The organism is Maribacter polysaccharolyticus (assembly GCF_028882255.1).
Lineage (GTDB): Bacteria > Bacteroidota > Bacteroidia > Flavobacteriales > Flavobacteriaceae > Maribacter_A > Maribacter_A polysaccharolyticus.
The window spans coordinates 1-57,671 of the sequence record NZ_JARBUY010000001.1; the positions used below are offsets into that span (position 1 = coordinate 1).

The 57,671-nt window shown below is 39.4% G+C and carries 54 protein-coding genes and 1 tRNA gene (1 of these 55 running past the window's edge); 20 read left to right on the top strand and 35 right to left on the bottom strand.

Features of this window, described 5'->3' with window-relative positions:
- Window positions 1-444 precede the first annotated feature (444 nt).
- From PHU20_RS00005 to PHU20_RS00015, 3 genes are all read left to right on the top strand, one after another.
- Complete coding sequence (locus tag PHU20_RS00005) at window positions 445-1,731, top strand: alkaline phosphatase family protein (RefSeq protein ID WP_274823275.1); 1,287 nt, start codon at window positions 445-447, stop codon at window positions 1,729-1,731.
- Window positions 1,732-2,354: 623 nt separating this feature from the next.
- Window positions 2,355-3,104 (top strand): glutamine amidotransferase, encoded by a 750-nt coding sequence (locus PHU20_RS00010; RefSeq protein WP_274823276.1) that lies wholly within the window; start codon window positions 2,355-2,357, stop codon window positions 3,102-3,104.
- 153 nt (window positions 3,105-3,257) lie between these two features.
- Window positions 3,258-4,043, top strand: coding sequence for a HalD/BesD family halogenase (locus PHU20_RS00015; protein ID WP_274823277.1), 786 nt, complete (start codon window positions 3,258-3,260; stop codon window positions 4,041-4,043).
- A 279-nt stretch (window positions 4,044-4,322) separates the two neighbouring features.
- On the opposite strand, the gene PHU20_RS00020 is transcribed toward PHU20_RS00015, so the two are convergent.
- On the bottom strand, window positions 4,323-4,910 hold the full coding sequence (locus tag PHU20_RS00020) for a hypothetical protein (protein ID WP_274823278.1): 588 nt from the start codon (window positions 4,908-4,910) through the stop codon (window positions 4,323-4,325).
- A 203-nt stretch (window positions 4,911-5,113) separates the two neighbouring features.
- Here PHU20_RS00020 and PHU20_RS00025 point away from each other — a divergent pair, with 203 nt between their 5' ends.
- On the top strand, window positions 5,114-5,986 hold the full coding sequence (locus PHU20_RS00025; protein ID WP_274823279.1) for an AraC family transcriptional regulator: 873 nt from the start codon (window positions 5,114-5,116) through the stop codon (window positions 5,984-5,986).
- 32 nt (window positions 5,987-6,018) lie between these two features.
- Here the strand turns inward: PHU20_RS00025 and PHU20_RS00030 are convergent, their stop codons facing one another.
- The 7 genes from PHU20_RS00030 to PHU20_RS00060 all read right to left on the bottom strand — a co-directional run bounded on the left by PHU20_RS00030 (window position 6,019) and on the right by PHU20_RS00060 (window position 15,918).
- Window positions 6,019-6,294: a hypothetical protein gene (locus PHU20_RS00030; protein ID WP_274823280.1), complete on the bottom strand. Its 276-nt coding sequence runs from the start codon at window positions 6,292-6,294 to the stop codon at window positions 6,019-6,021.
- A gap of 344 nt (window positions 6,295-6,638) precedes the next feature.
- Window positions 6,639-7,985 carry a Fic family protein gene (locus PHU20_RS00035; protein WP_274823281.1) on the bottom strand — a complete coding sequence of 449 codons (1,347 nt, stop codon included), beginning with the start codon at window positions 7,983-7,985 and terminating at the stop codon, window positions 6,639-6,641.
- A 204-nt stretch (window positions 7,986-8,189) separates the two neighbouring features.
- On the bottom strand, window positions 8,190-8,903 hold the full coding sequence (locus tag PHU20_RS00040; protein ID WP_274823282.1) for a M48 family metallopeptidase: 714 nt from the start codon (window positions 8,901-8,903) through the stop codon (window positions 8,190-8,192).
- Window positions 8,893-11,919 (bottom strand): type I restriction endonuclease subunit R, encoded by a 3,027-nt coding sequence (locus PHU20_RS00045; protein WP_274823283.1) that lies wholly within the window; start codon window positions 11,917-11,919, stop codon window positions 8,893-8,895. Before PHU20_RS00045 ends, PHU20_RS00040 begins: the two co-directional genes overlap by 11 nt.
- A 3-nt stretch (window positions 11,920-11,922) precedes the next feature.
- The gene (locus tag PHU20_RS00050) at window positions 11,923-13,170 is read right to left on the bottom strand and encodes a restriction endonuclease subunit S (RefSeq protein WP_274823284.1); all 1,248 of its coding nucleotides are present in this window, start codon (window positions 13,168-13,170) and stop codon (window positions 11,923-11,925) included.
- Window positions 13,161-15,602 carry a type I restriction-modification system subunit M gene (locus PHU20_RS00055; RefSeq protein ID WP_274823285.1) on the bottom strand — a complete coding sequence of 814 codons (2,442 nt, stop codon included), beginning with the start codon at window positions 15,600-15,602 and terminating at the stop codon, window positions 13,161-13,163. The genes PHU20_RS00050 and PHU20_RS00055 overlap by 10 nt, the downstream gene beginning before the upstream one ends.
- Window positions 15,603-15,702: 100 nt before the next feature.
- A complete protein-coding gene (locus PHU20_RS00060) occupies window positions 15,703-15,918 on the bottom strand; it encodes a helix-turn-helix domain-containing protein (RefSeq protein WP_274823286.1) in 216 nt (71 codons plus the stop codon).
- A gap of 189 nt (window positions 15,919-16,107) precedes the next feature.
- Here PHU20_RS00060 and PHU20_RS00065 point away from each other — a divergent pair, with 189 nt between their 5' ends.
- From PHU20_RS00065 to PHU20_RS00075, 3 genes are all read left to right on the top strand, one after another.
- The gene (locus PHU20_RS00065) at window positions 16,108-17,271 is read left to right on the top strand and encodes a HEPN domain-containing protein (protein WP_274823287.1); all 1,164 of its coding nucleotides are present in this window, start codon (window positions 16,108-16,110) and stop codon (window positions 17,269-17,271) included.
- Between the two features lie 107 nt (window positions 17,272-17,378).
- The gene (locus PHU20_RS00070; RefSeq protein ID WP_274823288.1) at window positions 17,379-17,612 is read left to right on the top strand and encodes a hypothetical protein; all 234 of its coding nucleotides are present in this window, start codon (window positions 17,379-17,381) and stop codon (window positions 17,610-17,612) included.
- Between the two features lie 21 nt (window positions 17,613-17,633).
- Window positions 17,634-17,957, top strand: coding sequence for a hypothetical protein (locus PHU20_RS00075; protein WP_274823289.1), 324 nt, complete (start codon window positions 17,634-17,636; stop codon window positions 17,955-17,957).
- 18 nt (window positions 17,958-17,975) lie between these two features.
- Here PHU20_RS00075 and PHU20_RS00080 read toward each other — a convergent pair whose 3' ends face one another.
- From PHU20_RS00080 to PHU20_RS00115, 8 genes are all read right to left on the bottom strand, one after another.
- Window positions 17,976-18,290 carry a DUF6730 family protein gene (locus PHU20_RS00080; RefSeq protein WP_274823290.1) on the bottom strand — a complete coding sequence of 105 codons (315 nt, stop codon included), beginning with the start codon at window positions 18,288-18,290 and terminating at the stop codon, window positions 17,976-17,978.
- A 15-nt stretch (window positions 18,291-18,305) separates the two neighbouring features.
- On the bottom strand, window positions 18,306-19,163 hold the full coding sequence (locus tag PHU20_RS00085) for a relaxase/mobilization nuclease domain-containing protein (protein WP_274823291.1): 858 nt from the start codon (window positions 19,161-19,163) through the stop codon (window positions 18,306-18,308).
- Window positions 19,163-19,675, bottom strand: coding sequence for a mobilization protein MbpA (mbpA, locus tag PHU20_RS00090; protein ID WP_274823292.1), 513 nt, complete (start codon window positions 19,673-19,675; stop codon window positions 19,163-19,165). Before mbpA ends, PHU20_RS00085 begins: the two co-directional genes overlap by 1 nt.
- Window positions 19,662-20,513, bottom strand: a complete 852-nt coding sequence (locus tag PHU20_RS00095) for a toprim domain-containing protein (protein ID WP_274823293.1) — start codon at window positions 20,511-20,513, stop codon at window positions 19,662-19,664. The genes mbpA and PHU20_RS00095 overlap by 14 nt, the downstream gene beginning before the upstream one ends.
- A gap of 207 nt (window positions 20,514-20,720) precedes the next feature.
- Complete coding sequence (locus PHU20_RS00100) at window positions 20,721-21,926, bottom strand: primase-helicase family protein (RefSeq protein WP_274823294.1); 1,206 nt, start codon at window positions 21,924-21,926, stop codon at window positions 20,721-20,723.
- 67 nt (window positions 21,927-21,993) lie between these two features.
- The gene (locus PHU20_RS00105; RefSeq protein WP_274823295.1) at window positions 21,994-22,281 is read right to left on the bottom strand and encodes a helix-turn-helix domain-containing protein; all 288 of its coding nucleotides are present in this window, start codon (window positions 22,279-22,281) and stop codon (window positions 21,994-21,996) included.
- 347 nt (window positions 22,282-22,628) lie between these two features.
- A complete protein-coding gene (locus PHU20_RS00110; RefSeq protein ID WP_274823296.1) occupies window positions 22,629-23,879 on the bottom strand; it encodes a site-specific integrase in 1,251 nt (416 codons plus the stop codon).
- A gap of 249 nt (window positions 23,880-24,128) precedes the next feature.
- Window positions 24,129-24,213 (bottom strand) — tRNA-Ser (locus PHU20_RS00115).
- Window positions 24,214-24,344: 131 nt separating this feature from the next.
- On the opposite strand from PHU20_RS00115, the gene PHU20_RS00120 reads away from it, so the two are divergent.
- The 3 genes from PHU20_RS00120 to PHU20_RS00130 are packed head-to-tail and all read left to right on the top strand — an operon-like array spanning window position 24,345 to window position 26,976.
- Window positions 24,345-25,103: a sulfite exporter TauE/SafE family protein gene (locus PHU20_RS00120; protein WP_274823297.1), complete on the top strand. Its 759-nt coding sequence runs from the start codon at window positions 24,345-24,347 to the stop codon at window positions 25,101-25,103.
- A 24-nt stretch (window positions 25,104-25,127) separates the two neighbouring features.
- Window positions 25,128-25,766, top strand: coding sequence for an NAD(P)H-dependent oxidoreductase (locus PHU20_RS00125; RefSeq protein WP_274823298.1), 639 nt, complete (start codon window positions 25,128-25,130; stop codon window positions 25,764-25,766).
- A 19-nt stretch (window positions 25,767-25,785) separates the two neighbouring features.
- Window positions 25,786-26,976, top strand: coding sequence for a DegT/DnrJ/EryC1/StrS family aminotransferase (locus PHU20_RS00130; protein ID WP_274823299.1), 1,191 nt, complete (start codon window positions 25,786-25,788; stop codon window positions 26,974-26,976).
- A 6-nt stretch (window positions 26,977-26,982) separates the two neighbouring features.
- Here PHU20_RS00130 and ribB read toward each other — a convergent pair whose 3' ends face one another.
- The 11 genes from ribB to PHU20_RS00185 all read right to left on the bottom strand — a co-directional run bounded on the left by ribB (window position 26,983) and on the right by PHU20_RS00185 (window position 38,133).
- Window positions 26,983-28,122, bottom strand: coding sequence for a 3,4-dihydroxy-2-butanone-4-phosphate synthase (ribB, locus tag PHU20_RS00135; protein ID WP_274823300.1), 1,140 nt, complete (start codon window positions 28,120-28,122; stop codon window positions 26,983-26,985).
- The gene (locus PHU20_RS00140) at window positions 28,122-29,615 is read right to left on the bottom strand and encodes an LptF/LptG family permease (RefSeq protein ID WP_274823301.1); all 1,494 of its coding nucleotides are present in this window, start codon (window positions 29,613-29,615) and stop codon (window positions 28,122-28,124) included. Before PHU20_RS00140 ends, ribB begins: the two co-directional genes overlap by 1 nt.
- 156 nt (window positions 29,616-29,771) lie before the next feature.
- Entirely contained in the window at window positions 29,772-30,416 is a 645-nt protein-coding gene (gene lolA1 / locus PHU20_RS00145; protein WP_274823302.1) for an outer membrane lipoprotein periplasmic chaperone LolA1, read from the bottom strand.
- 5 nt (window positions 30,417-30,421) lie between these two features.
- Window positions 30,422-32,791: an FtsK/SpoIIIE family DNA translocase gene (locus PHU20_RS00150; RefSeq protein ID WP_274823303.1), complete on the bottom strand. Its 2,370-nt coding sequence runs from the start codon at window positions 32,789-32,791 to the stop codon at window positions 30,422-30,424.
- 63 nt (window positions 32,792-32,854) lie between these two features.
- Window positions 32,855-33,220 (bottom strand): diacylglycerol kinase family protein, encoded by a 366-nt coding sequence (locus PHU20_RS00155; RefSeq protein WP_274823304.1) that lies wholly within the window; start codon window positions 33,218-33,220, stop codon window positions 32,855-32,857.
- Window positions 33,213-33,719, bottom strand: a complete 507-nt coding sequence (gene tpx, locus PHU20_RS00160; protein WP_274823305.1) for a thiol peroxidase — start codon at window positions 33,717-33,719, stop codon at window positions 33,213-33,215. Before tpx ends, PHU20_RS00155 begins: the two co-directional genes overlap by 8 nt.
- Before the next feature lie 129 nt (window positions 33,720-33,848).
- Entirely contained in the window at window positions 33,849-34,106 is a 258-nt protein-coding gene (locus tag PHU20_RS00165; RefSeq protein ID WP_274823306.1) for a DUF6952 family protein, read from the bottom strand.
- The gene (locus PHU20_RS00170; protein ID WP_274823307.1) at window positions 34,087-34,401 is read right to left on the bottom strand and encodes a thioredoxin family protein; all 315 of its coding nucleotides are present in this window, start codon (window positions 34,399-34,401) and stop codon (window positions 34,087-34,089) included. The genes PHU20_RS00165 and PHU20_RS00170 overlap by 20 nt, the downstream gene beginning before the upstream one ends.
- Window positions 34,402-34,476: 75 nt before the next feature.
- Complete coding sequence (locus tag PHU20_RS00175; protein WP_274823308.1) at window positions 34,477-35,121, bottom strand: peroxiredoxin; 645 nt, start codon at window positions 35,119-35,121, stop codon at window positions 34,477-34,479.
- A gap of 239 nt (window positions 35,122-35,360) precedes the next feature.
- Window positions 35,361-36,842, bottom strand: a complete 1,482-nt coding sequence (gene nhaC / locus PHU20_RS00180; protein ID WP_274823309.1) for a Na+/H+ antiporter NhaC — start codon at window positions 36,840-36,842, stop codon at window positions 35,361-35,363.
- A gap of 70 nt (window positions 36,843-36,912) precedes the next feature.
- Window positions 36,913-38,133 (bottom strand): aminotransferase class I/II-fold pyridoxal phosphate-dependent enzyme, encoded by a 1,221-nt coding sequence (locus PHU20_RS00185; RefSeq protein WP_274823310.1) that lies wholly within the window; start codon window positions 38,131-38,133, stop codon window positions 36,913-36,915.
- A 154-nt stretch (window positions 38,134-38,287) separates the two neighbouring features.
- Between PHU20_RS00185 and PHU20_RS00190 the strand changes: the two genes are divergently transcribed.
- The 3 genes from PHU20_RS00190 (at window position 38,288) to mgrA (ending at window position 41,297) form a co-directional block, all read left to right on the top strand.
- Window positions 38,288-38,746 (top strand): Lrp/AsnC family transcriptional regulator, encoded by a 459-nt coding sequence (locus tag PHU20_RS00190; protein ID WP_274823311.1) that lies wholly within the window; start codon window positions 38,288-38,290, stop codon window positions 38,744-38,746.
- A gap of 47 nt (window positions 38,747-38,793) precedes the next feature.
- Window positions 38,794-40,200 carry a dihydrolipoyl dehydrogenase gene (gene lpdA / locus PHU20_RS00195; RefSeq protein ID WP_274823312.1) on the top strand — a complete coding sequence of 469 codons (1,407 nt, stop codon included), beginning with the start codon at window positions 38,794-38,796 and terminating at the stop codon, window positions 40,198-40,200.
- Between the two features lie 86 nt (window positions 40,201-40,286).
- A complete protein-coding gene (gene mgrA, locus PHU20_RS00200; protein WP_274823313.1) occupies window positions 40,287-41,297 on the top strand; it encodes an L-glyceraldehyde 3-phosphate reductase in 1,011 nt (336 codons plus the stop codon).
- A gap of 23 nt (window positions 41,298-41,320) precedes the next feature.
- Here mgrA and PHU20_RS00205 read toward each other — a convergent pair whose 3' ends face one another.
- Entirely contained in the window at window positions 41,321-42,505 is a 1,185-nt protein-coding gene (locus PHU20_RS00205) for a heparan-alpha-glucosaminide N-acetyltransferase domain-containing protein (protein ID WP_274823314.1), read from the bottom strand.
- A 156-nt stretch (window positions 42,506-42,661) separates the two neighbouring features.
- Here PHU20_RS00205 and PHU20_RS00210 point away from each other — a divergent pair, with 156 nt between their 5' ends.
- From PHU20_RS00210 to PHU20_RS00240, 7 genes are all read left to right on the top strand, one after another.
- Window positions 42,662-43,195 (top strand): NADPH-dependent FMN reductase, encoded by a 534-nt coding sequence (locus PHU20_RS00210; protein ID WP_274823315.1) that lies wholly within the window; start codon window positions 42,662-42,664, stop codon window positions 43,193-43,195.
- 4 nt (window positions 43,196-43,199) lie between these two features.
- Entirely contained in the window at window positions 43,200-44,510 is a 1,311-nt protein-coding gene (locus tag PHU20_RS00215) for an anthranilate synthase component I family protein (protein ID WP_274823316.1), read from the top strand.
- Window positions 44,511-44,534: 24 nt separating this feature from the next.
- Entirely contained in the window at window positions 44,535-45,362 is an 828-nt protein-coding gene (locus PHU20_RS00220; RefSeq protein ID WP_274823317.1) for an alpha/beta hydrolase, read from the top strand.
- Window positions 45,363-45,375: 13 nt separating this feature from the next.
- The gene (gene tilS / locus PHU20_RS00225) at window positions 45,376-46,680 is read left to right on the top strand and encodes a tRNA lysidine(34) synthetase TilS (RefSeq protein ID WP_274823318.1); all 1,305 of its coding nucleotides are present in this window, start codon (window positions 45,376-45,378) and stop codon (window positions 46,678-46,680) included.
- Window positions 46,680-48,656, top strand: a complete 1,977-nt coding sequence (locus tag PHU20_RS00230) for a protein-disulfide reductase DsbD family protein (protein ID WP_274823319.1) — start codon at window positions 46,680-46,682, stop codon at window positions 48,654-48,656. Before tilS ends, PHU20_RS00230 begins: the two co-directional genes overlap by 1 nt.
- Window positions 48,657-48,755: 99 nt before the next feature.
- Window positions 48,756-51,152 carry a penicillin acylase family protein gene (locus tag PHU20_RS00235; RefSeq protein ID WP_274823320.1) on the top strand — a complete coding sequence of 799 codons (2,397 nt, stop codon included), beginning with the start codon at window positions 48,756-48,758 and terminating at the stop codon, window positions 51,150-51,152.
- Between the two features lie 8 nt (window positions 51,153-51,160).
- Window positions 51,161-52,696, top strand: a complete 1,536-nt coding sequence (locus PHU20_RS00240) for a YifB family Mg chelatase-like AAA ATPase (protein ID WP_274823321.1) — start codon at window positions 51,161-51,163, stop codon at window positions 52,694-52,696.
- Between the two features lie 120 nt (window positions 52,697-52,816).
- On the opposite strand, the gene PHU20_RS00245 is transcribed toward PHU20_RS00240, so the two are convergent.
- From PHU20_RS00245 to PHU20_RS00275, 7 genes are all read right to left on the bottom strand, one after another.
- Entirely contained in the window at window positions 52,817-53,461 is a 645-nt protein-coding gene (locus PHU20_RS00245) for a hypothetical protein (protein ID WP_274823322.1), read from the bottom strand.
- Window positions 53,462-53,476: 15 nt separating this feature from the next.
- Entirely contained in the window at window positions 53,477-54,340 is an 864-nt protein-coding gene (locus PHU20_RS00250) for a beta-keto acid cleavage family enzyme (protein ID WP_274823323.1), read from the bottom strand.
- Window positions 54,341-54,765: 425 nt separating this feature from the next.
- Window positions 54,766-55,473 carry an aromatic aminobenezylarsenical efflux permease ArsG family transporter gene (locus tag PHU20_RS00255; RefSeq protein ID WP_274823324.1) on the bottom strand — a complete coding sequence of 236 codons (708 nt, stop codon included), beginning with the start codon at window positions 55,471-55,473 and terminating at the stop codon, window positions 54,766-54,768.
- Window positions 55,474-55,911: a nitrophenyl compound nitroreductase subunit ArsF family protein gene (locus PHU20_RS00260; protein WP_274823325.1), complete on the bottom strand. Its 438-nt coding sequence runs from the start codon at window positions 55,909-55,911 to the stop codon at window positions 55,474-55,476. It lies immediately after the preceding gene.
- 17 nt (window positions 55,912-55,928) lie between these two features.
- Window positions 55,929-56,609: a formylmethanofuran dehydrogenase subunit E family protein gene (locus tag PHU20_RS00265; RefSeq protein ID WP_274823326.1), complete on the bottom strand. Its 681-nt coding sequence runs from the start codon at window positions 56,607-56,609 to the stop codon at window positions 55,929-55,931.
- Window positions 56,606-57,580, bottom strand: coding sequence for a permease (locus PHU20_RS00270; protein WP_274823327.1), 975 nt, complete (start codon window positions 57,578-57,580; stop codon window positions 56,606-56,608). The genes PHU20_RS00265 and PHU20_RS00270 overlap by 4 nt, the downstream gene beginning before the upstream one ends.
- Window positions 57,573-57,671, bottom strand: partial view of an OsmC family protein gene (locus PHU20_RS00275; protein WP_274823328.1) — the final stretch only. Its footprint extends 309 nt past the window's final position; 99 of the gene's 408 nt are visible here — the last part of the coding sequence; its start codon lies beyond the right edge, outside the window — the gene reads right to left on this strand; it ends in the stop codon at window positions 57,573-57,575. Before PHU20_RS00275 ends, PHU20_RS00270 begins: the two co-directional genes overlap by 8 nt.

Genomic DNA, 57,671 nt, shown 5'->3' on the forward strand with positions numbered 1-57,671 from the left:
ATTTTGGTTTCAAATGCAACTTAAAAAGTGTAAACGATGTTTCTATAACTCTGTAAAGGATGTTTGTATATCGTACCGTATTACAATTAAAATGCGTAGTCAATGCAATTATAATTTAGGTATTTAATTAACCGTTGTTTTGTAAGTTGAAAAGCCGATTGAAGGGTTTCAGACCTATTTTCAGTATCCGTGGGACCAAGGGGATTACATAACACACTTCCCGAAGTTGGTGACCGACCCTCAAGGAATATGGGTCAATACGAAACATATGGGATAAGACTCGTGGCCGATGGGTGACCAGAAAAATAACTTGAATCTAACAAGGTATCGTTAGGTGCCTTTTTATAAAATCGATTACATTAGGGGTGTTCAAAATGTGGGGCATCACTAAAATTCCATAGGATGGGACCCCTGTAAAAAGAAACCAAAAAAAGACAATTTTTCATGGGAAAAAGAAATTTTATTTATGCCTTTATCGTCCTGTTGGTCACGTTGAATTTTTCAGCCTGTAAATCAGGATATAAGGTGACCGAACCTACAGTAACCCAAAATTCGGAAATCTCCCTTCAAAAACCCTATGTCATTTTAGTTTCCCTCGATGGCTTTCGATGGGATTATGTAGACAAATATAAGCCTCCGTACCTTACGGAATTCATACGGAACGGGGTACAGGCCGAGTCCTTGATTCCTTCCTTCCCGTCCAAGACCTTTCCGAACCATTACACCATCGCCACAGGCATTTACCCAGACAAGCATGGTATTATAGCAAATACGTTTTACAGCTACAAGAAGGGGGTAACCTATAAAACCGGCAACAGGGAAATGGTCGAAGACGGCACTTTTTATGGTGGGACCCCGCTTTGGGTCCTGGCCGAAAAATCGGATATGGTTTCTGCCAGTTACTTTTTCGTAGGATCAGAAGCCGATGTCAAAGGGGTGCACCCGACGTATTATCACAAATACGATGGCAAGATCGAAAATGAAGTTCGCGTTTCCGAAACCTTGAAGTGGTTGCAGTTGCCTGAAAACGAACGTCCCCATATGATTACTTTGTATTTTTCCGATATGGATGATACCGGACATAAGTTCAGTCCCGATAATGAAGAACGGATCAAAAAAGCCCTCTTTGCTTTGGATGAAAATCTGGGAACCCTGTTCAAAGGAGTGGCGGCAACCGGATTACCCGCAAATATCATCGTAGTCTCCGACCACGGTATGGCCACCTTGCCTACCACCCATATGATCCCTGTAGAGGAGATTAAGAACGACGGACTGTTCACGGTCATCAATAGTGGGGCGATCCTGAACATCCATCCCAAGGAAACTACCACTACGGAAGCCGTGCTAGATTACTTAAAACAAAAGGAAGACCACTTTAAGGTCTATAGGACGGCAGATACCCCCGGTTTTGAATACCAACCTAAAAACAAGGATTGGGGAAGCATTCAAATAATACCCGATTTTGGCTATTATTTTTCATCGAAAAAAGGTATCGAGAGTTTGGAAAAAAGGTCGGTCAGTAGGGTAGGTGTACATGGTTATGATCCCATATATAAGGATATGCATGGGATCTTCTATGCCAATGGTCCTTCATTTAAAAAAGGGTATGTGGCCCCAGCGGTAAAGAATATCCATATTTACCCTTTGATATGTGAAATACTGGGACTGGATATCCCAACGGATATTGATGGGGATCTGAATGTCCTAAAAAGTGTTTTAAAAAGCGAGTGAAGGTGGTATTCGGGAATCGCGGTGTCTGTGAAATTGTTGGTTAGGAGCCCAAGTTGTTTGGTAACTCGTTGATTATAAGGTTTGAATTTTGTTTTTAAGAAGTTTTTTTTAGTTTTATAGGACTCCAACCCAAAGGGTATTGGTGCTTTAGGGGTTATGGCGGTTGATGGTGTTTACGGGCGCTTAATAAGCTAGTGGTTGGGGCTTGGCAATGGGTACCGATAACGACCATGATTTCAAAGGTTTCGAAGCCTTTGAAATCATCAAAATAACCAAACAACATTCAATAACCAGAAAAACCAACCAACCTATGAAACCAATGTATTGGGCCTTAACGACAGCCTGCCTGTGACAGTTGGCGTAACTCCTTGTTGAATCCCCATATCATGGTGTTGTCCTACAAAGCCACATTGAACCCAAGCGGTTTTTAAACGGAACTTATGTCGTACCGGTCTACGGAAATGTGTAAAAAACCCAATAAACCCAATTCTTGGTCTTACCGCTAAAAATACCTGTGTTTATTGATCAAAGTTCAATGATAGGATCATTAACTTAGCCCTATAAGGGAGGTATCATCATTGATGCCATCCGATTATGGGGTACTATTGAATAAACCGATTAAAATGATTCTGATATTAAAAACAGGAACCACCTTTACCTCCATCAAATCCCGCTATGGGGATTTTGAGGATTGGATCATAGGAAAAATGAATTTGAAAGCTGGTGAATATATAATCCATCCAACGGAAGACTATCAAAATATACCCCCTAATTATAGCTATAAGGGAATCGTCATTACAGGTTCACATGCCATGGTAACCGATATTGAGCCCCATGAAAGTAAAATGTGCAAATGGTTGCTAAATGCCCACAAAAAAGAAGTGCCCATTTTAGGCATTTGTTACGGACATCAGTTACTAAGTGCCCTGATGGGGGGTATGGTAACCTACAATGCTAGGGGAACGGTAATAGGTTCGGAAAACACCTGTTTAACACAAGCAGGTCTGGAAGATAAACTACTCGGCGGGTTTTCACCCATCTTTAAAGTCTATAAGGCCCATAAGCAGAGTGCATCTAAATTGCCCAAGTCCGCTGAGATTCTTGCGAAAAACGAATCAGGAATGATCGATGCATTTAGATGGAACAAAAATACATGGGGCATTCAATTCCACCCCGAATTTGATCAAAATATCACCAAAGCATACATCAATGAACTATCCTTGGAACTTGTGAATGAAGGGCAAGATGCCTTAAAGTTGGCCAATGCGGTCGTTGAAATGGATTATGGTACGCGAATATTACAATGTTTTAAACGGATTGCGGACAATACTTCACGAATAATAGAGCGCAACCAAAGTTCAAATAATGGATAAAACCCAATGGCCAAAGCGATAACAGGAAGTTTTATACAACCATAGTTCGCATCTATAATAGTTCGTAAAAAAAATATTATTTTAGGCAATGAAGTGGGGTATTGCCACTGATACTAACCAAACCGTTGTGGTTTATTTTTTAAATAGTAGTGTATGAAAGACATTTCCGATATCATTAACTTACAACGGTATCCAATTAACGACTTGGAAGGGTTTGCCACCGAATGCCATGAAAAATTAAAAGAGCATGGATCTGTGGTCCTGCCCGATTTTATTGGTCCGCATGCATTGAAAGGGATAAAGGAAGAAGCCGAAGAAAAGAAACATCTTGCATTTTTTTCCGATAAGACCCATACGCCTTATTTATCTCCATCAGATCCCGATTATCCAATCGATCACCCGAGAAATAGACAGGTCGTCAGTACCAAAGGATGTATTACAGACGATCAGGTAGGTGAAAATTCAGCCTTAAGAATTTTGTATGATTCCAAGAAATTCAGGCAGTTCCTATGCACTGTTTTGGGAGAGTCAGCGCTTTTCCCATACGAGGACCCACTTTCTTCGATCAATGTCCATTATCATAAAACCGGACAAGAATTGGGATGGCACTTTGACAATTCATCATTTGCCATAACCTTAATGATCCAATCGGCCGAATCCGGTGGGCAAGTAGAGTACGTAAAGCAACTCCGAAACTCGGAAATAGGGGACATGAATTTTGATGGTGTAGGGAAGGTTTTGGACGGAATCACGAAACCTGTTCAATTGGCCCAGACGGAAGGCGCCCTTGTTTTGTTCAGAGGGCGTGATACCATCCATCGTGTTACCCCCAATACAGGTAACCGCGATCGGATTTTGGTCGTTCTGGCGTACAATACCGAACCTGGTATTTCTTTATCTGAGGAAGCCAGACTCACTTTTTATGGTAGGGAGATGTAATACATTATTATTTCACTGCCTGAGAGACCTTTGGCGAAATTACTACAGAACATAGCTAAAAGTATGGTATCGTAAAAAGTCCTCCCGATTAGGGCTGCAACACGATAGAAGGAATCGTCGGACTTCGAAAATAGGATTGAAAGGCTTACCTAGGGAAAAAAATTGCAAACTATCCTTAAATAGGATTGCCAGTCATGATCGCAGGCGGTATTCCTATCGATCGGGACTGGCAATCCATTCCATTTTTTAGTACTAAAATAAGTAGCCTACTTTTTCGAATTATAATTCTATATAATCGGTAAAAGTCCTTCCCTCCATTTCAGTTACTACTTTGTAATTTCCTTTTTCAATTTTATTCAATTCATAAATCCTACAAATATCCTTGGTATTTTCCAGGGTTTCGGAGTTTATGAGTTTATAGCCGTTATCATCATAATAGATGTTGATTTTCAAAGAACGTGCCACTGTGGAAGGGCTTGAGACATAAACGAGATTTTCCTTCGACTTAACAAATGGCCGGAGTACGATCGTTTCATGATCCTTTTTTAGACTCACTGCGGTGGCTTGTACCGTAAAAGGTATGGTTTTGATTTTTAGGTCGTCGACCAATTCAAAAAAGTAATCTCCATCAGGAAGTGACGTTAAATCAAATGTTTTGATGTAGTTTCCGGAATTCCGGATCGTTTCACGATAAAGGACAGCTCCATAGACATCCTTAACAGAGAGTTTATTTCCTTGTTTGACATTGCTCAATGTCAATCTTGTTTTTGGGTTATCATCCAAAACTTCTTTAGTTGGATTTGCGTTTACAAATAAGGTAGTAAACAACACTATAACTACCAGACCGGTCTTAATTAAATTTTTCATAGTATAAATATTTAATTTATTTACAGGACAAATGTAGGGGCGATTAGAATGTTTAAAAACATCAAGTTTGACCAGTTTATACACAATATTAACCCTTAAATACTGTCAAGTTTACAAAAAGGGCAATATAAGCTAGAATAAAGTTAATTTTGTGTAATTCTTTCCTAGGAAGACATTATCTTTGACAAATAAATTAGGATATAATGATTTTAAATAAACCGGTATATAAAAAATTAAATTCTGAATTCGGAAATTCGATTCTTATGGTACAACGTACCGAACGGTTGGATAGTAAAACTGCCTTTTGGCACTTTCATCCCGAATTGGAGTTACACTATGTGAATAAAGGACATGGCAAGCGACATGTAGGAAACCATATCTCTTATTTCAATAATAGCCAATTACTTTTATTAGGGGAGAATCTTCCCCATAAGGGCTTTACCGATGGTATAACGAACAACGGGATGGAAACCATCATTCAATTTAAAAAGGACTTTTTGGGGGATGCTTTTTTTGAAGTCCCTGAAATGAAGAACATCAAAACCCTTTTTGAGAAGGCCAATAAAGGATTGTTGTTCAATCCGATTGTCAAAAAGGAAATCGGGCCAAAAATCGAGGAATTGGTAAATTATCAAGGATATGAAAAAATCATAAAGTTTTTGGATGTACTCCACGATTTGTCCCTGACCGATGATTATAGGATCCTCAATCCGGAAGGATTCAATTTTGAGGTGGAACCACAGAACACTTTAAAAATCGATATTATCTATAAATATGTAAACAACAACTTTAAAAGTCAGATCGCTTTAGAAGAAGTTGCGGACGCCGTTAGTATGACCGTTCCTTCATTTTGTAGATATTTCAAAAGGGTAACAGGAAAGACGTTTACGAAATTGGTGAATGAATATCGGGTAGTACATGCTACCAAATTATTACAGGAAAGCCAACTCGGTATTACCGATATATGTTATGAATGTGGATTCAACAGTTTTTCCCATTTTAATAAAATGTTCAAAGAAATTACCGGGGAAAGTGCTTCAAAGTATAGGAGTAATTTAAAGACTCTTGTACAATAGTCCAAACCGTACGATAGCATCCGTTTTGTTGTTTATGGGAGCGTGAAAGAATTTGCAATTGAGGTGATTTCGTCCCCATAGGCCGCAAAGTACACGGATTGGGTGTATTGTATTTCCTTGTAGGGTGGCACTGGATTTACGATAGGTTTGGACTTTGTCCAAAAGCGTTTACAGCACATTGATCGTGCATCCCCAAAGGAAATCCCGGGCAAGCATGTAAACCATAATCTGCCCAGCGTGTTACGTTTATTGTTTCCTTCCGCCTCCTTGAAGGGAGCTTCGGAGTCTGCGGAAAACAAAAAACCCATAACTTTCGTTATGGGTTTCCTTTTGCGGAGAAAGAGGAACTATCCATAAACTTAAACACACCTATTTCATTGGGTTTTTGAGAGGTTTATATTTATTATACGCACCGAAATACGCACCTCATATTATTTGTTCATCTAATTGAATTCAAAACATACTAAATTATCTCAAAAATTATAAAGTATTTTTCTCTAAAACAATCTCATTAGTTTGTTTTTAATAAAATAAATCAACTTTCAGTTTAGTTTTTAGTGTTTTTTTAAACACATTATTGCAGGGGATTTTTTTGATATTTTACAATAGATAGAGGAGCAAAGGGGAGAGAAATAATTGTTTTCCTACACTTTTAATTTGTAGTTTGAAATTGCTTTCCCTTTACAGTTAATTTATACCGTTGTTTACTGCTTTTAGGTTTGTCCGGTATAGTCATTTCAATTAATTCTGCATCAAGGGCAGGCTGTAAATAATTATATAGAAATGTCGGACGGTGTTTTATATCTGCCAAATTCATTAACTCTGTCGTTGTATATTCATTCTGATCTACTTTTGAGAGTAATTTTAGAACTTGTTCGGTAACTTGTTCGGTAACTTGTTCGGTAACTTGTTCGGTAACCTTTTCAGAAGCAGGAAACGTCATTCTGGTAAAGTTATCCATAAATTTAAAACATTCTTTTCCGTAACTTTCCAAAATTCTTGGAACACCAGACCCCAATTGCTCTACCAATTCCAAATCCCTATAAACACGCATTAGTTCTTTATTTCTTGGGATGGAAACGCCTTCAAAAAAATCCATTTCACTTAATCCTTCCGGTAATGAACCAGCTGAAGTTATTTCAATTCTATCGTCAAATATTTCAAACTTTGGTGGGACTTCACGGGTATAGTCGTTATGGACTATCGCATTGTATATGGCTTCCCTTAAGGCAATAGGGTTCCATAACTTCCGTTCAATCCGTTGCTTTGATGTGATGGTTGCAAAAGTTGTATTTTCTACTGCAATTTTATCCAATACACTTTTTGTTGCCTTAATAAGGGAACAATATCCATATTCGTTGTTTTCTATTAACTCTACTCTGTTTAGACCTTTATATTTTGCTACTTTAATGGATACATTATTAACATCTGCTAAAAGGTATGCCGCATAATTTAAAAAACCATCTTCGGTAAGAAGTTCTAAGTTCTTTTTAAACTGTTTGTTAAGAGGTTTACCATTTTCCTGGTAATAGATATGAAGCTGTTCAAAATTCAAGTCTTGACGATGCGATTTTATCTTTCCTATGGAGTTACGGGTACGGCTAGCAAAAAGTTTATCAATCATAGCTTGTGGCATGGGTTCGGCTGCCGTACCAACACGAATAAAACTGCCTTTTTCGGTCATGCCGTATTTCTTTTTGAAATAGGGTTTCTCACTACCACCGGCGACGATAATTTTAATAATGTTTTTGCCAATACGCTCTTCAACTACAACATCGAATAACCCCATAGCAGAAGGAGCGATGTTGTTTTTGATGCGATCTTTAATTTTAAGCATGTCACCGTCAATATCACCCACACCAAGTGTTTCCCCTTTCTTATCAATACCAATATAGATTAGCCCACCTTCCAAATAATTAAGGAAAGCAATTACTTCTTTTTCCAAATCCAGATCTTTGGTTAATTTTTCTTTGTATTCTATACGGTTTGTTTCAGACATTGATAATGATTCTTAAAGACTGTAAAAATAACTACTTATATAAAAAGAAGAAATAAGATCTTCAATTATGTTTCTATCTTTATCATTACAGGCATCGGAAAATCTACTCCAATTAATATTATTTCATACAATCCAAGGATGTAAGTGTAAATTCTAGATGTTATAATTATAGAATAAATAACTTGTTCTATTATTTGCAATTTCTTAATAAGCCACAGGCAAATTATCCAATTCTCTTTTATATGTTTTCCAATTTGGCATAAACTTGTCTAAAAGCCCTTTAAAATGGTCGTTGTGATTACGTTCAAAAAAATGCATTAACTCGTGAACTATAACATACTCCAAGCAATGCCTTGGTTTTTTTGCTAGCTCAAGATTCAATAATATTTTTCGTTTTTCGATATTACAAGAACCCCATCTAGTTCGCATTTTTTTAATATCCCAATTTTCGCAGTTTAAACCAGTTTTCTCTTCCCAGATTTTAATAATGTCTGGCACAATTTCTTTTAAATGGTTTCTATACCATTCATTGAAAACTTTTTCTTTGGCTTCAATGGTCGCTTTTGGACTAATATATAATTCCAAATAGCTTTTGTTTTTAATTTTTAATTCGTGCTTACCATACCGTTCTATAACTTTCAATAAATAACGCTTACCATCGAAGTAATGACTTTCGCCTGTAATATATTCTCTTGAAGTTTCACGTAATTGCTGATAAAAGTTTTTTTGATGCTTTTTTATCCATCTAATCTTACTAATAGCAAAAAGCCTAATGGCTTCGTCATTAACCTCTTTCGGCGATGCTATACGGATTCTTCCAGTTGGTGGATAAACAGCCAAGTGCATATTCTTGATGTCCTTTTTCACGACGTCAATAGTTAAGTCCAAAACTTGTATTTGCGCTTCTTTAATACTCATTTTGATTTTTTATAATTTCAAAAATCTCATCGACACAGTAACCGTCAGGAAGTATATGTTTTATTGCAATTTTAATCTTCCTTTCTTTAAGTTTATTACCTCTAAAATCTGCTTGTTTATTATACTTAACAGTTTCATCCATTAATATTGCCAAAGTTTCATCTTTTCCTAAATTGTCATACAACGCTCTTTTGGCATTAGTATCTAAAACATTTGGATATTCTGAAGTTTTATTTGGACGAGTGACCCTTTTTGTAAGTTCAATTATTTTTTGAAGATATTTTTTATAATCAAAAGCTTCTCGCTTACGCTCTAAAATCAATTCATCTAAAATCACAGACATATTTTCAAAATAGCGCGGATTGGTTGGCGCTTCTTCAATTATAACTTTACGCAAATTATTTTCTATGGTTTCTGCAACCGCTTCTTTGTCTTTTCTAATACCTTCTGGAAGCTCATCAATTGCTTCTTCACCACGCTCAACAATCAATTGAATTAAGGATAAATCATCAAACGCAGAAACCTTTTCACTTTCATCTGCTCGAATATAGCTATCAATCAAATGTCGCATTGCAGGCTCAAATCGTTTTAGGTCGATATAATCACCACTTGCTTTTTCAATTTCGTCTCTTAAATTCGTGTAGAATTTAACCTCCTGTTTTATTGTTTCAATTTCACTTGTTGAATATCCAGCTTCTTCCATTTCGTTAGCAATGTTTGCATAGGAACGAATTAAGCTTACTGTATATTTATAGAGATGTACTCTCAAAGTTTCGGTGTCCTTTAAATCTTCTTTGTTTTCAGATTTTCCACAAAAAAAACGTTGAAAATTAATTGTTGTCTGCGGAAACACTGGTTCACATAGAGCCTTGATTGTTTCCCTCGCTTCTTCCAATCGTTCTTTTGCTTTATCCAGCCTATTATCTAATAGCCCTTGCACATCATCATTTTCAAATTCACCAAAAGCTTCTTTAGTGTAATCATTGATTGAATTTTCTAAACTTTTGAACAAATCCTTATAATCAATGATATAGCCATATTCCTTGCTTTCTCCATCTAATCGGTTAACGCGACAAATTGCTTGAAACAGACCATGGTCACGCATTTGTTTATCAATGTATAGATATGTCGCAGATGGTGCATCAAAACCAGTCAATAATTTATCAACCACAATTAGCAGTTTCATTTGCGCAGGCTCATCTATAAATTTCGCTTTTGCCTCAAGTTCAAAATCTTCAATGCTTTTTCCATCAAGCATTTTTTTATAGGTTTCATACTGCATTAGTTTCTCAGTATAACCTTCTTCTCCAGTTGTTTCGTCTTTAATGCTTTGAAGTGTTGGATTGTAAGATGTTATTATTGCACATCGCTTAAATCCTTTTTGTTGAAAGATTTCATAATAACGGCACGCCTGATATATACTACCCGATACTAACATCGCATTACCTGTTCCGTTCTGCAATCTATCCTTAATTTCAAAATCCATTAAAACATCATCGACTATTCTATTCAATCTGTCTTGGGAACTCAATACCTTTTGCATTGTTCCCCAACGTTGTTTTAATTTTCGCTTTGCGATATCTGTTAATCCTCTTGTTTTGGCATCAAACCATTGATCTATTTTGATTTGAGATGTGATGTTTTGTTCCACATCCCGAGCTTCGTACCTTAAATCTAAAACCACTTCATCTCTAACGGCTTCGTCAAATTTGTAAGTATGAATATATGAACCAAAAATCTCTATACTTTTTTGTTTGTCTTTCTTTAATAATGGCGTTCCTGTAAATCCAACAAATATGGCATTAGGAAGTATTTGTCTCATTGCCTTATTTAAACTGCCTGATTGGGTTCTGTGACATTCATCTACAAATACGAAAAGATTTCCTTTTGCTTTAAAATCTTTAGGCAAGCTATGTGTTAATTCATCTGCAAATGCATCAAAATTGGCTTCATCCTTACCTCCAAATTTGTGTACTAATGAGCAAATTAGCCATTCATTCTTTTGATTGAGTTTATCAATTAAATCCCTACCGCTTGTTGTTCTATAAATATCCTCTTGAACACCTTTAAAAACTTTTTCAATCTGACTGTCTAATTCCTCTCTATCTGTAATTATCAATACTCTGGCATCGTCAACATTTTCCCTTAACCATTTGGTCAGCCAGACCATCGTTAAACTTTTACCACTTCCTTGTGTATGCCAAATAATACCACCTTCTCTTTTCTGTAATTTTTCCTGCGCTGCTTTTACTCCAAAATATTGATTGTGCCTGCACAATTTTTTTACACCTTTATCAAAAACAACATAATCGTGAATTATCTCCAAGAAACGTGATTTATTACATAATTGCGAAATGTGTTTTAAAAGCTTATTTTCTTCGTTGCTATTCTCTTTCCATTGCAAATAATATTTCTCTGAAGTTTCAATCGTTCCGTAACGCAAACCCTCTGTGTCATTTCCTGCCATTACCAACTGCAACGTGGTGTAAAATGAACCAATCACATCTTTCTCTTGGTTTAATAAATTTTGTCTGATACCTTCTGTTACGCCTACGGTACTTCTTTTTAATTCTATGACACCAAGGGCAACACCATTCACATAAATTACAATATCTGGTCTTTTGGTGTGCTTTCCAGAGATGGTTACTTCTTCAGCTATTGCAAAATGATTATTATTCGGGTTTTTCCAATCTATTAGCCAAACGGTTTCCTTATTTTCCCCAACGTCTGGTCTTACTTTGACACCATAACGAAGCAAGCTGTAGGTGTCTTTATTGGCATCATATAAACTTTTACCCAAATCACTCGTATCTTTGGATAACTTATCGATGGCTTTGGTAATAAGCGTATCTGAATAGCCTTGCTTTTGTAAAAAAGCAATCAAATACTGTGGTTCAATATTACTGTTATCTGCTCGGTCTTTCCAGTCGCCTAAATAGTCGTACTTTAAACCCAATTCAAAAAACTGAACTACTTTTTTTTGTGTGATGCGCTCTATTTGACCTATATTGCTCATATTTTACCTCAATTTTATTTTATATTCCGCTTTTGGTTCGGCAGCCTTTAATACATTTTTATCTATATTATTATTAGATGATTGACTAACTGGCTTAACCAACCTATTCTTACCAGTCAACAATTCCTGCATCATCCCTTGTTTTATGTTTTGCGCTTTTTGTAACTGGATTTCCAGCACTTCAATCTCTGCATCCATATCGCTTAATATTTGGGCGATAGCTTTTTGTTCTTCAATCTTTGGTGTTTTTATAGTTAAATGTTGAAATTCTCCTATCCAATGCCTTTTGTGGTCTCCCAGAGGATATTCAATTAATTGAATTACTTCATAAATGAAGCGTAAGCTGATATCTTCATTCTTCTTTTTTAAAATCTTCATTGCAGAAGATTTTACTTTAAATGGAAATCTAACAAACTTTGTTGCTGTTGTAAAGTCATCAAATATTATAACTGGTAAATCTTTGAAAATCCCCGTTTTTTCATTAGTTCTCCCTAAAATAAATGATTTTCCTGCTGTTAATACTGGTGTTTCGTAGTTATCGTTATATTCTGTACTTGAAACTATATAATTTGTAGGTTGTTCGTAAATTAAAAAATCTCCTAGTCTTCTTTCTACCCATTTATCATCAAATCCTTTCAAACGCTTTTTACCAGTCAACAATTCTTGCATTGCACCTTGCTTAATAGCTTTCTTTTTTGAAATGAGGTTTTTTAGATTTTGGATTAAAATATCTGAATCAGTTAAAATGTCAGCAATTAATTTCTGTTCCTTTAAAGTTGGTGGCGCAGGAAATGTGTAGTGTATAAAATCTTTTTGATATAAGTGGTTGATAGTAGAGCCTGCTGTAAGTTTTGAAAGGAAATCTGCAAAATGTCCTGACCTCAAAATATAGAAAAGATATTTTGAGTAAAAACTCTTTCCGAAAGGCCTAACAACAAAAACGCCACTATTTAAAGTAGTTGGTTTCACAATCTTGTCCACAATGGCAACCTTCCCTATCGTTCCGTCTTTGGTAACAAGAATATCATCTACTTGTAATTGAATGTATTTGTCTTGATCGTAACGTTCTTTTTCAACGTGAACACAATTATTCCAATCGATAAATCCATTTAAAAAGTCTGTACCAGTAACCAAAAAATAATCTCCTGAACTTAAATATTCAGCAGTCGTTAAACCTTGCCAGCCTATCCTCGCTTTTAGTGTTGCAGATTTGCCGAGATTTATTTCTTTCCAAGAACCCTTTAATTCCATACCATTCCCATTTTTTGTAAATGTTCCGCAACTTTAGTTTGCAATTCTTGTACTTGTTGCTCTATTCGTGGCAATGGATATTCATAACGGTTTGCCAACTCGGTAATTCGGTTGGTTAAACATTGGCTTATACGGTCTATCTCACTATCGATACTATTTTTTAAAACAGATAACCACTTATCTTCCACAATTAGGGTTTTTATTTCATGTTCGGTTAATTTTGGGTATTTGGCATAAACTTGTAGTTTCAATTTTGCCTCTGCTTCTTTTAAAGTCTTTTTATTGGCCGCTTCTAAAGTCATCAGCTTTTCGTAGCTATGGATGACATCATATTCCTCTACATATTCTTCATCTCCTTTGATTTCCTTTAGTCGTTTGGCGATGTCGCCTTTGGTAATATTGCCTTTATCATTGATGACTTCATTCAGCAAACCATCATCGCCAGAATGTTCTTCAATGAGCTCGGTCATTTCAGCAGACAAGGTATCCAAATACACTTCAATGGTTTTAGTTTCAATTTGCTCTTTTGCAAAAAAGCGATTGATAACCAATTCAAAAGGGATTAATTCGCTTTCAAATTCGCCTTTTTTAATTTTGCCATTCTTGTCTTTTAGGGGTGTTAAGGTGGCAATCCAACCATCTTCTTTGATTAAAAAGCTGTCGTCTTTTAGAATGTCATTCCAGTAATCCATCAAATGTTGGTAGATATCATAAGGATTGATTAAAGCTTTGTTTTTATAATGTTTTAAAAGACTTTCAGAAATTTCAAAAATGAGTTCCTTTGGTTTCGTGGTTTCATTAATGTTCCAAAGTTTTGGTTTGGTTTCACTTTCCCAAGCGCAATACACTTTATCCAATGTTTCTCGGTATTCTATAAATTCAGCGTGGTTAAAAATGGTTTCTTTAATGTTTGCTTTGGGAACGACCAAACTGTAATACGATTCACGTTTTGCAGGATGAAACAAATGCTCTTGTAAGTTTGGGTAAACTTCCCAATAGTTTTGCAAGGCTTCCACATCTCTGTTAGGAATATCTCCTAATAAATGAGCTTGGATATCCTGTATATCTTCCTCATCTTGACTATCAATATATCTTGGGATATTTAGATTGTATTCGTTAGTTTCGATTTCTTCATACGATACCATTCTTGAAAACTTGGTAACCTCCATTTGGTTATTGAAGACATCTACGATTTTATGTAAATCTTGTTCTCTCAAACGGTTTTTGTTTCCATCTTTAATATAGCCTTTACTGGCATCAATCATAAACAAGCCTTTACGAGTTCCTGCATTTTCTTTATCGATAACTATAATACAAGCAGGAATACCAGTACCAAAAAACAAGTTGGCAGGCAAACCGATAATGCCTTTTATCAATCCACGCTTTACAATATTGGTTCTAATTGTTGCTTCTGCATTTCCACGGAACAAAACACCGTGAGGTAAGATGACAGCGCCTTTTCCTTTGGTTTTTAATGAGCGAATGATATGCAATAAAAAAGCATAATCGCCATTTTTGTTTGGTGGAATACCAAAACCATCAAAGCGTTTGTAAATATCATTCTCTGGATGAAAGCCATTGCTCCAAGATTTAACCGAAAATGGTGGATTTGCTACACAGAAATCGAAGCGTTTTAACTGGTCTCCATCTTTATGTATTGGGTCTGCTAACGTGTTTCCCTGCACAATATCTTGTACGGCTTCTGGATTGTTATGCAGCACCATATTCATTTTTGCCAAAGCTACCGTAGCATTGTCTTTTTCTTGGCCGTAAATTGTTAGTCCATGTGGTGCTTCATCGTTGACTTTAAGAAGCAAAGAAGCCGAGCCACATGCGGGGTCATATACTGTTTGAGACTGTGAAGTGGCACTATTTACCCCTATAATTTTAGCCATAATTCGAGACACTTCCGACGGCGTATAGAATTGCCCTTTACTTTTTCCAGCTTCTTTTGCGAAATGCTGCATCAAATATTCATAGGCATCACCCAAAAGGTCATCATCTTCAGCACGGTTATTACTAAAATTAAGAGCAGGATTTTCAAAAATGGCAATAAGCTTACTTAACTTTTCAATCAGTTCTTTGCCTTTCCCTAATTTATCTTCATCATTGAAATCTGCCATTTTAGTTAGCATATCAAATCCGTTTTCTTTATCAATCGGGGCTAAGACTTTTTTATTGATATAATCGCCAATTCCATCTTTACCTTTCATCAGAACCAAGTCGTTAAAACTTGCGCCTTCTGGAATGGTAATTAGAGCATCTTCATCATCAGCATATTTGTCTGAAACATATTTTATAAATAATAAAGGAAGGATATAATCTTTATATTGAGAGGCATCCATACCTCCTCTTAATTCATCACAGCTTTTCCAAAGTGAGCTGTATAATTCTGATTTTTTTATTGCCATATTTTTTATTTTCAATGACACTTATTATTATTTTAAATAAGTGCATTTCAACTCATTTTGTCACCAACCATATTAAAATTGATGTGACATTATTCATTTACAATCTTTTTAATATAATTATTTAGTGCGGTAATTTTAAGCTTTTGAATACTTCCTTAAATAATTCTCCAGGATCAACATCAATTGCCAAAGCAATTAGATAAAGTTCATCGGCACGGAGTTTGGTTGAATCATTTCCACTCAATTGGCTTAAGCGAGATTTACTAATTCCAGTTCTTCTAGCAACCTCTGCTTTATTTATCGATTTTTTTGCTAAATACAATCCTAAATCAGTCATTTAAATATCATTTTTTAATACATAAATATAGAAAGTATATACCCTTGTGTGAAATATTTACACTTTTGTTTTGAAATTGGATTTATTTCAAATACATTAGTATCGATTTTTGATACACTTGTGTAAATAATAGATACATAATTAATATTCAAGTGACGGGAATCAATTTAGATAATTATAATAATCACTATGAAAGATAAAATTGATGCTCAACAAAACCAGATTATAAACAGACTAAACTCGCTTTTGGAAATTAAGTATGTTTATGAATCAATAGTTGAAACAGCGGGCATATTCAAGCCTTTGCTAATTGTAATACTTCAAGAAAACTGTTCTTCTTTGACAAAAGAATTATCATCCATGATAGCCAAAATATTTCAGGAAGAAACGGATTTTCTATACCGCATATTTTCATTAGACTTTGCCCAACAACAACTAAAAGAAGAAAACCTGTTTTTTGTACATGGGTGCACTTGGGATAAAATGGTCTTTTATAATCCAGATGCAGAATTTGATAGCTTACATGAATACCATATACCCGAAAAAACACTGAACAACATACAAGCAACCTTCGAAAAAGAACGCCATAAAATGGCTGCCTTTTTCGAGGGTGCAAACTTTTTTATCGAAAACAATAATCTATCTCATGCCGCTTATATGCTGCACCAATATATAGAACTGTGGTTTCGGTATGCAGCTCTTTTTATAATGGGTAAGGAACGTAAAAGCCACAGTATTAAAGAGCTTCAAACTTATATAAAGGCATTTGCATCAGAACTAGACAATCTTTTCAATACCGAAATAGAAGCAGAGTTAAACCTTTTAAAGTTATTGGATGATGCTTATATAACAACACGCTATGAAAACAATTACTATATCAACCTAGAACAAATCAATAGAATATTGGAGAAAGCCAAAAAATTAGAATCATTGGCTACATCATTATTTAAAAACAGGTTAAATGCCTGCTCAAAACTCGTTGCAAATCCAAAAGAAATCAATATTCCTAAAGAGCAATGCTTTCCACCAAATGGCACAGAATTGTCCAATTTCATTAAATCCCTATCCGAAAAGGATTTTTCCACTTTAAAACCCTATCCCTTTAAAAAAGGACTATACACTACTGGAATTGTTACTGAAGGCTATTTAGGTAACTCATTTATGATATCAAATCTGCTAAAGGTATGTATCATCGCCATGGAAGCGGAGTACACTTCAACACATTCTATTCCTGAGCCAGAACATAACATTAGAGAAGTATTAGGGTATGTCTTGGACATGATACCCCATAACGAAATGGAACTATTGGACACACTTAGGTATTTGGCTTTCGAAACAGAAACAAACAGCTGATGAAAGAAAAAAAGAAACATAAAAAAACATTGAAAAGAATTCATGGGGCATTATCACATAGAGATGGACTATTGAAGCCTACTGGATATTCATGCAACCATAAAGCTATGATGAAAGGAGAATTTCCAATAGGTGACAATGACGAACTTCTATTCAATATATCCTGTTTACTGAAAACCTGTGTATTGGCACTGGAGGGAGAAGCCACATTTTCATTATCAGCACTTTCCAATGCGAATCCTAAGTCGAATGTTATTGTAGCATTGGAATTCATCATCAATCTATTGCCTAGGGAACAAATGGTTGCCTTAGATGAAATCACTAAAATCCTTAGAAAGTAGAACTCTAATACTTCAATAGCTATGAAAAAAGAAAAGAAAAAGCTTAAGAAATTAATAAAATCAGCAAAGTATAAATTAGACACATTACAACCTTCCGATATTCAAAAGGATAAATTTAAAGCTAAGTATTTGCAGTTTGAAGGGTATCTTGATTTGTTTACTACTATTGAAGCCTTAATCAATGTGAGTATATTGGCGACTCAAGGTGATTCCTATTGTCCACCTCATATCAAGGATCATGGTATGGATATTCGCAAAACGTTGGAGTTGGCCAATAAATTATTGCCGTTTGATGAAGGTGAGTTTTTGGATGACGTTAATACTATGTTGAAACAGCTAAAATAAAATGGTATTATCAATCTATCATTTTAGAAATATGTAAGAAACTAAAGCTAAGGTAACTACAATACAAACTATAAAAACCACCACCGCCCAATTGGGATATATCTTAGCCTGCTCAATCTTATCATTAAACCGCTTTTCAAAACTTGCAATGCTATTTAATTGAGATGCCATTTCTTTTTGATGCTCTTCAGTAATGGCTTTATATTCCGTTACATCCATCTTAATTTTGGTGTCTTTTAATTGTTCACTGATTTTTTCCAGTCTTTCAATGCCCTTGTTAAAGTCATTGAGCTCGTTGACCAATAAGGCGGTGAGTTCTTCAAGTTTCGTCATGTTTGCTGTTTTTGATTAGTATGAGATTCCTTTATCTATGGCCTTTTTAATAATAAACTTTGTAATCTTCAAGGCTAAATTGGGAGTCAAGTCAACGAGTTTATCAGCTATTTTAATGGTGACATTATTGTTCTTTAAAACCTTTGCCCCTTCAATACCTGCCATTTGTTTTCCGATATTACCAATGGACATGTTACGGTGTACTTCACTACCTTTCAGGTTATGACCATCAAACTCAAACCGAAAGCCCTGCAATTTCTTTTGGTTGTTTATGGTTGGGATGACTTTTACACCATTAACTTGCATATCTTTTATATAAGCATCAAAGGATTTGGGCTTAAACTGTTTCATAGTCAGGTCATGCCGGCGCTTGATTTCCGTGCGTATTTCATTAAGGTTGAATTCCTTTTCAAACTGGATTTGCTTCACCGTGGTCAATCCCAAATGCTCTGCTGTTTTTTCAGCAGCCAACTGGCTACGCTTGCCAATAAAACTGTCATTATAGGCTATCCCTTTAAAATCAATACGGTTGACATATAAATGGATGTGCTTGTGGTCTTTGTCCTGATGAACAAAGGCAATGGCCTGTCGTTCTCCCAGTTTCATTTCATGCATAAAACGTTTTGTAATAGCTTGCAGTTCATTTTTATCCAATCGCTTGCCGTCTTCAATCGTTGGACTAATCACAAAGGACAAGGTATTCTTGGTGCAGTGGTAATTCTGATCCTGGAGCATTTTGAACTCTTTGGTAATCTCTGCAGGAGAATCGCCGTGCAGAAATTCCTTGAGTACGATCTCAGCATCCTTTTCCTGGTTCCATCCGTAGGACATGGAAGCCCTGGTATGTGATATGCTTTTGCCTTTTCCTATCATTATTGAAATTTTTTAAGATGTGTTTTGATTTCATTCGCCAAGGCATAAACTTCTTGGGTTAGTTTGGGATTTCGTTTTTTGTACATGTTCCCAATGGACTTAAAATTGTTATGGTACTTGATCAGCATTTTATAAATCTGTATATGTTCATCGGAAAAACGTTCCGTGATTTCCTGTTCAAATAAGCTTCTCCTGATATATTCACTCAAACTTAATCCGCTCTGTTTGGCTTTGATGTTCAAAAGCTTCTTTTCATAGATAGTACACCGAAACTTAACGAGGTCACTTTTCCCCTTAAATTCTCTTTTTTTTTCTTTGCGACCTTCGGGAGCAAACGAGAATGTGTCCACAGACACACATCTCGAATTCCTCCCCACGATGATTTCGTTTTCCGTTCCATTCCGTTCCATATCCAATTCTATACTATCAGATTGGCTCAGTACTTTGGTAGGAATCTTTACAGTCCGTTCCCTATCATCATTTGATTTGAAATTAAAATCATCCGCTTTCATGGCACAACAAATCGTTTAAATCATTTTGGTTTTTATAGATATGGCTTTGATCCATGATATGCTTATGATGATCCATTAGATACTTGGCAGACTGTCTTCCAGCATTATCATTGTCCAGATAAATAAGGACAGATTCATAGGTCTTTAAATATGGTTCAATGGCTTTTATAAAGGCTATAGAATTCAAAACAATGATATCTGAAGCTTTTATTTGGATTTCATCTAAAGTGGCCAGTGATAACAAATCAAACATCCCCTCCAGAATGATGAGTTGTTTGTTATTGTTTTGGAGGTAGGTATAGGATTTTGGGCTGCTACTGTTCTTAAATAGTTTGTTCCTCAGTTCCCAACCACCTTGATAGTTCTGTAAGCCAATGGCAAAAAATCGGTTTTCCTTATGCTGGTACCAAACCTCTTTGCAGAAGGTCTTGGCAGTGTTTATCGGAATACCCCTTGAACCCAGATATTGAATGAGGGCAGGGTGCGTGATGTCCTGAACCTTAACAATGCCAAGTCCTGTGTCGTTGTCTTTAAAAATCCGTTGCTCTCTAAATGTATTTTTTGCGCCCCCATCGTTTAAAAATGCCAAGGCTTCACCTATAGAACATTTTAGAATCCGACATACAAGGTCTATCACATTACCGCCCACACCTTCACCATGGTCGTACCATCGGTTCTTGGTTTTAGAGACTTTAAAAGAGGCTTGGGTTTCTGACCTGAAAGGACTCAGAAACCAAGCTTCTTTTTCCGCTGTCTTTTTGGGGAAGTGCCCTAATTTTTCCAGTGTTTTTTCCACTGAAAAATTACGGGCTGTTTCACAATTTATTTTTTCTTTCATAAGCCAATGTGTTTTTAGGTGTATTTTTGTTTTTTTGATGATTTCCTCTGTTAAGCCTTATAAACATTACGTTTGTTCAGTCATCAATGTGTCATCATTTCATCATTCTCGGTTTTTTATGGCATTATCCTGTCATCATTATATTTTTTGATGACAAAATGATGAATACATGATGACGGCTTAAGCCCAACAAATACTGCGATTTCGTCATCCTGTCATCAAATCATCAAAATTTTGGGTCAAAAACGATTTGTCAACCGTAAAGTAGCGTCCTTTGGCATCGATTAGGTTGATATCGCCATCTGTCCAAATCACAAATTTCTGGTAGCTATTGGAGTTGTCCTTGTTGCTTAACCTCCAATCATTTTTGAGCAACCTTCGTAGTTGGGTCAGATCCGTTTTTACCCGAGTCCTGTTCAGTGCCAATAATGCATCCATGGGACAAAGGTCAACAGCTTCCAAATCAAATTTCTCAATGACCCCCATCAGGATACTGGCCAGTTCTTTCTCTACCCGGTTGCGATTGTTTTGCACCAACTTTACCAGGGCATTTGTTTTGATCTGGTGTGCGGTGAACCACATACGGGTCAAATGCTTTGAATGTAATTTTCGGTTTGCTAAGTAGTATAGGAAAGCTGGAATCTCTTCAACTAATTTCTCTAAATAATTTGTTTGTTCTACCTCTAAGGTTGGCACTTTAATCACCCAAAACCGTGTTTCATTGGCATCAATTTTTATAAAGCTTTCCTCATTATTGCTGCACAGGATAAACTTGCCAAAAAACTCAACCTCGCGCTTGTCCTTGCCCTTGGCTTCCAGTTTATTGATATTGGTGGTGCTCAGGTATTTGATGCGTTCGGTCAGCTCTTCCTTATTGAAAAGGACTTCATCGATACATATCAGGAGTTTGTTTGCCCAATCGGCATTGAACTGGCTGCTGAAACTATCATTGGTCAGGTAGGTCAGGTTGTTCTCAAAGATTTCCTTGAGCCATTTTAAAAAGGTACTTTTCCCTGTGGAGCGTTCCTTGGACACCAAACATAATATTGGTAGCACTTGGATGGGTTTTAGATACAATAATTGCAGATAATCCAATCCAAGTTCGTAGTGTTTACCAAAGATGTGCTTTACAAATTTTAGGGATAAGGTAACGTCTCCCTCTTTGGGCACTTTGCCCAAAGGGGAGTAGATATTGTAAAAACCCAAATATTCCTTTTTAAAATTCAAATGGCTTGGAATACAGGTAAAGCCATCATATTTTGGGATTTTACTCAAATGGTCTTTGCCATGATCTTGTTTGATGGTTTCCATATTCCAGTGTACCAGGATCTCGTTGAAGTGACCAGCTATGGTTGGGGCTTTGACAAGTTTGTAATAGGAGGTTCCTACACGTATATAAGGTATCTGTTTCATAAGAATTGTTTTTATGCCATAAGATGTCATGGCAAATTGCTAACTGTTTGATTTTCCTTAAAAAAGTTTAGGCATTCTTATTCGCCAGATTACCTGCTTGGGTGTTGTCCTTTATTTTTAGTTGGGGTTCTCGCTTATGTTGTAGTAGCCAATCCACAAGTTTCTTTTTATCGAAAAAGACCATTTTTCCGTTGGGTTTGGAGTGGGGAATTTTTCCGGAAGCTGTTAGCTTGTAAAGATAACTTCTGGATATACCCGTGTAATCACTGGCTTCATCAAAGGTCAATACTTCTTTGCTTCCTATAAGTAGTTTCTCTAAACGATCCAATCGTTCCAGTATTAAAATAGTGTCCATTTTTATTGTTTTTAGGTTAATAAAATGAACAAAAGCGCTTTTGTTATCCCTTATGGGAGTGTGGTAATAAAGGTATAAAACAGGGCTGTTGAAAGAAGAAAAAAAATTAATTAGTTATTCACAAATAACTGATATACAATATATTAAATTAAAATAAATCAATTTTTATGACCATAAAATAAAAACATTTTAATTGATAAAGCTTGGCATCATTTAGCATGAAACTAAATGACCAAAAAAACGCAGTTTCTGGGAAGATTATGGGTTATTAACAATAGAAAACAAAGGTTTTGATCGATTCGGGATTTAAAAGGGCTGAATATTATATCGATGCGACTTTAATTAACTTATTGATTTATGGATTTTTTTGCACTGTTTTGTTCAATAGCATCCATTTTCAATCTCAGAGCATTCATATCTTCACTTACTTTTTTATCAATGATTTTAGCATAGTGTTGTGTTGTCCTCAAAGATTTATGCCCAAGCATTTTGCTAACTGATTCAATAGGAACTCCATTGGTAAGAGTTACAGTAGTAGCAAAGGTGTGACGTGCTAAATGAAATGTTAGATTTTTATTTATTTCACATAAATCTGCAATTTCTTTGAGATAAGCATTCATTTTTTGGTTGCTTAAAACAGGAAGCAAAAGTTCAGTGTCCAAAGATTCCTGATGTGCTTTGTATTTATCAATAATTGCCTGGGGAATTGAAAGAATAGGAATATTGCTTCTCGTATCTGTTTTTGTTCTTTTGGTTTTAATCCAATTTTGGCCATCAATACCAATAACAATATCATTTTTGATAAGTTTTTTTACATCAGCATAGGCCAATCCAGTAAAGCAACTAAATATAAAGATGTCCTTAACTTGGTTCAATCGGTCAGTTGAAAAATCTTTTTCAACTATCTTTTGAATTTCGTCACTTGTTAGAAATTCCCTGTCCACAATTTTAAGTTTGGCTTTCCAATGGATAAAAGGGTCTTTGCTAATCCAGTCATTGGCATAGGCAATGCGAATGATTTTTTTAAAATTAGTGATGTATTTAATTGCTGAATTGTGAGCACAGCTTCTTGTTGTTTTTAGATAATATTCAAATCCAGTAATAAACTTAAGATCTACTTCTCTAACAGGAATATCTTTGACCTGATACTCTTTTAGAATATAATCAGTAACATGCTTCATTGCCGTTTTATAGCGTTCCGCTGTTCCAGCTGAAAAATCTTTGCCCACTAATTCATTAACTTTATCATTGTGTTCTTGAAAAATAGCCAAAAGCATCTTTTGATTACTATTTTTTCCTAAATAGACGTTTTTGATTTTTTCTGCAGTAATCAAAATGTTATTTTCAGATAGCTGTTCTTGAATTTTATTAATCTTGAGTTCTATTGAGAGAAGATATTTATTCAATTCACGAACATCGGGAGTGGTGCCTCGTATTTTGCCTGCATCAGAATTCCATCGCGTTAGTTGCACTTTACGCCTTATGCTAAACTCACTTCGCTTACCATTTACAGTAATACGTGCATATATGGGCGCATAACCGTTTTTGTCAATATCGTTTCCTCGAGGGTAGAATAGGATGGAGAATGTAGTTTGCATCGGTGCGTATTTTTTATCTCCACTAAAATACAAAAAAAATATAAATTATAAAAATCAAGATATGCTTGTAAAACACTGTATTACTGTATTTTACAATCAATTCGGTGCGTAAATTTTATTTTAAAAAATACGCACCGAATCCCGCACTTTTTATTTGATATTTTTTGGTTTTATTTGATATTGAATAAAATTAAAAACCCTGTAAACATTTAATTTACAGGGTTTTAGTGGAATTTAGCGCATTCCCAGCGGAGAAAGAGGGATTCGAACCCCCGGAGGTGTGACCCTCAACAGTTTTCAAGACTGCCGCATTCGACCACTCTGCCATTTCTCCTGAGTGCCTCATCAGGTATTCCCTGAATGCGGCTGCAAATATAACAACCTTTTTCAATTCCAAAAAGGGAAAGTGGATTATTATTTTCATTACAGCCAGATTTATTCTTTTCAAGGGGTTATTTTTGCGCTATGGAAGAATGGTACCATTATGTACTTATTATCCCCATTGGATTTATAGTCGGGTTCATCAATACCATCGCTGGGGGCGGATCACTGCTCACCTTACCGGTGTTGATCTTCTTGGGTCTTCCTCCCAATGTGGCCAACGGAACGAACAGGGTGGCCATTGTCATACAAACCGCAATGGCAACGGCAGGTTTTAAGAGTAAAAAGGTATCTACCTTTCCATTTAATCTTTATTTGGGGACTTCAGCCTTGATGGGGTCGATCATCGGGGCTTATTTAGCGGTTGATATAAAAGGCGAAACCTTCAATAAAATATTGGCCATAATAATGATCGTCGTGGTATTGATCATTATCTTTAAGCCGAAAATCCGTTCCGAGGAATTTTTGGAACGCACCAAAGGCAAGTATTTGTGGCTGAATATCGTCGCATTTTTCTTTTTTGGTATCTATGGTGGGTTTATCAATGCCGGAATTGGGTTTATTATTATCCTCTTCCTACACTATGTGAGTCAAATGACCTTGGTACGGGCCAACGCGACAAAAGTGGTCGTGGTACTCCTATATACCGTTTCCGCCTTGATCGTATTCGTACTCAACGATAAGGTAAATTGGGGGGTTGGATTGGTTTTGGCTTTTGGAAATGGTTCAGGAGCCTGGCTGGCAAGTAGGGTGTCGGTAAAGAAAGGGGATGGGTTTATAAAAAAATTCATCGTTGTCATGGTCATCCTTATGGCCATTAAATTATGGTTTTTTGATATCTGATAATAGAAAATAGATTTATTTAAAGTGGGAAAAAACATAGCACATTTGCAATGGCGATATGCCGTTAAGAAATTTGATTCAAAGCGAATATTGTCCAAGGATACTATTGAAGGGTTAAAACAGGCCTTTAACCTTACGGCGACTTCTTACGGTTTACAGCCCATTAAATTGGTAGTACTGCAAAATAAGGAGCTGCAGAATAAATTGGTCGGGTTCTCGTATGGGCAACAACAGGTAGGGGATGCCTCCCATGTATTGATCATTTGTATCGAGAACCATATCGACACTGACTTTATCATTGGATACTTTGAAAGGGTCAGAAGGATCAGGGGTACCCAAAATGAAATTTTAAAGCCTTTTCAAGATTCCTTGGTCAAAAGTTTTTCCAAAAAAGAAACCGATGAAGTAAGGACATGGGCAACCTACCAGGCGTACTTGGCTTTAGGTAACCTATTGTCCTATTGTGCTCTGGAGCAAATAGACTCCTGTCCCATGGAAGGTTTCCTGCCACAGGAATATGATACCCTCTTGAGGTTGAATGAAAAGGGACTTTCCTCGGTTTTGGTTTTGCCTGTAGGCTATAGATCCAAAGACGATCCGTTTTCAAAAATGGGTAAGGTAAGAAAGGATATTGATGAAAGTGTTATTGAAATCATTGAATAAATACTAAAAAATAAAGAGCATGCCTGGTTTTGAGCTTTTTGGTGAGCAAGAAAAAAAAGAAGTACAAGATGTGTTGGATTCCGGTGTCCTGATGCGTTATGGTTTTGACGGAATGCGGCAAGGCCATTGGAAGGCAAGGGAGATGGAGACGGCATTAAGGGCTCGTATGGATACTAAATACGCCCATTTGGTCAGTAGCGGTACCGCTGCGTTAACCGTTGCTTTGGCAAGTGCAGGGGTTGGGGCAGGGGACGAGGTCATACTACCTACATTTACTTTTGTAGCCAGTTTTGAAGCGGTTTTGGCCTTAGGGGCCATTCCTATTTTGGCAGATATCGATGCTACCTTGACGCTGGATCCCCAAGCGGTTGAAAAAGCCGTGACCCATAAGACCAAGGTGGTAATGCCCGTGCATATGTGTGGTTCAATGGCCGATTTGGAGCCATTGAAGACCATCTGTGACAACCATGGATTAGTGTTGTTGGAAGATGCCTGTCAGGCCATCGGGGGGAGTTATAAAGGGAAACCACTTGGAAGTTTCGGGGATTTAGGTTGTTTTTCTTTTGATTACGTAAAGACGATTACCTGTGGGGAAGGGGGCGCCTTGATCACGAACAACGAAAAGTATTATCTGAATGCGGATCATTATTCCGATCATGGCCATGACCATTTGGGAACTGACCGGGGGGCAGAAACACATCCCTTTTTAGGCTATAACTACCGCATTTCGGAACTTCATGCCGCTACCGGACTTGCGCAATTAAGGCGATTGGATGAATTCCTGGAAATTCAGGAACGTAATTACACCGTAATAAGAAAGGCCTTGGAACCCATTGATGGGATTACTTTTAGGACCGTTCCAGAAGGTGGGGTTGAAAATTATTCTTTTCTCAGTTTTTTGCTATCTACCGAGGAAAAAACAAGATCTTCCCATAAAGGACTTAATGCTGCCGGTGTAGATGGCTGTTTTTATTGGTTTGACAACAATTGGCATTATTACCGTAAATGGGAACACTTGACCCATAAAAAATCTTTGGGCAATTTATCCCAAGAGGTAAAAGAACGATTACCCGATTATTCCCAAGCCGATTTTTCAAAATCGGACCATTGGATTTCCCGTACGATTTCCTGCCTAATCAAATTAAGCTGGACCGAGGAGGAAGTCAGGGAACGGGCGAAAAAAATGGCTGCGGTTTTAAGCGCTCTATAGAAATCCCTAGTAGTTGACGTAATCCACGATTTCAAGGCCATATCCTACAATACCGACCCTTTTGGTTTGTTGGGTATTGGTCAATAGTCTTATTTTGGCAATTTTGAGATCGTGTAGGATCTGTGCTCCCACACCAAAGTCCCTCGCATCCATTTCAATTTTGGGGGCTTCAAAGACACCTTCGGATTGTAATTTTTTCAATTCGGACAATCTTTTTAGAAGATTCAAGGATTGGGTCTCCTGGTTAATGAAGACAAAAACACCTTTTTCAGCTTCATTGATCGCCTTGAACATCTGTTGTAATTTCTTGTCAGGGTTGGAGGTCAAGGTACCTAGGATGTCGTTGTTCACCAAAGTGGCATTAATACGGGTCAAAATAGGTTCGCCCAACTCCCAGTCTCCTTTGGTCAAGGCGATATGGATCTGGTTGTTCGTCGTTTGTTGATAGGCATGAAGCCTGAATTTTCCAAATCGGGTAGTAATTTCAAAGTCCTCCTTCTTTTCGATTAGGCTATCGTGTTCCATACGATAGGCAACAAGATCTTCTATCGTTATGATCTTTAAATCGAATTTCTTGGCTACTTCGGCCAATTGCGGTAATCTGGCCATCGTACCATCCTCGTTGAGTATTTCAACCAAGATACCTGCAGGTTCTGCCCCTGCCAATCGGGCCAAATCTATCGCTGCTTCGGTGTGGCCTGTTCTACGGAGTACGCCTCCATTTCTTGCCCTTAAGGGAAAAATATGGCCAGGGCGTCCTAAATCATGTGGTTTGGTCGATTTATCGACTAAGGACAATATTGTTTTTGAACGGTCATGTACCGAAATACCCGTAGTACAACCATGCCCGATTAAATCCACGGAAACCGTGAACGGGGTTTGGTGCAATACGGTATTGTTCTGCACCATCATATTCAGATCCAGTTCGTTACAGCGATCCTCTGTCAGTGGGGCACAGATCAGGCCTCGGCCATGTTGGGCCATGAAGTTGATCATTTCAGGGGTTACCTTTTCGGCAGCAGCTATAAAATCCCCTTCATTTTCGCGATTCTCATCATCCACAACAATGATGACCTCTCCTTTTCGGATAGAATCAATCGCCTCTTCTATCGTATTCAATTGTATGTTGTTCTTTAATTCGATCATTATGTCGTAATTGATTTTTTCTTTTTAAATACCTTTTGAAAAAATTCAGTGATTCCATCAAAATTCATCAATCCCCTGTCCGCGGTCGCCCTTTTTGTCAAAACAATAGACAAAGGTAACATTATCAGGGTAGATAACCATGCCCCTAAGATGGGATGGATTTCATTTTTCTTTGCATAATTCTCTGCAAATACCCCAATAAAGTAATACGTAAGGAATAAAATGATGGCAATTACCATGGGAAGTCCGATACCTCCTTTACGGATGATCGCACCCAATGGCGCCCCGACAAAAAACAGGATAATACAGGATAGGGCCAAGGCGAACTTTTTATGTAAAGCCAAAATATGCCTATTGTGGATTTCATAACGCTTGCCCAGCTCGGTCTTTTTCCCTTGTACCGAGGTAACGATATTCGTCATATTCGTTGACGCCGATGCTATTAGCTGTACTTTCTGCCATTCTGGAAATAGGTTGATGACATCCCTCACGGTTTTTACACTGTCCTTGAACAAGGTGTCCTTAGGGGTTTTGACCAAGGGCTGTTTTTTTTCCTTGGCACGTCTTATCGAATCTTTTCGGTGGCCGGCAAAGGCACCCACCCTGGTTTGGATGTTTTTGGAAAAAGCACCTACGATCCTAAGGTTTTCTTGGTTCAAGGAGTCTATGTCCGTTCTTAACCGGGATACGTTCTTCATTTTTTCGGTACTGATATCGCGCTCTTCTTCCATATCCACATTGTTGAATTCGGAAAGGTCGATATTCATCGTGTAGGTTTCGAAATCGGCATTGGCAAAAGGGTATTTGTTCTTGCCTTTGGTGGTACTCCGTTCCAAATCGCGGTAATAATGGCCGTCATAAAGAACCAACTGCAGTATATCGGAAGTCTCGCTACTTTTCAGTTCTCCTGTTTTTGCCTTTATTACGGTCGAATTTACTTTAGTCTTCGTCTTAAGATGAATGGTGACATTTTCCAGAAAACGATCGTTCTCTCCGTATTTACGATCCACTTTTATATTCATGTCGGCCCCTTCAAAATCACTGAAGACCCCTTCAACAATGGCAACAGCGGGTTTTACCTTGGCTATATTCCGTCGTAAATTGTATATTTTCTGTTCCGAGGCGGGTATTACGTCATTGGCGAAATAAAAGGTGACCACCCCAAGGAAGACAATAAAGACAATAAGACTCAACATGGCCCGCTGTAAGGAAATCCCAGAGGCTTTCATTGCCGCGAACTCGTAATTTTCAGCTAAATTCCCAAAGGTAAGTATGGACGAGAGTAGAACGGTAAGTGGTAATACCTTTTCGGTCAGGTTAGGCATGAGATAAAACAAGAACTTGCCTATAATTATGATATCCAGTCCTTTTCCGGCCAAATCATCGATAAAAAGCCATATCGTTTGGAATATGAAGATGAACATCAATATCACAAACGAACTGAAAAAGTTAAATAGGAATCTCGATAAAATATACCGGTCTAGTATTCTCAATGTAATAATGTTAATTTAAAAAAACTACGGACAGTACCCATATAACCCGTGCCGATCCATGGTTCAAAAATAATCAATTACGTGGGTCTTTCTTTTCTTTTTCCAAGGGAATCCGAAATAGGGAAGAGCCTTCACGCATTACATGTACCACCCACATTAGTTTCGGATAATGTAATAACCTTCATCCTTATACTTGTTTTCATTAAAGGTAAATAAGGTTTTGGACAATGGTTGGTTTGTTTTAAAAGAATTAACGGTTATGGTGGTCATTGTACCGTTTTTACCCGTTTCGATGACTTTGTATATGTTTTTGGTCTCCGAATCTATGCCCAATAAAATGGATTTTATTTCGGTATGGGTATCAATGGGCGTCAATTTGATGAATTGTATCTTTCTGCCTTGTACGTTCTGTTCAATGTCCCATTGATAGGTGTGGCCTTCCCTGTAGAAAGTCAACATTTTGGATGGGGTCACCGTATCTTCATCATTTGATTTGTCCTCGATGGTAACTTCTTCATTTTCAGGAACAATGGTGTATACTTTATGACCGTCATATAATTGCCTCGCACCAAAGAAATTAGCGAGGTATTTGTCCCCTTGCATGGTAACGTCTCCCCTGGTTTCATTGGTGATACCGGCTTCCTTGTTATTGAGCACATATTTAAAGTCTATAAAAATATTGTCATAGCTTTCCACCTTGTTGTAAACTTCGTCCAATAAAGCCTTTGCCTTTGTTGAATTTTGGGCATTGGAAACATTCAAGGCTAAGAAAGTAACTGCAATTAAAAATATTTTTTTCATTTAATTTATTTTGACTCGTTATTCAATAATTGTTCTAAAGCAATAATATCGGGCACCAATACCTGTCTCGCTTTGCTACCTTCGAACGGACCCACGATACCTGCGGACTCCAGTTGGTCAATGATACGGCCTGCTCGGTTGTATCCCAACTTGAGTTTTCGTTGCAAGAGTGATGCCGATCCCTGTTGGGCGATGACGATCACTTCGGCAGCTTCCCGGAACATGTTGTCCCTTTCGCTTATTTCATAATCAATACTTGTGCCAGAATCCTCGCCAACGTATTCCGGTAATTCGTGTGCCTGGGGATATGCCCGCTGCGACCCTATGAATTCGGTTATTTTTTCGACTTCAGGAGTGTCAACGAAAGCACATTGTATACGTGTGACTTCATTGCCTTGCGTAAACAGCATATCACCGCGCCCGATCAACTGATCGGCTCCCTGTGCGTCCAAAATGGTTCTGGAATCGATCTTCGAGGTTACCCTAAATGCGATACGTGCCGGGAAATTCGCCTTTATAAGTCCGGTAATCACATTTACCGACGGTCTTTGTGTCGCAATGATCAAATGGATGCCTATTGCCCTTGCCAATTGTGCCAAACGCGCAATGGGGGTTTCTACTTCCTTACCGGCGGTCATGATCAAATCGGCAAACTCATCAATGACCAAAATAATATAAGGTAAAAACTTATGACCGTCATTGGGGTTCAATTTACGGGCCTTGAATTTGGCATTGTATTCCTTGATGTTTCTGACCATGGCCAATTTCAACAGCTCGTATCGATTGTCCATTTCGATACAAAGGGAATTCAAGGTGTTGATGACCTTCGTATTGTCGGTAATGATGGCTTCGTCCGAATCGGGGAGTTTGGCTAGGAAATGGCGTTCTATCTTATTATAAAGGGTGAGTTCTACCTTCTTAGGGTCAACTAAAATGAATTTGACCTCGGCAGGATGTTTTTTGTAGAGTAGGGAGGTGATAACGGCATTCAACCCTACCGATTTACCTTGGCCAGTGGCACCTGCCATTAACAAATGGGGCATTTTGGCCAAATCTACCACAAAGGTCTCGTTGCTAATGGTCTTACCGAAGGCGATGGGCAATTGCATTTCCGCCTTTTGGAATTTACTGGAGGCTATGACCGAACGCATCGATACAACCGTAGCATTTTTATTGGGCACTTCAATACCGATGGTCCCTTTTCCTGGGATGGGGGCAATGATCCTGATTCCCAAAGCAGCCAATGACAAGGCGATATCGTCCTCAAGGTTCTTTATCCTTGAAATACGAACCCCGGCTTCGGGTACGATTTCATATAGGGTGACCGTAGGGCCAATGGTCGCCTTAATTTGGGCGATCCCTATTTTGTAATTCTTTAGGGTCTCTACGATTTTATTCTTGTTCTCCTCAAGTTCTTCTTGGTTGATGGTGATACCCCCTGTGGAACCGTGTTGTACCAAGAGGTCTATGGTAGGGAATTTATAATTTCCCAATTCCAACGTTGGATCGAATTCCCCAAAATCATCGACCAATTTATTCGCGAGAATGTCTGTTTCTTCTTGCTCTTCAACGATTTTTTCGACCTCCATGGTCACGATTTCCTTTTCAGCCTCCTCTTCCTTGGGTATATTGACCTCAAAATCATCGATAACAGGTTCTTCTTTTTCCAAGGGGGGGATATCCTCTTTATGCGTATAGGTGTCTATGACGATGGGTGTATCGTCCTCTTTTTCCATGATTACGGAATCATCCGTAATTGTAGGGCTGTTGAATTCCGAGGCGATCGAAGCTTTTTTGGATTGAAAATACCCGATAAGATCTTCGGGCGTAAAATGGAACAATCGGACCAAAATAAAGATCAAACCGAACACCAAGAGCAATAGCACTCCTATTTTACCGGCATAATCCTGTAGAAAATCATTCATTTCATATCCTACCAGGCCACCCAACAGTGGTCGGCTAACGGCAAAGAAACCAAGGGAAATCGAAATCCAGAGGACGAAAATCAATCCCCAGATCCATTTCTTGAGCAACCCCGGGCCTTTTAAACCAAGGAACATGTAAAGACCGGTATACCCCAGTAAGAAAGGGAATATCAATGATGCCAATCCAAAACCTTTGTACATGAACCAGTGGCTCACACTTGCTCCGAATTTGTTCAATAGGTTTTTGGCCTGTTCATTGCGATCGGCAAACTCGGTCAGCAAACTTTGATCGTCTTGCCAAGTAAAATAAAACGAGACAAACGAAAAGAACAATGCGATGCTGAAAAGCGTCAGAAGGCTTCCCAGTATAATCTTATTTTGTTTGGATAACTTTAAAAACCAGCCCTTTTTTGGACTCTTTGGCTTTGATTTTCTCCCTTTTTTTGCCATTAATAGATGTATTCTAGGCGCAAAAATACAAATTTACAACCTAAGCCAAAGCTAGGAGTGTTTTTAAAAAAATTTAGGGATATAGATGATCAATCCGATGATACTGGCACCTATGGAGACAAGCATGACCGCACCGGCTGAAATATCCTTTATAAAACCGATTTTATGATCATACCCGGGTTTTACGAAATCGGACAACTTTTCAACCGCAGTATTCAGCCCTTCTATGCCCAAAACCATTGAAATGGCAAAAATCTGAAAGATCCATTCGGTTGCCGATATGTTAAAATAGAATCCGCCGGCGGTAACCACCAAAGCGATGAACACCTGGATTTTTATACTGGCTTCCGTTTTTATCAAAAGCAGCGCCCCTTTTAGGGCAATACCCACACTGCGGATTCTATTTTGAAGAAATGATTCCTTAGGCATCCATCAAAGCTTCCAAAGCGGCTTTGTAATTGGGCTCATCAACAGTTTCAGGAACTTGCTCAGAGTAAACTACTTTGCCTTTTTCATCGACGACCACGACAGATCTGGACAATAGACCTTGCAATGGGCCATCTGTAAATTCAACCTGGTAAGCTTTTCCGAAGTTACCATCCTTATAATCGGATAACATGACCACATTCTCTATACCCTCAGCTCCACAAAAGCGGGTTTGGGCAAAAGGAAGGTCTTTGGAAATGCAAAGTACGATGGTATTGTCCAATTCCGCGGCTTCTTGGTTAAATTGCCTTACGGAAGCGGCGCAAGTCCCCGTATCGATACTTGGGAAAATATTAAGTACCAACTTTCGGCCTTCGTATTCCGATAAAGAACGGGTAGATAGGTCGGTTAATGTCAATTTGAACTCCGGCGCGGTACTACCATTGGATGGTAAATCGCCGAGTGTATGTATTTCATTCCCTTTTAGTGTTACTGTAGCCATAATGATGTGTTTTATATGAACGGTGAAATTATAAAATATATGCCTTAAATGGAATGATTATCGCATAAAAAAAGTCCGTTCCCCATAAGGTCCCGGACTACTTTTCCTTTTCAAAGCAATTTTTTATGACTATTTGTCTATGGATCCCACGACGCGTTTCATAAACTCGTTGAGGGCTTCTTTCTTGTCTTTGCCTTCTTTGACGGCTTTGTTTACTTCAAGAGCGCCGTACATATTGGAGATGATCTCCCCGATAACATCGAGCTCCTCATCTTTTAAAGAAGGGGCTTCCGTCAAGGCTTCCAAGGTTTCAAGGGTTTCGATGATATAATCCTCATCGTTCTCCTCTATAAAACCGGTAAGGTGTTTAATTACTGGTAACTTCACTGATCAATTCTTTTAAAACGTCATATTTATTCGTCTGGACTTGGTTTTTAAACTCCCCGTTCACGAAAGTTGCGAATGTAGGAAGGTTGTCCACATTGGCTAATTTTCGTGATTCCGGAAATTTTTCCGCATCGGCCAAAATAAAGGTGACATCCTCGTTTACGGTAGCTTCCTTTTTGAATTTCGGTTTCATGATACGGCAATTGCCACACCATGTAGCGGAATACTGTACAACGACGTTTTTATTTTCAGCGATAATTTCATTCAAATTATCATTTTCCAATTCTATGAGCATAGGATGTTTTTTTTGGGTTGAACAAAACTTGGCAACGACCCATTCAAGCATTGGTCGTTGCCGTGATTATTTATATTAGTTGGTATGTGATGCCAAGTATTCGGCAACCCCTTTTCTATCGGCGGTCATGGCATCTTTGCCTTCTTCCCAGTTGGCAGGGCATACTTCCCCTTTTTCCTGAACATGGGTATAGGCATCGATCAAACGCAAATATTCATTAACGTTTCTACCCAATGGCATATGGTTGATCCCTTCATGGAAAACAGTACCTTCCTCATCGATCAAATAAGTGGCCCTATACGTTACATTGTCGCCGTCAACGGTTACTACACCCGTTTCCTCATTGTACTGCTCATTGGTAATGTCCAATATGCCCAATGTGGATGCAAGGTTTCTGTTGCTATCGGCCAATAGGGGATAGGTAACCCCCTCAATACCACCATTGTCCCTAGCGGTGTTCAACCATGCAAAGTGAACTTCCGCAGTATCACAAGAAGCACCGATAACCACGGTATTCCTGTCTTCAAATTTCTTCAAGGATTCTTGGAATGCCAATAATTCCGTCGGACATACAAAAGTAAAATCCTTAGGGTACCAAAAAAGCAATACTTTCTTATTGTTTTTTTGGGCCTCTTCCAAAACGTTCAATTTGAAAGTGTCACCCAAATCGTTCATTGCATTTACATCCAAATCCGGAAATTTTTTTCCTACAAAAGCCATATTCTATATAATTTAAGGTTATTGATTCTAGGTGCAAAATTAAGGCAGGATGCTTTGATAATCCGATTTGTCGATTCGTAAAATCGATAGGGATATAAGTATTATATATAGTGATGTTGAAAAGGGGTAAATATTGGAAAACAGGCGAAAATGGTAGGCTAAAAATGGTTATGTGAAAAAATTGACCCCTTCTTTTTGCGGAGATGGTAATGGGTGGATTTCATTTTTTTTTGAAGGAATCAATCAGCGATCACCAATTGCTTTATTTTTATCTGAAAAGCGGCGAAAATCAAGGTCATAATCGGGCTGAGCCAATTGAATATGGCGTATAGAAAATATTCCCCTACGCTTACACCCAAAACTCCGCTATGATAAGCCCCACAGGTATTCCAAGGAATCAATACCGAGGTGACCGTACCGGAATCCTCAAGGGTCCTACTTAAATTTGTCGGATCAAGACCTTTGTCCTTATAGGCTTGTGAAAACATTTTACCGGGAATCACGATGGCCAAATATTGATCGGAAGCCGTAATATTCAAGGCAAGGCAGCTTCCCACCGTACTGGCGAATAAACCAAAGGTTGATTTTGCCATTTGTAAAAGGGATTTCGTGATCCGGGACAAGGCGCCTATACCATCCATGATCCCGCCGAAGAACATGGCGCACATGATGAGCCAAATGGTGCCGAGCATCCCTTCCATACCTTTGCCCGTAAATAAATCGTTCAATGCGGGGTTATCGGTGGCCACATTGGTTTCTACCGTGATGGCGTTCATGATCCCTTTATAACCCGATTCAAAAGTAAGTTCCTTGGAATTCGTAAGTCCGGCAACAATATCCGGTTGAAAAATAAGTGCAAAAACACCTCCCAATAAGGTGCCGATCAATAAGGCGGCCAAAGGCGGGGTCTTTTTAATGATCAAGGCAATCACTACTATGGGCACGATAAATAGCCAACCATGGATGTTGAAGGTGGCATCTATATCGTTCAAAATTGCAGCGGTATCGGCAGAGCCCGTCGTGTCAATGGTAAACCCTAAAATGATAAAAACCACTAAAGTAATCGAGATGGTGGGTACGGTAGTCAAAAACATATACTTGATATGGTCGAACAGGTTGCCTCCGGCCATTGCAGGGGCAAGATTCGTCGTATCGCTCAAGGGAGACATCTTATCCCCGAAATAGGCACCCGATAGGACGGCACCGGCCGTCATGCCCAAAGAAATCCCTAAAGCTTCACCGATACCGATCAATGCGATTCCCACGGTAGCCGATGTTGTCCAGCTACTTCCCGTGGCAATGGAGATGATGGCGCAGATCACCACACAGGCTGCAAGGAATATGGTCGGATTCAATATTTGCAATCCGTAATAGATCATGGCGGGAATAACACCACTGATCAACCAAGTCCCGGCCAATGATCCCACCAACAAGAGAATCAATAAAGCTCCGGTCGTGGATTTGATGTTTTCCGCAACCTCGGCCAACATGGTCGTATAACTCACTTTGTTCAAAAAACCGACGATTGCAGCTACGGCCCCTCCCATAAGGAGGATAAATTGATTGGATCCCCCGATGGCCTCATCCCCGAACACAAAAACATTATAAGCAAGCATGCCCACAAGGGCAATAACGGGAATCATTGCCTCCCAAATATTTAACTCTTTATTTTCTTCAACATGCGCTTCTTTTCTGAGTTCATCGGGATTGGTTTTCGACATAGGTTTGTTTTTGTTGGTGCGTAATATTACGATTTTGTCGAGTTTTCTGCAAGCCCATTCCCAAAAGTCCTTACACCATAGCTGAATTGGATTTAAGTATATCCAAGGCGACCAGACATTCCCGCATCAGGGTGTAGGTGCGGTGTATATCATTGTCCAAACCTATGGAGAAGCGCACCAATCCGTCAGTGAGGCCCATTTCCTTTTGTTCTTCCAGCGGAATTTCCGAAGATGTAGAGGTGCCTGGGGCACTGAAAAGGGTTTTGTAAAACCCTAAGCTAACAGCCAAATAGCCTAATTTACGTTCTTGCATGAGTTCCATAAGGGCATTGGCCTTCTCCAAAGTTCCCACATCCATGGTCAGGAGTCCCCCATAACCGAATTCATGGTTCATAAAACGTTTTAATTTTTGATGGCCTTTATGCGATTTTAAACCTGGGTATACGATTCGGAGTCCGTCTTTTTCAAAATTCTCCGCTAGATATTGCGCATTTTCACTGTGTTTCTTTACACGTATATGAATGGTTCTCATGTTTTTTAAGATCGATGCGGCCCTTAAACTGTCCAGTGTACTGCCCAATAACATTCCCGCACCATTATTGACATCTTTCAAGGCAAGACAGAATTCCTTGGACCCACATACGACCCCTGCCACACAATCACTTGAACCATTGATGAATTTTGTAAGACTGTGGATCACAATGTCGGCCCCTAACTTTGCCGGAGTTATCGAAAGCGGTGAAAAGGTGTTGTCCACGACCAACGGAAGCCCATGTTTTTTGGCCAATGTGGACAATGCTTTGATGTCGGCTACCTCCAATAATGGATTACTGACCGATTCGCAATAGATCATTTTGGTTTTAGGGGTAATGGCCTTTTCCACGGCCTCCAAATCGGTAATATCAACAAAGGAAGTCCCGATATTGAATTTTTTCAGGAAATTCTTAAGAAATGCATAGGTACCTCCATAAATGGTCCTGCTACTGACTATATGTTCATTGGCATTGCATAGCTGTAGGATCACAGCGGTAATGGCCCCCATACCACTGGCCGTTACATTGGCGGTTTCGGTACCTTCCAGAGCAGCCAATGCCTCTCCCAGATATAAATTGCTAGGGGAGGAATGTCGGGAATAGAGATAACAGCCTTCGGTGTTCCCCTCAAAAGTATCGAACATTTTTTTGGCCGATAAAAAGGTGTAGGTCGATGAATCCGATATGGATGGATTGATGCCACCGTATTCCCCAAAGTATTGTAAATCCTGTAAATTATCCGATGATTTGCTTTTCATTGCTTTGTGTTTAATACCGTAAAATTACCCTATACTTAGTTTTATTTCAACGTATTGTATTTAAATTAGAATTAAAAACTATATAATATGATATTTATAGAATATATTACAGTACATTTTACCATGGCTTTAGATAATCTGAAAATCATTCCAAATGAAATTTGATGCATTGGACAAAAAACTCCTGGGTTTATTGCAAGAGAACAGTAAGCGAACGACGAAAGCGTATGCGAACCAATTGGATCTTTCCGTAACCGCGGTTTATGAGCGTATAAAACGATTGGAGAAATCCGGGGTAATACGCAATTACGTTGCTTTGGTCGATAAAAAAAAGGTGGAAAGATCTTTCGTGGTATTATGTCATGTAAAATTGACCCAACATGCCAAGGCTTATGTACTTCAGTTTGAAAAAGAGGTACAACAGTTACAGGAAGTGGTTGAATGTTACCATACCAGCGGGGATTACGATTATATTTTAAAGATATTCGTTCGTGATATGGAAGCCTATAGGGAATTTATGGTAACCAAATTGACGGCATTGAACCATATCGGAAGCACACAGAGCTCTTTTGTGATCAATGAGGTAAAGCATACCACAAGAATTCCCTTATAAATCGGAAAATAGTGCTAATTTTGTTAGACATAAAATCAAAAATCACTATGACTGAATACGATGTGGCCGTAATTGGCTCTGGTCCTGGCGGATATGTAGCTGCAATCCGTTGCGCCCAACTTGGAATGAAAACAGCAATAATCGAAAAATACAGCACATTAGGGGGTACATGCCTAAACGTAGGGTGTATTCCTTCCAAAGCCATGCTCGATTCTTCCCACCATTACGAAGATGCCATTAAACACTTTCAGGAACATGGGATAGAAATCCCCGGGGAAATAAAGGTCAATTTAAAACAAATGATATCCCGCAAACAGGGGGTTGTTGATATGACCACCAAGGGCATTCAATTTTTGATGGATAAGAATAAAATTGATGTTTATGAGGGGGTCGGGAGTTTTAAGGATGCCACACATATCGATATTGCCTTGAGTGATGGCAAGAAAGAAACCATTGCGGCCAAGAATACCATTATCGCTACAGGGTCGAAACCCTCTACCTTGCCTTTTATTACCTTGGACAAGGAGCGTGTGATCACTTCAACGGAAGCTTTGGAGCTTAAGGAGATCCCTAAACATATGATCGTGATCGGCGGCGGGGTCATCGGTTTGGAATTGGGACAGGTTTATAAACGCTTGGGTTCCGAAGTTACGGTCATCGAGTATATGGATCGGATCATTCCCACGATGGATGCAGGTTTATCGAAGGAGTTGATGAAATCGATGAAAAAACAAAAAGTAAAATTCAACCTATCGCATAAAGTAAAGTCCGTTGAACGCAAAGGCGACGAAGTAATCGTAAAGGCCGATGATAAGAAGGGAAAGGAAATCACCTTTACCGGGGACTATTGTTTGGTATCCGTAGGGCGAAGACCCTATACCGACGGATTGAATGTTGAGGCCGCCGGAGTTGAAATGGACGATAGGGGCAAGATCGTCGTAAATGAGCATTTACAGACCAATATTCCGAATATTTATGCCGTTGGGGATGTAATCCGTGGTGCCATGTTGGCGCATAAGGCCGAAGAGGAGGGAACTTTGGTAGCGGAAATCATAGCGGGACAAAAACCACATATCGATTATAACTTGATTCCCGGGGTCGTATATACCTGGCCCGAGGTGGCCGCGGTAGGTAAAACCGAGGAAGAATTGAAAGAAGCCGGTATTACTTACAAAGTAGGCCAATTTCCGATGCGTGCCTTAGGACGGGCACGGGCCAGTATGGATGTTGATGGCTTTGTAAAAATCCTTGCCGATGCTTCTACCGATGAAATTTTGGGGGTACATATGATCGGTGCCCGTTGTGCGGATTTGATCAGTGAAGCGGTTACAGCCATGGAATTCAGGGCTTCTGCGGAAGATGTCGCTAGAATGAGCCATGCCCACCCTACGTATTCCGAAGCGGTAAAAGAGGCGGCATTGGCTGCTACTGAAGATAGGGCATTACATGTATAAAGGATAGGCCTTAAAAAAGGGGATATCGGAGCTTTTTGGCATTTCAATACGCTTTATAAATATAGGTAAATCAAGAATTTTCAGGAATGAATATCAATGATAAATCAGGAGTAAAGGAATATTTGCCTGCCGCCGAAAGGTATGGGGCAATGAAATATAATCGCAGTGGAAAGAGTGGGGTACTTTTGCCGGCCTTATCCCTAGGATTATGGCATAATTTCGGTTTTGTTGATAATACCGAAAATGCCCGTGAAATTTTACGTTGTGCCTTTGATTTGGGCATAACCCATTTTGACCTTGCCAATAATTACGGCCCGCCTTATGGATCGGCGGAAGATAATTTCGGGCAACTGTACAAAAAAGATTTCAAACCCTATCGCGATGAACTGTTTATCGCAACTAAAGCCGGTTTTGATATGTGGCCTGGCCCTTATGGAAACCATGGATCACGAAAATATTTGATCTCGAGTTTAGACCAGAGTCTAAAACGAATGGGATTGGATTATGTGGATATTTTTTACCATCATAGACCCGATCCCGATACACCCCTTGAGGAAACCATGATCGCCCTTTCGGATATTGTGCGCCAAGGAAAAGCCCTTTATGTGGGTATTTCCAACTATCAACCCAAAGAAACTGCCGAAGCGAGTAGCCTTTTAAAAGCATTGAAAGTACCTTTTATACTGCATCAGGCACGTTATTCTATTTTTGACCGATGGGTCGAGGATGGGCTTTTGGATACTTTGGGAAAAGAGGGGTTGGGCTGTATCGCCTTTTCGCCATTGGCCCAAGGGATGCTCACCAATAAATATGTAGACGGTATACCCGCCAATTCAAGGGCGGCCAGGGACTTTACTTATTTGGCTACAACCGATGTTGAACGTCATTTGGACAAAATCAAGAATCTCGCTGCCATAGCCGACCAAAGGGGGCAGAAGTTGTCCCAAATGGCAATAGCTTGGTTGTTGAACAGGCCGAACGTAAGTTCGGTCCTCATCGGGGCAAGTTCTACAGATCAGTTAAAGGAAAATATCGGTGCTTTGGAGCAATTGCAATTTACCCAAGAAGAATTGGATCTTATCGACAAAAATTCTTGAGATATTACGGATAGGTAATGGGTTTAGCTTTTTAGCAGCCTAACTGAACGCAAAAGTTTTAATACGTAAACTTTAGCGAGTCGTTGGGTAATGCTATATGCGGATATCAGATGCTTGTTCATGGTTTTTACCGTAAAAGCCAAGCCGGCATTTATGGTCGCTTTGTTCTTTTCATAGCGCAACGCAGTATAGGAACAGATAAACATGAAGATAAGGGCTCCCGAAATGGCAGCCGTCGGGTTCAATCCATGATGGAAGATCCTATAAAGTCCAAGTCCGGTGAAACTACCATATAGGATGATAAAATGGATGATGTATATACTTAGGGTACTTTGACCGATTTTCAATAGGGTGGCATTCACCATCATTCTTCTAAAAAGCATGAACATGGCAAAAACCACAAAAACGTCGCCCAATCTGATAAACAGGTAATTATTGTCGGCAATCGCTCTAAAAAGGGGTATCCCGGTCAAATAGGTGAGTTGCATAAAGATCCAGGAAGAATAGAATATCAAAGCCGTACCCGTCAAAAGGCACAAGCTAATCGCATATGGGTACAAAAACCTGTGTTCCCTATAACGCGTGAATACTACCGAAAGGAAAGCCCCGAAGGTCGTGTATCCGAACCAAGGTATGATGGTAAATACCGAACCGTTGTCCCTTGTAAGGAAATTTGCCAAAGCCTGGGGTAGGAACTCAAATGTCCATTGGGAATAAATCGGTTCAAAAAGGAACAAGAATAGCGTTACCCCCAACAACATAACCGGGAGCAAGGTCTTTTTGGTCCTATGGGCCAAAAGATAAATACCTATAATCCCGAGTAACGATAGTCCGATGCAATGCAGTACATCGACCAAGAAAAAGGTCTTATAAACCTGTCCTTTCAGTATCCCGAAAAGATTGGCCCGCAATAAGTAACCGATGAACAATAATTGCAATCCCCGTTTAATACCTTTGGAAACCCTAGGATTTTGCCATCCCCATTGAGGGACTTTAATGAGTAAATAGGTAAAAATAAAACCGGAAACGGTAAAGAAGACGGGAGCCGTAATACCCCTGAAATATTTCCATACCGTAAAGGTAATATTGGAGTTATCCCTAAAGACGGGATCTAAAAGTCCGTCAATAAAATGCCCTTGCAACATCATTAGAATGGCCCAAGCCCGCATGGCATCCACAAAATATAATCGAGCAGTTTTCTTCTCCAAAGACTAAAAATTAACAATTTTTCACAATATTACGAAATCAAATTAATCTATATACTTGAAAAACAAGGTTTTTGGATGTTTCTGGATGCAAAATTTTGTAAATACTCGTATTTTGTCCCATTTTACGGTATTTTCGTTAACTTAACTAACAAAACTATGGCATCAATAATGGCTTTCGCTGGAAGTAATTCGGCCTCTTCGATCAATTTCAAGTTAGTAAAATATACGGTATCCCTTATCAAGGGTCATGAAATTGAATTATTGAATATGGCCAGTGAGACTTTCCCCATGTACGGTATAGATCGGGAGAAACAATTGGGTTATCCGGAGACCTTGGTCAAGATACAAAAGAAAATAGAGCAAGCGGATGCCTTGGTGCTATCGGTAAATGAACATAACGGGGGTCCCTCGGCATATTTTAAGAACTTATTGGATTGGTTATCCCGATCCAATAGAAGTTATTTGGAGAACACGAAAGTATTTTTAATGTCGACTTCCCCTGGTAAGAGAGGGGCCATAAGTGCCCATGAATATGTCAAGTACGCATTGACTAGGGTCGGTGGGGATGTTACCGCATCTTTTAGCCTTCCTTCTTTCGAAGCGAATTTCAAAGAGGATATCGGTATTGTCGATACGACCTTAAAGAAAGAACACAAAAAAATATTGGATCGTTTTTTAATGGAATTATAGCATTTTGCGTACCCTAAAATCGTTCGAGGTTTCCGATACAAAGGCCTTTAAGGACCATTTACTGCAATGGTCACAGCAGTTTTTTGATATCGCATGGTTGGATAGTAATGCCCATGCGGATGTGTATTCTTCTTTCGATGCCCTATTGGCGGTAGATGCCCTCACCTTGATACAAACCGATGCCTACGGGGCATTTGAGGACCTAAAAGCCTATCAAAAGGAAACCAAGGATTGGATTTTCGGCTATCTTACCTATGATTTGAAGAACGATGTTGAAAAGCTGGTCTCGAAGAATCAAGATCATCTATATTTTCCGGAATTGTTTTTTTTCCAACCTAAAAAAATCATCCAACTAAAGGGCTCAAAAGTGGAGTTCCGTTACCTGAATGTGGTAGCCGATGAAATAGAAGGGGATTTTGAGACGATCCTAAAGGGAAGTCCAGTTTATAATGCGATTTCCACTTCCCCCGATATCCGTATTAAAATGCGCATTTTCAAGGATGAGTATTTTAAAGCCGCCCAGGAATTGTTAGGGCATATTCATCGGGGCGATGTCTATGAGGTCAATTATTGCCAGGAATTTTATGCCGAGGATACCGTGATCGATCCCTTACGCACCTACGAACACTTAAACGCTATCTCAAAAGCCCCTTTTGCGGCATTTTTAAAATTGAATGATAAATACCTCTTGTCGGCCTCTCCCGAAAGGTATCTAAGAAAGGAAGGGACAAAGATCATTTCGCAGCCTATAAAAGGTACCGCGAAACGGTCTAAGGACAGGGAAGAGGATGAGCTATTGAAAAAACGATTGTTCAATGATTCCAAGGAACGTGCTGAGAATATCATGATTGTGGATCTGGTAAGGAACGATCTTTCCAAAAGTGCCCTTAAAGGAAGTGTCACTGTTGCTGAGCTATGTAAAATTTACACCTACGAACAGGTTCACCAGATGGTTTCAACGGTGATTTCCCAAGTCAATGGGAATCGGAATCCGGTCGATCTTATCAAAGATACCTTTCCAATGGGAAGCATGACGGGAGCCCCAAAAATATCGGCCATGAAACTCATTGAGGAATCGGAAGCCTTTAAAAGAGGTCTTTATAGCGGAGCGGTCGGGTATTTTACGCCGGACAATGATTTTGATTTCAATGTGGTCATACGAAGTATTTTATTCAATGCTACCGAAAAATATGTTTCTTATGCCGTGGGCAGTGCTTTGACCGCTAAAGCCTCACCAGAGCAAGAGTATGAAGAATGTTTGTTAAAGGCCAAGGCCATGCGCGAAGTCTTGGAAAGTTCAAGTGCAGAGGGTTAACTCCGGAAAAGTCAACTTTACTTTATGGAAATACATCATTTCAATACAAATTCAAGGGGTTATACGATCTATGGGGGCTTTGTAAGTCCTAAGCAGGTCAAAGGGGTAGTGGTGTTGGTGCATGGTTTTGGGGAACATTCCGGTCGTTATTTCCGGGAAGTGGTACCAATGTTCACCGATTTGGGTTTTGCCGTATTGTTTTACGATAATTTCGGGCATGGTAAATCTAGCGGTAAACGGGGCCATTGCCCCAGTTACGGTGCACTCCTTGGCCTACTGGAGGAAATGCTTCAAAAAGCTGCGGACGTATTTCCGAAGGTGCCCCAATTCCTTTATGGCCATAGCATGGGGGGGAATTTGGTGCTGAACTTTGCCATGCGGAAAAAAAGTCGATTATCGGGGGTCATGGCCTCAAGTCCCTATTTGCGATTGGCCTTTTCGCCCCCAAAATGGAAAATGGTACTTGGCAAGGCCCTATTGGGAATTTGGCCAGCATTGACCATGCCATCCGGATTGGATCCCGATGGCATATCGAGGATGGTCGAAGAGGTAGAGGCCTATAAAGCGGATCCCTTGGTGCATGATAAGGTAAGTCCCATGTATACTTTTCCCATTATGGAGGCAGGGGAGTGGGCCATAAAGCATGCTGCCGATTTACGGATTCCCACCCTTTTGATCCACGGTACGGGCGATCCGATCATCGATGTAAAGGGAAGTGAGGAGTTTCATGGGAATAACCCGCAATCGACCACTTTGAAACTTTTTGAAAATGGTTTTCACGAATTGCACCACGACCTTTGCCGCAATGAAGTATTGATTTCCATTCAGAGTTGGCTAAGGCAACAACTTTAAGTAATTTTACACAGTGCAGAACGAATTCAAAGAACATATTCAGGAGAATTTCCCCGAACTGCTTCAAAACAAGTTTTTATTAGCCTGTAGTGGGGGGGTGGATAGTGTCGTTTTGACGCATTTATGCGCCGAAAGTGGCCTTGACTTTAATCTGGCACATTGCAATTTTAAGCTGCGGGGTACAGAAAGTGACAAAGACGAGGCATTTGTACGGCAATTGGCAAAACAGTTGGGTAAGACCGTCTTCGTAAAGCAATTTGATACGAAGGACTATGTCGCCGGTCATAAAGTTTCGGTTCAAATGGCTGCTCGGGAACTGCGTTATGAATGGTTTAATGATCTTATGGCGGAATATCGATTAAAAACTTTGGTTACTGCCCATCATGCCGACGATGACCTTGAAACCTTCCTGATAAATCTTTCCCGTGGTACCGGTATAAAAGGCTTAACCGGTATTCCGGCGAAAACCGGGTCGATTTCCAGACCGCTTCTGCCGTTTTCCAGGGTAGGGTTGGTAGAATATGCCAATCAACAAAAGATCGATTGGCGTGAGGATCAAAGCAATGCCGAGACGAAATACCTGCGAAATAAAATACGCCATACGATCATCCCCTTATTAAAGGAAACACATCCGACCTTTCTTGACAATTTTCATACGACCCAAAAAAATCTGCAACAGATTTCAGATATTTCCGATATCCATATCAAGCAACTCAAAAACCGATTATTTAGGGAAGAGGGTGACATAATACGAATTTCCATTGCAGCTTTGCAACGGCTTCAGCCCATCAAAGCTTATTTATACGGATTGTTCAATGCCTACGGTTTTACGGCTTGGAACGATATAGAACACCTCCTAACGGCCATGAGCGGTAAGGAAGTGAGGTCAAAGACCCATCGCATGCTTAAGGATAGGGACGATTTACTTCTTGGACCGATTCCAATACCGTCGCAAGATTCCTATAATATTGATGAAACCATTTCGGAAATAAAAACACCCATAGCCCTGTCGATCGTGCCGGTCGACTTGATTTCGGCCACGGCGCCCGATGTACTCTATGTGGATAAAGAAACGTTAAAGTATCCCTTGGTGTTAAGAAAGTGGGAAAAAGGCGACTATTTTTACCCATTGGGAATGAAGGGGCGTAAAAAATTGGCCAAATTCTTTAAGGATGAAAAAATGAATCTCATCGCCAAGGAAAATCAATGGGTATTGTGTTCCGACAACCGTATTGTTTGGGTTGTAGGGAAACGCGCCGATGAACGTTTTAAGATTACTTCGAATACAAAACAAATCCTAAAAATAAGTTTGAATTGATGAAACGATATTTTGCAGTAGTATTATTGATATTCACGAGTCTCACCTTCTATGCCCAAGATGATGAAAATCCCGTCTCTTGGACACATGAAGTAAAGAAGATCAGTGATACCGAATTTGATCTGATCATCAAAGGGGATATTTTCAAAGGTTGGCACGTTTATTCCCAATTTACGGCCGAAGGGGGGTCTTTACCGAGTGAGTTTACCTACAAAAAGGCGGGCGTCGATTATGAATTGGTAGGGGGGACTAAGGAAAGTCCGACCGAAACGGCCTATAGCGATATCTTTGAGGTCGATGAGACTTTTTTTAGGAAACAAGCCGTTTTTACCCAAAGGGTTAAATTGCTGAAACCCGATATACGCCAAATCGATGTGAATCTTTTTTATCAGGTATGTAAGGAGGTTTGTATAGCGGTGGATAAGGATTTCATTTTTGTGTTGGATGGTGGTGAGGCGGTTACCGTTGAAAAAAATGTGGATGATCGCAGTTTGGCCATGGGAGAGACCTTAAAATTAAACCTAAAGAACAAGGATAGGTTAACCGAAGGTAGTGATTCCAACCCTGAAACATCGAGTTTATGGGTGATTTTTGGATTCGGTTTCTTGGGCGGACTAATTGCCTTATTGACACCATGTGTTTTCCCGATGATCCCTTTGACCGTATCCTTTTTTACAAAGCAAGCGCAAAATAAATCCAAGGGTATAGTTAACGCCTTATTATATGGTTTTTTTATTGTCTTGATCTATGTGTTGTTGAGCCTGCCGTTCCATATATTCGATTCGGTCGATTCCCAAATACTGAATACCATTGCTACGAATATTTGGTTGAATCTCGCTTTTTTCATCATTTTCGTCTTTTTTGCATTTTCATTTTTCGGATATTATGAATTGACGCTCCCAAGTTCTTGGGCCAATAAGATGGATGATGCCTCGAACAAAGTTGGGGGGGCGATCGGGATCTTCTTTATGGCGGTTACCTTGGCCATTGTTTCGTTTTCCTGTACGGGTCCGATCCTTGGCGGATTATTGGGGAGTACGACCTTGGCAGAAGGAGAGGTAGCCAATAACCTTACCGCAGGTATGACCGGTTTCGGAGTGGCCTTGGCTTTTCCGTTCGCATTGTTCGCGATGTTCCCTGCATGGTTGAATTCGCTTCCCAAATCGGGTGGATGGATGACCACGGTAAAGGTGGTACTGGGATTTCTGGAATTGGCCTTGGCCTTTAAATTCCTTTCCAATGCCGATTTGGTAGGGAATTGGGGGATTTTTAAACGCGAGATCTTCTTAGGGGTTTGGATCTTACTTTTTGTATTGTTAACGCTATATCTTTTTGGTTTGATCCGATTTAAACACGACGGACCCAAACAGAGATTGTCATTGGGTAGGAAAATTACAGGGTTGATAAGTTTCGCCTTTACGGTCTATATGGTGTTAGGGGTTTTGAAATTCACCAATTTGAAATTGTTGAGTGGTTTTCCACCTCCCGATTTCTATAGTGTTTATCAGCAAGAAAGCGATTGCCCGTTGGGCATCGATTGTTATAAGGATTTCAATGAGGGAGTGGCTTATGCCAAATCGGTGGGGAAACCCATCTTATTGGATTTTACGGGTTGGGCTTGTGTAAACTGTCGAAAGATGGAGGAAAATGTATGGAGCGACCCCGAAGTATATCCGTTACTAAAAGATGAATATGTTTTGATATCCTTATATATCGATGATCGAAAAGCGCTTCCTGAAACCGAGCAGTTCGATTTTAAATATGACAGTGGTCGGGTAAAAACCATACAGACGATAGGACAGAAATGGGGAACCTTCCAGACTGTTAACTTCAATTCGGCTTCCCAACCGTATTATGTACTTATTTCCCCGGAACTGGAAGTATTGAATCGTGCCATTCAAAGTGCACCCAGTGATGAATATCGCGATTGGTTGCGTAAAGGGTTGGAAAACCTTAAAAGCCTGGGTAAAAATTAGACCTTAAATAATTGATTCTATGAATAAAAAGCACCTTTATGGGTGCTTTTTTTATTTATTAAATAATCCTACCTTACAAAATGAACCGAGACTAATACAATGAAACACCTTAAAACAATTGGATGGGCAGTATTGGTGCTTTTGGCCGTATCTGCCTTATTCGCCGGAGTAACCATCAATAACCTAGCCCCAACCTACGAAGGGCAAAAGACGCTCCCAAAATTAGCCCAAGAGACCCAAGTGTATTATGACCCCTACGGTATTCCACATATTTATGCCGATAATATCGAAGATGCATTTCGTACGTTAGGATATGTTCATGCCCAAGATCGTTTATGGCAAATGGAGTTGTTGCGAAGGATCGGTACTGGACGCCTATCAGAGGTTTTTGGCCGTAAAATGTTGGATACCGATAAATTCTTCCTCTCGCTGGGAATCGATGAGGCTACCGAACAAACGGTTTCGGAATTGGATATGAACAACCCCATGGTACGGTTATCACAAGCATATTTGGATGGTCTCAATCAATTCATAGCCGAAGGGCCGACCCCCTTGGAGTTTTATTTGACCGGTATTGAAAAGGCACCTTTTGAGTTGGGGGATGTTTATAATATTGTGGGGTATATGGCCTTTAGCTTTGCCATGGCCCATAAAACCGATCCTTTACTGACCAACATCAAAGAGAAACTGGGAACCGCATACCTGGTGGATTTGGATTTGAAAGTAGACCCACATACCGTTTGGATCAAAAACCATAGGGAAGTACCTGAAGACACCCTTATGAATTCGATAGCCGCAGCGACGTCCAAGGCTTTGAAATCACTGTCTTTACCCCTGTTCGAAGGGAGTAACAGTTGGGTAATAGCCCCTGAAAAGACCAGAAACGGAAAGGTGATCTTTGCCAACGATCCCCATATCGGATTTTCACAACCTGCTGTTTGGTACGAGGCACACATCAGCACCCCTGACTATGAGAAATACGGGTTTTTTATGGGGGGCATTCCTTTTCCTTTACTGGCACACGACCGTCATAGTGCCTATGGTCTGACCATGTTCGAAAATGATGATATCGACTTTTTTTATGAGGAAACACATTCAACCGATAAAGAAAAATACAAAACGAAATATGGTTGGTCTACCTATGAAAAGGTTGAGAAGACCATTAAAATAAAGGATTCCAGCGATTATCGTTTTACCTACAGAAAGTCCGTTCACGGTCCCATAATGAACGGGGTTGCAGACCAGGTAAAGGGGGAACGGCCCATCGCAATGTGGTGGATGTACACCCAACATAAAAATGAGGTCATGGATGTTTTTTATAAAATGTCGCAAGCAAAAAACAAAGCTGAATTTCAACGGGCACTTCCCAAAATGCATGCCCCGGGTTTGAATATCATGTATGGTGATGCCGAAGGCAATGTGGCTTGGTGGGCGACCGCAAAACTATATAAGGATGCCAATAGTGATAATACCAAATTTGTTTTAGGGGATTCTTCCGATTTGAATGTTCCCGAACGGTATTTGGATTTTTCACAGAATCCCCAAGCCATCAATCCCCCTTGGAAGTATGTGTATTCGGCCAATAACCAACCTGATTCCATTGCAGGGATGCAGTACCCCGGCTACTATTTGCCCGAAAATAGGGCCCTACGGATTACCGATCTTCTGGAGGCTAAGAATGACTGGACTTTGGAGGATGTAAAAGGTATGATCAATGATGTGGTTTCCCCTGTACATCCCATGATCGTGGATAACTTAGGAAAATATATCCTTAAAAGTGATCTTTCCGGAGATCAACTTGCGGTGTTAGACCGTTTATTGGCTTGGAAAGGTGAAAGCCATTTGAAAAGTATGGAACCGACGGTATTCCATCGTTGGGTCTACTTTTTCCTGAAAAACACCTTTGCCGATGAATTGGGCGAAGAAATGTTCGGGCAATTCTTGTCGACCCATTTATTAAAGCGGAGTATTGCTCCCATGGCCGCCATAAAGGAATCCGTTTGGTGGGATGATAGCACCACCCTATCGGTGGTCGAAACGAAAACGGACATCGTAACCACATCTTTTATTGAAGCCTGCAATGCCTTGAAGAACGAATTAGGGCCCGATTGGAAGGGATGGACATGGGAGAAGGTACATACTTTGGAACATTCGCACCCTATAGGACAAGTGGAGGCACTTCGTTCGTTTTTTAATGTAGGTCCTTTTCCCGTTGTGGGTACTCGTGAGGTCATCAATAATATGGCTTTTGATTACGATGGTGATGGCATGAACAATGTTACGGCAGGACCATCAACTCGGCGTGTAATCGATTTTTCCGATATTGAGAACAGTATGGGCATAATACCCACGGGGCAATCGGGCAATCCGTTCAGTGAACATTATGACGATCAGGCGGAAATGTATGTACGGGGCGAATTTCGAAAAATGATGCTGAATGAAACCGAAATTATGGAGACCTCAAAATCTTTACTTACATTTAAGCTTACAGAATAAGACAATTTATGCTTACAAAAGTATTTGGAAGTGCGGTTTTCGGGGTGGAGGCTACGACCATCACCGTCGAGGTCAATGTAGACAAAGGGGTGGGATACCATTTGGTCGGCCTGCCCGATAATGCCATTAAGGAGAGTAATTATCGAATTGCAGCGGCCCTATTGAATAACGGTTATAAAATCCCAGGGAAGAAAATCACCATCAATATGGCCCCAGCGGATCTTCGAAAGGAAGGTTCCGCTTATGATCTTACCTTGGCTTTGGGAATATTGACCGCATCTGGCCAAATACAATCGAACGATTTGGAAAAATACCTCATTATGGGAGAACTTTCCTTGGACGGTAGTTTACAACCCATCAAAGGGGCTTTGCCTATTGCCGTAAAAGCAAGGGAAGAAGGTTTTACGGGATTCATATTACCAAAAGATAATGCCAAAGAGGCTGCTATCGTTTCCGATTTAAAGGTCTATGGAGTTGATAATATCAAGGAGGTCATCGATTTTTTCGACAAGGATGAACCTTTGGAACAGACCATTGTGGATACCCGGGCGGAGTTTTATAAAAATCTCGATTTTCCCGAATTCGATTTTTCGGATGTAAAGGGGCAGGAGAGTATTAAGCGCTGTATGGAAATTGCAGCGGCCGGCGGTCATAATATAATTTTAATAGGACCACCAGGATCGGGTAAGACGATGCTTGCCAAGCGATTGCCCTCTATTTTACCGCCAATGACCTTGCATGAAGCTTTGGAGACCACCAAGATACACAGTGTTGTCGGGAAGATCAAAAATATGGGGTTGATGAGTCAACGCCCGTTCCGTAGTCCCCATCATACCATTTCGGATGTTGCTCTCGTAGGTGGTGGGGCCTATCCGCAACCAGGGGAGATTTCCCTTTCCCATAATGGAGTGTTGTTTTTGGATGAGCTGCCTGAATTCAAAAGAGGGGTATTGGAAGTCATGCGCCAACCCTTGGAAGATCGTGAAGTTACCATTTCCAGGGCACGCTTTACGGTTACCTATCCCAGTAGTTTTATGTTGGTCGCGAGTATGAATCCGAGTCCGGGTGGGTATTTCAATGACCCCGACGCTCCGGTAACTTCTTCCCCGGCCGAAATGCAGCGCTATTTGGGAAAGATATCAGGGCCGCTTTTGGACCGTATCGATATCCATATAGAAGTTACCCCGGTTCCATTCGAAAAGCTTTCCGAAGATAGGAAAGGGGAGAGTAGTGTGGAAATACGTAAGCGGGTCACGGCAGCGAGGGAAATACAGACCGAACGCTTTAAGGAATTGGAACATGTGCATTACAATGCCCAAATGAATACCAAACAGATAAGGGAGTATTGTAAATTGGATGAACCTTCCAAATTATTATTGAAGAATGCCATGGAGCGTTTAAACCTTTCCGCACGGGCCTATGACCGTATTTTAAAAGTGGCACGGACCATTGCAGATCTGGAAATGAGTGAACAGGTTTTCGGCCCTCATATCAGTGAAGCCATCCAATATCGAAGTCTGGATAGGGAGGGGTGGTTGGGATAAGTAGAAGTCCCAAACCCCATAGAAGCATGACGTTACTGTCCGTAGTGGAATTTTTAAAGGAAGATTGATTATTTTGAATCAATTGATCTTAATGGACCTTCTCTTAATCGAATAATTTTCCTATTTATAGGTTCTTAAAAGAAAATGAGAATGATATTTGCCAAATAAAATGACATATAGGAATAGTTTGGTGTGTTTGGCATTCAATTTTTTTTTGAATTTGATTGTAGACCTGTTAAAATATGCCGAAACACTATAAACCCTATCCCTTCCTAAATCTTTTAAAAGGCCATAACTTTTATATCGTAGATAGGGTGCGAGGTTTTTACCTCGATATGACTCAAAAGTATACATATTAAGCAAATAGGCTTCATTATCCTTAAGTTCAAACTTTTTGCGATTGTAATTAAAATCGTTCAACTCAATAAACATGTAAGCGGCTATTTCATTGTCGTGCCTTAAACCGATACAAATTTGTCCTTCCTGATAGCCACGGAGCAATTCTTCTTTGCTCATTCCCCGTTTGGTTTTTCCGATTTCGATTATTTCATCAAGAGTGATATGGTCAAATATATATTTAGAAGGATTTTCGTCTTTTATTTCAGGTTGTTGGCAAGGCGATGAAGCTTCCAAAACCCAATAGAAAGGATCAAAATCCAGGCCTATTTTGGCGAACCTATTACGTATTCCATAGAACAATAGGCCATTTTTTATAATATTTGAGAACCACTGGATTTTATAAAATTTATTATTGTTGACCTCCATGGAAAAGTGTTAGTTTTAACTTGTTCTACCATAATTACCATTGCCTACCTCGAATTTCATTCTTTTTCTGAATTCTTGTGAGGTCATTAATTCCCGAGAATTGGTTTCAGCCAAACTTTTTACCCGTTTTAAAAGCTCTAAGTTGGTGGCCAATTTTGTCCTCGATGTGTCGTACCAAATATTATCTTCAATACCTACCCTGACTCCCCCTCCAATTGCAATTGACAATGAATTCATTTTCAATTGATCTTTTCCTATTCCGGCAAAACTCCACAAAGCGTCGATGGGCAGATCATTGAGAAGTACCCCGGCATGTAACAGATTAGCCTGGGAACAAGCTATATTCCCCAATAAAAGATTAAAGTAAAAAGGAGGCTGCAATAGCTTTTTGCGAATTAGATATTTCGCATAATTCAGCATGCCTATATCGAAAACTTCAAGTTCTGGAACAATACCCTTATCTAACATTATAGTTGCCAAATCTTGTACCATTTTCGGTGAATTGATACTGGCCGTGGCATTAAAGTTAAGGGAACTTAACGTTAAACTACCCATATCGGGTTTTAGTGCTCCTTCAAGGAATAATGGATCTCCACGTTGTTCCAATTCGGTAAAATCCCTACCACTCAACGATACACAAAGAACAAGTTCTGGGGCGAATTTACGTATGCCTTCGATAATTTGAGCATATATTTCCTTCTTATAAGTAGGCTTACCGGTAATTTCATCCCGAGCGTGCAAATGCACCATCGTAATTCCAAGATCACATGCTTTGTGCACATCCTCCACAATTTCTGATACACTTATAGGGACATGTTGGGTCATTGCTTTGGTGGGAATCATTCCCGTAGGGGTGAAATTGATAATCAGCTTTTCCATTAGAGTGTTAAATAATTGTAGTAATAATACAATTTATTTCAAGGTTTTAAGGCGATCGGCTTAAGTACTTTAAATTTAAGTTGTTCTGTCGATTAAAGGGGAATTATTCGCTATACTTGGCTAAATCACAGTTGTTTGACAAAAATTAATACTTATTTTTTAAATATTATGGAATACATGGGATGATCCATTCTTCCATGGCCATTTTGTTTAGATCACTTGACAGGGAAGCATTGTTGGGATAACCATGTATTGTCTACGAAATCTTTATCGAAAGACAAGCTTTGAAAAGGGCACTTAGATAGGGACATTCGCAAATATAAAAGCCCCATGAAGGGGCTTTTACAAACGACAAAGTTAATGGATAGTGAAAGAAAACGTGTTTCTTTAATTGTCATTTTCTATTTGGTTTACAGCATATACCTTTATAATATTCCTGCAAAAATGGAAACATAATACACCCCCGTAATAATAAAAACGACTCCGGCGCCGCTTCTCATGATTTTTTCAATTTTAGTGATCCGGTTATAGAATACACCTACTTTACCTGCTGTAAAGGCCAATAGGTAAGTAAAAAGAATTACAGGTAACCCAGTTCCGAATGCGAATATTATCGGTAAATACAATCCGTCTGCAGAGGCTATTGTCATTGGGATGAGCATGCCGAAAAACAGTGCACCACTATAAGGGCAAAATGCCAAGGCAAAGACGACCCCGATCAAAAAAGACCCCAATAGGCCTTTATCCTGGAATTTTTCGGATAGTTTTTCTTGAAAATTCGTCTTTCCCAAAAAGTTAAGTTTTATGATATTCAGCATAATCAACCCTATGATGATCAATAATGGACCTAAATACTTTTCCCCATTCTGATTAAAGAACCGGGCAATATGAAACTTGCTGGCCCCAAAATACAGGATCAAACCGATTACGGTATAACTAAATCCCCTTCCTAAGGAATAAAGCAATCCACTTAAAAACACTTTCCGTTGGCTGGAAATGTTTTTCGAGATAAAGGCAGTCGCAGTTATATTGGTCGCCAAAGGACATGGACTGATGGCTGTCATTAGTCCTAGTATAAATGCCGATAAAATGGGGAAATTATAATTTTCCAATAGCGATTTCAGGAAATCCATCTAGAGGGTCTTTAATTCGGTGTTGATCTTGGCTTTCAATTCCTTGGAGAAAGCTTCTTGGTCCAATCCGTTCATAAAGGCAAAATCGGTTAGGTCTATTTTGGTTTCCTTACCGTTTTTAATCACATTCAAGAATAGGGAAGTACCAGATGCCTCGAATTTTTCAGCAATCTTTTCGTTTTCTTCCTTGTCTACATTGATGACCTGAAAAGTGATTTTATTTTCTTTCAATTCCTTTGAAAAATAGGTGTCCAAGGTATATCGTGTGTTTTTTTCAATGGCATTGCACGTCATACATCTATGGGTAGCATGAAAATCAAATACCTCGATTTTGGAGATGGAAGCTTCCAATGGAGTGTCTTTGCTTTTTTTCTGGCCGTTACAAGCTGTAAGTACTAGACCAATGGTTAATACGGTGAATAATTTGATAGTTTTCATTTTGTTGGATTATTTAATTATTGACAATAGGATTTATTCTTATTTAAAATATCTGTTTTGGGGTAATCGTTTTTTTTCAAGGGTTTCCACTTAAAATCGACTATTTCGGTAACTATGAAGTTCTCTTTGGGATCGGTGGTAAGTAATCGCCCAGAAAAATCGGCTTCCAAGTTTTTGAGCGTATCCAAATCACAGGGCGATAATGCTCCTTTAATGGCTTTTGCCCCGAGTTCGTCGATTACGGAAGGTTTAACCCCTTTTTTCATTTGAACTTTAACAGCCTTTTGGGTGTCTTTCCGTTGTAGGACATAAAATCCGTCTTCGATGGTATCATCCACATAAAAAGAGTTATACTGGTACCTGCCACCCGTAATATAGATAGCCACATCGGTTAGGCAAGGAGAACTATTACTGACAATTCGGGTATTCGTTCTGTCGATGGTTCCCGTGGGATAAAGTATTTTCAATCCTTCCTGAATCCCTAAAAATCCTTGAATGAGGCCATCGCATAAATGCCCGTGGAATCGTTCTAGATCTTCCAAGTTTATTTGGTGTTCCAAGGTCAATCTTCCTTTTGAAAAATCGGTATCCAAAACAGTAACCCCCGTATGTTGCCCTACCATGTCGACAGGGGAGTTTTGGGCCATAGAGAGGTGAATTGCGAAAAATATGATCAATGGAAACCGTAAATATTTCATAGTACTATTTTGAATAAAGATCCCGAAATGATGATAAACAAGGTCACAACGCTAAAAAATATGGCGATCAATTTTAAGGACATTACTTTTTTGAGCAAAGTGGCTTCGGGAATGGATAGCCCTACCGTGGCCATCATAAAAGCAATGGCCGTACCCAAAGGCATCCCTTTGGCAACAAAAACCTCTATGACAGGAACTATACCAGCTGCATTGGCATACATGGGAACGGCAACCAATACCGCAAGCGGAACGGTCCACCACTCACCACCTCCTAAATAGGTGTTGAAAAAGTTTTCCGGAACATAGCCGTGCATAGCACCGCCAATGGCAATCCCGATAATAACGTAAAGGAGAACCCCTTTTACGATATCCCAAGCTCCCCGGGTTATTTCCGGCATTCGTTGGTAGAAGGTTTGTTTTTCCACTACATATTCGTCCTGATCCATTTTGGCTTCAAGGATCCTTTTTACCCAATCGGAAAGTAAAGGTTCGAGATTGAATTTTCCCAACAGCCAACCTCCGATGGTACCCAATAATATTCCTGAAACGGCATAAATCAGGGTAACCTTTATGCCGAACATACCCAAAAACATGGCCACGGCCACCTCATTGACCAAAGGTGAAGTGATCAAGAAAGCGAACGTTACCCCTAAAGGGATCCCGCCTTGAACAAACCCAATGAACAACGGGACCGAAGAGCAGGAACAAAAGGGGGTTATAGCCCCGAAAATGGAAGAAAAAAAGTATTCCAGTCCGTAGAGCTTTTTTTCGTTCAGATAGGTTTTAAGTCGTTCAATCGGGAAATAGGCATTTACGATTCCCATTATAAAAACGATAACGAATAAAAGAATCAGAATTTTTATGGTATCGTATACAAAGAAATTAAGGGCCGTTCCCAAATGGGTGTCCGCTCCGATTTTAAAAACGGAATAAATAAGCCAATCTGAAAAATGCTGTAACCAATCAAACATAGGCAATGGTGTTGATCGTACCGGAAATGGCGCAGGACATTTTTACGGTATTGTAGATAGTTCCGTATTTTTCAATATTCTTTTTAAGCAA

Bases quoted from the DNA above. Each gene is read 5' to 3' on its own strand.
- PHU20_RS00035 (WP_274823281.1), bottom strand. From the start codon at position 7,985: ATGTCTGAAACAAACCGTATAGAATACAAAGAAAAATTAACCAAAGAT.
- PHU20_RS00210 (WP_274823315.1), top strand. From the start codon at position 42,662: ATGGCATCAATAATGGCTTTCGCTGGAAGTAATTCGGCCTCTTCGATC.
- PHU20_RS00070 (WP_274823288.1), top strand. From the start codon at position 17,379: ATGATGAAAGGAGAATTTCCAATAGGTGACAATGACGAACTTCTATTC.
- PHU20_RS00065 (WP_274823287.1), top strand. From the start codon at position 16,108: ATGAAAGATAAAATTGATGCTCAACAAAACCAGATTATAAACAGACTA.
- PHU20_RS00015 (WP_274823277.1), top strand. From the start codon at position 3,258: ATGAAAGACATTTCCGATATCATTAACTTACAACGGTATCCAATTAAC.
- PHU20_RS00110 (WP_274823296.1), bottom strand. From the start codon at position 23,879: ATGCAAACTACATTCTCCATCCTATTCTACCCTCGAGGAAACGATATT.
- PHU20_RS00185 (WP_274823310.1), bottom strand. From the start codon at position 38,133: ATGAAAAGCAAATCATCGGATAATTTACAGGATTTACAATACTTTGGG.
- nhaC (WP_274823309.1), bottom strand. From the start codon at position 36,842: ATGTCGAAAACCAATCCCGATGAACTCAGAAAAGAAGCGCATGTTGAA.
- mbpA (WP_274823292.1), bottom strand. From the start codon at position 19,675: ATGAAAGCGGATGATTTTAATTTCAAATCAAATGATGATAGGGAACGG.
- PHU20_RS00255 (WP_274823324.1), bottom strand. From the start codon at position 55,473: ATGGATTTCCTGAAATCGCTATTGGAAAATTATAATTTCCCCATTTTA.
- lpdA (WP_274823312.1), top strand. From the start codon at position 38,794: ATGACTGAATACGATGTGGCCGTAATTGGCTCTGGTCCTGGCGGATAT.
- PHU20_RS00150 (WP_274823303.1), bottom strand. From the start codon at position 32,791: ATGGCAAAAAAAGGGAGAAAATCAAAGCCAAAGAGTCCAAAAAAGGGC.
- PHU20_RS00250 (WP_274823323.1), bottom strand. From the start codon at position 54,340: ATGGAAAAGCTGATTATCAATTTCACCCCTACGGGAATGATTCCCACC.
- mgrA (WP_274823313.1), top strand. From the start codon at position 40,287: ATGAATATCAATGATAAATCAGGAGTAAAGGAATATTTGCCTGCCGCC.
- PHU20_RS00240 (WP_274823321.1), top strand. From the start codon at position 51,161: ATGCTTACAAAAGTATTTGGAAGTGCGGTTTTCGGGGTGGAGGCTACG.
- PHU20_RS00085 (WP_274823291.1), bottom strand. From the start codon at position 19,163: ATGATAGGAAAAGGCAAAAGCATATCACATACCAGGGCTTCCATGTCC.
- PHU20_RS00100 (WP_274823294.1), bottom strand. From the start codon at position 21,926: ATGAAACAGATACCTTATATACGTGTAGGAACCTCCTATTACAAACTT.
- PHU20_RS00260 (WP_274823325.1), bottom strand. From the start codon at position 55,911: ATGAAAACTATCAAATTATTCACCGTATTAACCATTGGTCTAGTACTT.
- PHU20_RS00190 (WP_274823311.1), top strand. From the start codon at position 38,288: ATGAAATTTGATGCATTGGACAAAAAACTCCTGGGTTTATTGCAAGAG.
- PHU20_RS00220 (WP_274823317.1), top strand. From the start codon at position 44,535: ATGGAAATACATCATTTCAATACAAATTCAAGGGGTTATACGATCTAT.
- PHU20_RS00080 (WP_274823290.1), bottom strand. From the start codon at position 18,290: ATGACGAAACTTGAAGAACTCACCGCCTTATTGGTCAACGAGCTCAAT.
- PHU20_RS00230 (WP_274823319.1), top strand. From the start codon at position 46,680: ATGAAACGATATTTTGCAGTAGTATTATTGATATTCACGAGTCTCACC.
- PHU20_RS00235 (WP_274823320.1), top strand. From the start codon at position 48,756: ATGAAACACCTTAAAACAATTGGATGGGCAGTATTGGTGCTTTTGGCC.
- tpx (WP_274823305.1), bottom strand. From the start codon at position 33,719: ATGGCTACAGTAACACTAAAAGGGAATGAAATACATACACTCGGCGAT.
- PHU20_RS00175 (WP_274823308.1), bottom strand. From the start codon at position 35,121: ATGGCTTTTGTAGGAAAAAAATTTCCGGATTTGGATGTAAATGCAATG.
- PHU20_RS00010 (WP_274823276.1), top strand. From the start codon at position 2,355: ATGATTCTGATATTAAAAACAGGAACCACCTTTACCTCCATCAAATCC.
- PHU20_RS00265 (WP_274823326.1), bottom strand. From the start codon at position 56,609: ATGAAATATTTACGGTTTCCATTGATCATATTTTTCGCAATTCACCTC.
- PHU20_RS00095 (WP_274823293.1), bottom strand. From the start codon at position 20,513: ATGAAAGAAAAAATAAATTGTGAAACAGCCCGTAATTTTTCAGTGGAA.
- PHU20_RS00005 (WP_274823275.1), top strand. From the start codon at position 445: ATGGGAAAAAGAAATTTTATTTATGCCTTTATCGTCCTGTTGGTCACG.
- PHU20_RS00170 (WP_274823307.1), bottom strand. From the start codon at position 34,401: ATGCTCATAGAATTGGAAAATGATAATTTGAATGAAATTATCGCTGAA.
- PHU20_RS00045 (WP_274823283.1), bottom strand. From the start codon at position 11,919: ATGAGCAATATAGGTCAAATAGAGCGCATCACACAAAAAAAAGTAGTT.
- lolA1 (WP_274823302.1), bottom strand. From the start codon at position 30,416: ATGAAAAAAATATTTTTAATTGCAGTTACTTTCTTAGCCTTGAATGTT.
- PHU20_RS00025 (WP_274823279.1), top strand. From the start codon at position 5,114: ATGATTTTAAATAAACCGGTATATAAAAAATTAAATTCTGAATTCGGA.
- PHU20_RS00020 (WP_274823278.1), bottom strand. From the start codon at position 4,910: ATGAAAAATTTAATTAAGACCGGTCTGGTAGTTATAGTGTTGTTTACT.
- ribB (WP_274823300.1), bottom strand. From the start codon at position 28,122: ATGATCGAATTAAAGAACAACATACAATTGAATACGATAGAAGAGGCG.
- PHU20_RS00155 (WP_274823304.1), bottom strand. From the start codon at position 33,220: ATGCCTAAGGAATCATTTCTTCAAAATAGAATCCGCAGTGTGGGTATT.
- PHU20_RS00270 (WP_274823327.1), bottom strand. From the start codon at position 57,580: ATGTTTGATTGGTTACAGCATTTTTCAGATTGGCTTATTTATTCCGTT.
- PHU20_RS00060 (WP_274823286.1), bottom strand. From the start codon at position 15,918: ATGACTGATTTAGGATTGTATTTAGCAAAAAAATCGATAAATAAAGCA.
- PHU20_RS00050 (WP_274823284.1), bottom strand. From the start codon at position 13,170: ATGGAATTAAAGGGTTCTTGGAAAGAAATAAATCTCGGCAAATCTGCA.
- PHU20_RS00120 (WP_274823297.1), top strand. From the start codon at position 24,345: ATGGAAGAATGGTACCATTATGTACTTATTATCCCCATTGGATTTATA.
- PHU20_RS00105 (WP_274823295.1), bottom strand. From the start codon at position 22,281: ATGGACACTATTTTAATACTGGAACGATTGGATCGTTTAGAGAAACTA.
- PHU20_RS00030 (WP_274823280.1), bottom strand. From the start codon at position 6,294: ATGGGTTTTTTGTTTTCCGCAGACTCCGAAGCTCCCTTCAAGGAGGCG.
- PHU20_RS00245 (WP_274823322.1), bottom strand. From the start codon at position 53,461: ATGGAGGTCAACAATAATAAATTTTATAAAATCCAGTGGTTCTCAAAT.
- PHU20_RS00040 (WP_274823282.1), bottom strand. From the start codon at position 8,903: ATGAGTATTAAAGAAGCGCAAATACAAGTTTTGGACTTAACTATTGAC.
- PHU20_RS00075 (WP_274823289.1), top strand. From the start codon at position 17,634: ATGAAAAAAGAAAAGAAAAAGCTTAAGAAATTAATAAAATCAGCAAAG.
- PHU20_RS00130 (WP_274823299.1), top strand. From the start codon at position 25,786: ATGCCTGGTTTTGAGCTTTTTGGTGAGCAAGAAAAAAAAGAAGTACAA.